A 55,779-nucleotide genomic window follows, 5' to 3' on the forward strand; every position below is an offset into this window, starting at 1 on the left:
TGCTGCTCGAACCCGGTCGCGTTCGCGGCTCGCAGCTCGTACAGCGCATCCGACTGCGCGGCGGCGTCGGGGTGCGCGATCCAGCGCTGGACATCGGTCATCGTGTAGCCGCCGAGCGCGGCGGCGTGCATCAGCGCTGTCAGTGCCTGCCGGGCCAGGTTCAGCCAGTGCTCGGCGTCGTCGCTCTTGGCGCCGACCCCGTCGAGCAGGTCCGAAGCGCGGTCCATCACCGCGCCCGGGTCGGTGCAGCCCACCAGCGGGTCGAACGTGACCGTGGACCCCTCGTCGGTCAGGCCGTCGGGGTCGAACACCCACACCGTGCCCTGCTTGGCCCGCTGTTTGCGGGTGACGTCGAGGATGTCGGTCTTCGTGCTGGTGGCGATCACCGCGCCGGGGGCGTCGAGCAGGTGGTTCATCATCAGGCCGGTCTTGCCCGCCCGCGGCCCGGCCACGGTCAGCGTGTGGTCCTCCGCGGCCGAGCGGACCTTGACCCAGCCGACCGTCGCGACGGTCGCGCCGATCTCGGTGAGCGGCACGTACCGCCGCTTCCATGCCGGGACCTCGGCCAGCGAGGGCCGCACGATCTTCGCTTTCTTGCGCAGCATCCGCGCCGACGACACCCGCCGCACGTCCCACCCCGACGCCAACCCGTCAGTCACCCGACCGGCCCGGCCCAAGCGCCGCAGCAGCCCGCGGGAGCTGGACCGCGACCGCAGCGTGAACCCCGCCGTCACCAGCACCGCGGCAACCGCCGCGACCAGCAGCTGCCACCAGTGCGCCGACGCTGCCACCGACTCCGGCAGTGCTCGCAGCACGAGTCCGGCGTAGGTGAGCCACGCCGCGAGTGCCAGGCCACCGCCAACCGGGCGGTTCACCGCCACCAGGCCCAGCGATACCAGCAGCAGCACACCGGCCGCGATAACCCATCCGGCCACGTCGCCCGGCGCGTGCAGCCGAACGCCGGCGGCGCCGGCCAGCAGCACCCACAGCGGTGCGGCGATCAGCGTGCCGTGCATCAGCCGCCAAAACAACAGCCCCGCGGACGCCAGACCAACCAGGCCGGTCGCTGCGGCCCAGTACCCGGCCTCGGTCAGCGCCGGGGTCCGGTCCCACGCGACCGCTCCGACACCAGCAGCCGCCACCAACACCATCGCTCCCGTGAACCGGGGCACCATCACGCCCTCGGTCTTGGTCGGCCGCCGCATCATCGCGCACCCTCGATCAGCACACCGGCAACGGTGAACACCGCACCGGCCACGGCCGCAGCGAACGACACCCGCAACCAGCGGTGCTTGGCCCAGGCGATGTCAGCCAGCCGCTTGGCCTGGTGCGTCACCGCCACCACCGGGAAAGCGACCCGCTCGTAGGTCGCAGGGTCGATGTGGCGGTCGACCAGCTCCGCGACCGATCGACGCCGCACCGCCCCGAAGTACAGAAACTCACCCGGCACCAACTCATCCGCCGGTCGGTGCAGTCGCGGCACCACCACCAACAGCGCCGAACCCAACGCCACCGCCAAAGCGCTCAGCGACAGCCCGAACAACACCCGCGCGGCCACCGGCGCACCCTGCGACTGCGACACCAGCGTCAGCACCACCGCCGCGAGCGCGGTCTCCACCGTCGCCGCGAAACCGGCCTTCGTGTCCGCCTTGTCGATCGCCGCTGCCGCCGAATCATGCATCCGCCACGCCAGGTCAAGCACGATCCGCTCGCTCATCGCGCACCCCCGCCGAACACCTCGACCGGCACCCACTCCGTGCCAGGCTGCTTTGCGTAAGTCATGCTGTAGACCTCTCGAACTCGTTGCTGAGTGATGGGAGAACCGGCCCTGTTCTGGTTGGCGCCCGTGCGGGGCCGGTCTGCGATTTGTCTGCGCCCTGCGGTCGACCGCGGGCTCATCCGGCGACTTCTGTCCGTCGCCATTCGGCGGCATCCACGACTCCGCCGCAGGCGATTGCGGCCGCCACCAGGTCGTCCAGCGCTTGCCCCGGCACGAAGAGCCGCCGACCCACGCGCACAGTTGGGAACTCACCCGCCGCGATTACGCGGTAGAGCGTCATCCTGGACAGGCCGAGAATCTCGGCCGCTTCGGTGATGCTGAGGAACTTCCGCGACTTCTCATCGGAGCTGACGTCACTCATTCCGTATCTCTCCTTATCAAGAATTGGCCTATGTCACCTAGACTAGCCTAGGCCACATAGGTATACAACAGTTCGCAGGGGGCTGACCTAGATATCTAGGTCGGCTACGGTGGAGGCATGCAGGTGAAGATCAACGACCCCCGGCCGTCCTACGTCCAGATAGCTGACGGCATACGTCACGCAATCCAGTCCGGCGATCTCGCGGCCGGTACGAAGCTTCCGTCCGGGCGCGACCTCGCCAAGGAGTGGGGAGTCGCTGTGATGACTGCCCAGAAGGCCGTTGATCAATTGCGGGCCGAAGGGCTCGTGCATAGCCAGCAGGGCCGCGGCGTGTTTGTCGCGGCGTCGCCGGATGGTCGCCCTGCGGACACTGACGCGAGTGGACTCCGAGAGACCGTTGAGGACCTAAAGCGCAGACTCGCCGCTGTCGAGCAACGCCTAGGTATGGACGCCGACGACGCGACCTAGAGAGGTCAGTAGGACTAGCGGCGGCTCGTGAGTTCATGGGAACCAGTGAATACTGATGGTGACCGGTGTGACCATGAACGTAACCTGTACTCAGCCGCACTGAACCGCACTCGACTGCACGGCATGACTGGGGAGGCCGATGGTCACGGTTGTCACAAGCTGGAACGGGGCGAAGGCAAGCGCGCTCCGAGTCGCGCTCCGGCTGACGGTTGACGAGCTCGCGGCCCGCATCGGCGGATCACCTCGTGGAGTTGCAAAGTGGGAACATCAGCCCGATGTGATACCGAGCATGGTCAGCCAACGGGACCTGGACCACATCCTGAGTACTGCAAACCCGGATCAGCAGGCGCGATTTGCACTGTTGCTTGAGGAACTCGGCAGAGCGGGAGCCGCAGCCGCTGGTGCAACGAACGATGCCCGACTGACGAGCGGTGGCCTATCCGCCGCCGAACAAAGGCGCATATCAGACTTGAGCGTCCCGCTGAATGGCAGCCGCGGCGTTTTATCAATTCCCACCAGTGAGACACTGGCCCGGCTCGAACAGAATCTCCGAAGCCAGTACTCGGCTGACAATCTGCTCGGCCCACGTGAACTGATGCCGCTGATGAAGTCGTACGTCAGCATGATTGAGCAGATGCAGGAGAAGGCAACGGGCGCGGTGCTCGACCAACTTCTTCGCGTCGGTTCCGGCTACGCCGAGTTTACGGGCTGGCTCCACCACGACGCCGGTGATCTTCGTGGAGCCGCCACTTGGGCAACGCGCGCGTTGGAATGGGCTCAGGCCGGCATGGACGAGCGCATGACATCGTTCGTACTAATGCGCCGAGCAGCGGGCGCATTGACGGCCAGGAACGGAGCCTACGCAGTTCGGTTCGCGCAGGCAGCCCAACGCTTCGAGTCGGCGGAGACGGGCCGGATTCGAATCATCGCTGCCGTGACCGAGGCACATGGTCACGCGATTGCCGGTGCCGGCGGAGAGGTCGACCGCGTCTTTGATACCGCGGCCGGACTGTTGGAACGGTACGACGGAGAGATCATTGACGGCGATCCGACTGCAGATCGATACTGCGAACCCGCGCTTTACGTGAAGATCGCGCGCGCCAAGTGCGCTTTAGAATTGGGACGGGCCGGTGATGCGGTGGCAGCGTTCACAGATGTCCTCAGCAGCCTTCCCCCGGACTATCACCGGGATCGGGGCCAGTATCTCGGCTCACTTGCCCGCGCACACATCCTCGCCGAGCAACCTGAAGCCTCGACGGTTGCCGCCGAGGAGGCGTACAGCATCGCCATCGCTACAGGCTCAACCCGCACGCTGATGGACCTCCGTGGCACGCTGCCAAACGGTCTGGCCAGGTGGTCCCACATTCCCGAAGTTGAGCGGTTCTGTGCCATGCTCGCTGCGGTCGAACCAGAGATTGGCGGTAACTAGGTGTTCTCACTTGCCACAGACGCAGCGCCAGGACGCCCGAACGAGGACTTCGTCGTAGCAACCCCGGATCTTGCCATCGTTGTGGATGGCGCGGGCGTTCCTATGGGTGGTTGCCACCACGGCGTCGCGTGGTACGCGCAGCAACTTGGCGCCCGCACGTTGAGCGCCCTCGCCGGGCGGCCAGACCTTCCACTTAGGGATGGACTGTACGAGGCGCTCGCGGCGGTGGCAGCATCCCATGCCGCGACTTGCGACCTCGAGGATCCGGGTACGCCGTGCGCCGCGGTCGGCATTCTTCGAATCGGCGCCGACACCGTCGATACGCTCGCGCTCTCGGATGTGACCGTAATGGTCGAGAACAGCGAAGGCCCGCAGATCACCTGCGATCTACGTATCGAGGAGATCTCAGGGACCGAGCCGGATGCTGTTGCTGGTCTGTTGTTCAACACCCCTGAGCACAAGGCCGCATTGTCTGCCCTGGTCGGTAGCCAGACCCGGACCCGCAATCGCGACGACGGATGGTGGGTGGCTGCCGCCGATCCCGAGGCGGCGTGCCATGCAATGGTCAACAGTTACGCGAGCTCTGACGTACGTCGTCGTGCGATCTTCTCCGATGGCGCGACGCGGCCAGTGGATCAAATGGGGCTGTACAGCTGGCCTGAGTACTTGGAGCTACTCGACAAGCTCGGGCCACGCGGTCTGATTGCGCACGTCCGGGAGATCGAATCAGCGGACCCGGATGGCGCATCTCACCCACGTACGAAACGACACGATGATGCGACCGTAGCTACCTGGCACCAACGCGCCTGGAGCGCGGCCCGGCAACGGCCATCAATGCACGAACTGATGTGGCAAGCGACCTAGCTCAAGTCGTACGTCGGCGCTCATCCACCCCATCTAGTGGGTGGATGATCCGTCTCATCGATCGCTGTCGTCGCGCGGCACCGACGATGTAGTCGGTCTTTGGGACCAGCTTAGAACTAGCCCATCTAGCACGATCGCCACCGACGAGCAATCTTACGAGATCCGACGCAACCGGTGTATCTCAACTTCAGAGGATCGCAATCAATGGCTCGGCCGGTAGGTCAACGAAGCGCTTGAGTAGCGATCTATCGGGCCTGGGCGTCGCTCGAACCTCGGCTGGACTACTAGGTCCGTCCGGAGCCCGCTCGCATATGCCTGCCACATCTTGACTCGAAGCCAGAGCCGAGTGACTGTTACAGAAGCGGGACGGGTGATGACGACGCTGCCGCCAAGTTGCAACCGGGGCGGCTGACGAACTTGGCAACGCGCGGGCAAGGGGGAGAGCGCATGATTACCGTTTTGGTAAGCGATGCCGAGGGCAAGCAGATTGCCGTCGATGGGCAATCCAACGTTACACTGCGCAGCAGTGATGCCAACAACACGTGGCGTTTTGGCAAGGATAATAAACCAAAAGGTGACCTCAACATTAAGAATGCCACTGTCAATGATCTAGGTCGCTACACCTCGGTAAATGGCGGCAAGGACGTTGAATCGGTTGACCTAATCGCGGGCAGGGGTCTGTATTCCGGTTCAGCCGCAAAGGGTTGGACATTCATCATAGTTGGGGTCGTCATTCTCGTCTTAACGATCTTGGCTGTGGTCGCCTCGAAGCCAGGCGCGCGATCAACGGCCACGCCAGATGATGTTCGAAACTGGGCAGTCGCACTTGCCATCGCTACTCTGGTATTCGCGGGTGCCGTCTACTCCGGCCTCGTCAAATTCTACCGAACCGATCGAGGCTTCTTCAGCCTATTTGTCGGCACTGACCGCCGCACTTCAACCTCAAGAACACAACTGCTGCTATGGACCCTCCTGGTCGCCTTTGCATTAGCATTTATCGGGGCGACAAGTCTTCTCTCCGAGAGCGCACATTTCCAATGCGCCGTAGGCGATCTCGCGCCACGGAACTGCATAGTGGGAAGCTCTTGGGATGCTTACCTGATCCTCATCGGATTGCCCGCCACCTCCGCCGTTGTCGCGAGTGGAATCGTGGCGACAAAAGTTTCCAACGGAGAACAACAGAAGACGACGTCTACGGGGACTCCAAAGGTTGGGGAGGTGGCCACGGCCGACAATGGTGATGTAGATATCATCGACGTTCAATATCTGGTGTTTAATCTTATTGCCTGGCTCTATGTTGCCACTCGGTTCATACAAAACGGTGTCTTGCCCGAGGTTCCTGCGATCCTCCTCGGCTTGACCGGGGCCGCCGCCGGTGCGTACGTTTTGAACAAGGGGCTGCAAGACAATAAGCCGGTTATCACGTCCGTAGCTCCTGGCACCATTGCGGTAGGAACTACCGTCACGGTCTGGGGGCAGAATTTTGTGGCTCCGGGAGCTATCGACAACCTTGTGACGGTTAAGATCGGCGGTACGGCTAATGAGCAGGAGCTTGACACGACGGGTACCCGCCTAGTGTTCAAGGCGCCCGCTGGTATGACAGCCGGCACCTCCGCCGTGAGCGTTGTGACTCGCGCAGGAGTTGAAACTGCACAATACCCCGTCACGATCGTAGACCTGCCTGCACCCTAGTCGTCGGAAACGTTGGTGCCGCACAATTGCGAAACTCTCGTCGCGCGACTGGCCGAGACCGGTTCTCTGCAGGATGCCCAACGTGGCTGCCGGCCACACGTTCAGCTGCGCCGGCATCCTCGCTAGATGTTGCGTCTTCGAATCTCGCCACTGGACAGCAATTCTGCCAGCACCAACAAGAACCTCAGATGAAGGAGTAGGCGAATGCCAAGTGTTGAAGACGTATTTAATCAACTCGTAGGCGTTAATGAGAGGCTGGACCGCCTACATTCAGACGCCTCCTCGATCGTCGCGACTAGCCAAGCGACGCTCGAAGGTTTGACCTCTCTAGGTGGCCACGTCGCCGGAGTCAACCCGAGACTCGACACACTGCATACCGATGAAGGCACTACAACGGCTGCGGTTCAGTCCGTGCGAGCGAGCATCGAGGCCCTTGCAAGCACGCTTGACAGCGGCTTTGCCACACTGAACGCGTCGATCATCGCGCTCGCCAGGCACCAGGAGAAGGGGCTACAGATTCAACAGCATCTTACTCGCCAGAATGACACACTTATCTGCGCTCTCGAAAAGGTATCTCGAAATACCTGTGAACTGTGGAATGAGACAGTGAGGCCTAAGAAGGACGCGAGCTGCGTCTACCAGCCCTGCCCCTCGCCGCCAGTCCTGAATTTGGACCTGGCCTAAGGGCAGGAGGTTGACGGGTGTGATGCGACCTGCGACGCAGACCGCGCCCACCCAATCGGCCTGGAGGCGGGAGGCAGGCACCAACTACGCCCACCGCACCGGCGGAGAGGGTGACGGATCTCGTCCAGCACCGACTCAGGCGTCGCACAGCTTGAGGGAGCTCAAATCGAACGTGGGGGCGTCCGCACATGCTCTTTGTTTTGAAGACTGATCTCCAGAGTAATACGCCGCTTAGCCCCGACCGCGTCTTTGGTGACCTTTGGTGGATCACCGGCGGGGACATGCAGTTGGGATCCAGCACTGAATTGCTGGTCGACAAGGTCGTGTATGAGCGCATAGACAAACCTAGTTTATTCTCGAGCGTGATCAAGGCCATTGTCGACAAGGAGAACGTCAACGTGATGGTGGCGGGTCTCGCGACTTTTCGAGGCGCAGCGCGTGTACAAAGCACCGTGCTCTATTCCAACGGTGACATCTCGATTTTGTATGACGCCGACGCTTGTGCCCATCAGGGCAGCTACACGTACGACGACGCGGGCGACAAAATTTGTGTGCTGCCGGCTGTCGCCCTGTATCATGAGCTTATTCATGCTTTTCGGCATATTACGAACCAGAGTCTGCCGGGTGCGTCTGAGGAGCGGGCGGCTATTGGCCAGGAGAATCTACTCAGGGCGGCCAATCGCCTCGAACTTCGCGCACTCGACTCGTGGAATATTCCCGGGGGCTGCGGTAAGCCCGATAAGTGCGGTGGAAAAGACGTAGTTGACGGAGGCGCTTCGTGTTTCGTCGTCAAGGCGTGCTTCGGGAGCGGCTACGAGGCTGCCGTCGGCAACCTCCGAGATGAGCGCAATAAATGGGCTTCACGGGAGCCGCGCTTCGCCGGGCTTCTGCTCGAATTTTATCCTGAATACTATGCCATAGGAACGCGGCTGGCTAGGTTGCTCATGACCGTACCGGCCCACCTAGAGGTCGTGCGTGAAGTGTTGATCAAACCATATCTGGCCTTTTGGCACGTGCTATACCTATTGGCCGAAGATCCTCAGAGTCGGTTGGCGATGCCGGCCCTTCGAGAAGCCATCTCGGCAACTATGATTCCTGACCGGCACGCTATACAAATGCTGTTGGCACAGTCGTACGGGAGCGATGGTCGCGCCCCCACGTTGCTGACGGGCCAGAGCGTCGATGCCGTCCAGTTTTGTCTGGCGCAAGAACCAGGCGGCTTCGGCGGGTTCCCGTTGTTTCGATGGGCTGTACTCGAGCCGATTCGACTCCTATATAGCGAATTAGGGAAGGATCTATTGCACTGCCTTCCAAACGGCGTCGGCGGCGATCCGTCCGTCCAGCGATTCGTAGATGAAGCTTTGGGTTGGGCTCGGTCGTGTCCGTCCGAATCGGGCAGGAGTCTCGCGACAGAACTTGTCGACCGGCTGAGGGTCGCAACATGAAGGCTCAGTTGCGGTGTCACGCCAAGGCAGGAGTGCTCCACATCGAGCTTCTCAATATGGAGGACGTGGTAGTCCATGCGTGCGTCGAGCTCGTGTCCACGCATTATGACGAAGTATCTCGAGAGTTGCGCTTCCACTTCGATCCACGGTGGGTCCCGTTCGTCGGCAGAGTCCGCGTTCTTAGTTCCGAGCCGAGGCTTGTTGCTCAGAAGGTTATCTTGCCAGGTGAAAGTATTCGGCTCGACCGAGCACTGCCCGAAACTGTGGACGTCCTCCGCAGCGAAGGTGCCAACAGTCGGATGGAAGGTGTCCCCGTCGCAGGACGTATCGCTCGTGTGAAGACCACGATTGCGATCGCTCGGACTCCCCTTGAGGCCGTCGGGGCTACCTACGAGACCTGCGACTGCGTTACGGCTGTTGACCCGTAGCAGCGGGTTGGTCTGGCCGAGGTTGGTAGTCCGTCAGTCAACCTGCATGTAGCAGTCGCCGAGGTGGGGTCGAGCTGCCCGTCGTGGTCATAGTCTGGTCGGTTGCGACATGCCACCGCACCAGGTCGCGAGTCATGAGCCATCGGTGATTCCGAACAGGTACCCGACGATGCTCACGTCGTCGGGTAGTGCACGCAGAGCTGGATCGGTCTGCGCAGGGTTCTAGGCATTGACTGTGCGGCCGGATGTGGGGTGCTCCAGCCACGAGAGCTGCCCGGTTCTCGTCAAGCAGCTACATCTCGAAATCCGTCCACTGGCTGAGGGCGCCCGTCCACTTGTGCTGGACGCCAGCGGTGGTACGGGTCGCTCCGTTCTAGTTTCCTCTGCCACGCCACCACCGCCGTGCCGCTCGCAACGCTGGTGCGGGTGGCCGGAACCCGCTGGCGAGTCGAGGAGAACGTCCAGGCCGGCAAAGGCTGCGCCGGCCTGGACGAACACCAGGTCCGCACCTGGACCTCCTGGCACCGCTGGACCACCGTGGGCCATCCTCGCCCACGCCTTCCTCGCCGTCACCGCCGCCCACGCCAGACCAGCGGCCACGCCTGAACCCCGCACCACACCCAACGCCACCATCCATCACTAACAGCGGCGATTCCCCCGGCCTGCAACGAAATCCGGCACCTCCACGCACAACTGACCCGACCCGCCCACAACCAACTCCACATCGCCCGATGGAGCCAATTCCGCCGACGCCACCAGCACCGAGCCAGAGGTCGTCACTCCCAAGCACGACAGGAACGCGATCACGATCTGCGTCTGTAGTATTAGGCTGAGTCTTCTTCCAACATCTGCGGGGGAAGTAATTCCGCATACCGCTCTCGCACATATGCCATGCCCTCGCCCAGCGACGAGTCCAGCGTCAGCGCGGAGGTGAAGAACTCCAATCTGCGACGATTTTCATCGATCAGATCCCGCCATCGCCGAACATGCGCCGTTACTTTTGGCGTACCGGCCGGCCTTTCCGCCTGGGCCCAGAATTTTCCAGTCGCGAGGCCGTCAGAATGAATACGATGCCGAGCGATCGGTTGCATCTCAGTGCAGACGAGAATAAGGTCCCATTCGGCAGAGTCGCTATGGAACTGCGGGTTGTCTACTAATACGTTGCAATAATCCTCGACTTGGTCAAGTTCCTTGCGACCCACCACAACACTTGGGGCCTTGAGTTCGACAATAAGATGCCGAGTTCGATCGTACTCTCGTCTAATCGTGGCCAAATGCAGATCCACCCGGCCAGTCTTACCATCCCATCTACGCACCGCCCGTGCATCACCTTCAGGCAGCCCACCCAGCCTTAAATGGGTCCGCAGGACCTCCGTCAGCCCGCGCTCGCTGCTCATCATCTGATATTCCTCGCCGAAGACCCATAGCTCTTTCTCCAGAATCTTGTGGAGGTGATCCCGCTCGTTCAAGACCTTCGAGTCTGTCGGATGGAATATCATGTGTTCCAGAGCCGCGAGGAACTTACTTCGATCAGAAACCGAGCTGGCCGATTTGATAATCGCTGGTAACGACGTTTCATTGAGAAGGCCCAGAAGCATGTCCCTATCCTCGCCACTGAGGGCTACTAGTTCGTGCAGAATCGCAGTCAGCTTCTCCGGATCATGGCGGACAACATCCCGAAGAAGCGCGAGAGTCAACTGCGCATCCGTCCGGTTCTTAGCGATATGCGGACTTAAGGTGCCGGAGACAACGTCGAATACCGCGCGCTCTGCCACCTCAGCCTCCGAGGTCGGGTCTCCGCGGTACGGATAGATTCCCTTCTCCTGCCAGCGGAGAATTTGCTCCCGCCGTCGCTGCCTCCTCCTCAAGGCGAAGTGCTGCCGCAAAAGGCGTCTCGTGCTCGCCCAAATCTCATTTATGGGCTCAGGCGCCAACCCTGCAACCTGAATAGCTTCGGCCTGGTCTTGGAGCGCAGGGCAGGTTATGTACGCGGAGAATGTGAACTGACTCTCCAGGTCTGAGCCGTCTAATTCGAACGTGAAGTGTTGGTCATCGCCACCGAAGTAGAGTCGGCGGTGAGCTCCCGACCGCCATTCAATTACACGGACGACGACTTCCAGGTCCCCTTCCGGAGACTGAACCGTTGTGGACATTACGGCGTCATCACGAATCTCCGACGCTGGATCTATCGCGATACCCGCATAAGAGATCTCAACGTCTGGCTCGTTCAGGAGCATGGGCGCAAAGCTCGACGAAATATGCGAGAGCGCTCGATCTGGCTCAAGCGCAGCAAGAGAGCGCTGATCGTCATTGAAAGCACGGAAGGTTGTTCCGGGGCGATCGTCTGCTGGCGTGACGAGATCCCAATGAAATACATTCCGTTGCCCACGAGTCCCATCGATTGTCAATGTCTGCATGGATCCTGGGACCCCTACCGATGTGCTTCGCCAACGAACTCTACTACCAAGGGCGAAAGCGCGGAGTCGGCCTTGCCCGGAGCTTCCGTGCACTCCCCGCTTATCATTCTTCGAGCGTCGCGTTCCTCTCTTCCAGGAATCCCCGATTCGCCCGAATGCACTTTGAACTTCCTCAACAGTGATTCCGTGTCCGTCATCGTCGACGACGACAGAGGTGATCGCGCCGGCGTCACCCCGCTCAAGATCGACTGTCACCTTCGTCGCCTCGGCATCAATCGAATTCCAAACCAATTCGACAATCGCTCGAACGGCGTCAGACTCTCTCGCAAGTCGCTGGACCAGATCATTGCTTGCTTCGAGCATGAGATCAGGCATGGTAAAGACTAACGCGACCCGCGCAGCCTTGTCTCTAGCTAGTCGCCAAGAATCCTCGCGGCCGGCGGGTGCGACGCAAGCATCGGTTGTGTCAGATGCTCGCAGAGACGGCCGAAATGTTGGATCAACTGGCCGACATTTCGGCACCGTCGAGGACCTCGTCCGTGACGAGTGCAAAGCTGCGGATAGGGAACACTGCAGGGGAAGGCCACCGACGTCGCGGCCGGGCAACTCGCCCGTGTGGCGTTGGCGCCAGCGCTTGCGCCTTTAGCCGCGTTGTCGATGGAGGTACGCGTGGCTGCGGTGATGTTCTGCCCGGACAGCTCCAAGCATCCGGATCCGGAGAATGCCTGCGCACGGCAACTACTTGGCGCCCTTGGATTGCGACGGGCGCAGCGGCGTAGCTCTCCATAGATGCCGGTCGGACGGACCAATCCACCGGGAACAGCGTGGAAACAAACGGGAGTCGAAACCACCGAACTGGTGATGTCTAGTGAGGCCCGAGGAGTATCGCCGGACTCTCTCGGTTACTCCCGAAGCTTGACGCTGGACGCTCGGCCCTCCTGCTGTAGGACAACGGGTCGTCGCCCTCGCGACGCCCGAATGAGCCCCTCGTCCGCCAGCAGGGCGATAGCACGATGTGCGGTACTGACGGCTACGCCATATCTGTGCGCAAGATCCTTGACGGGCGGGAGAACGTCACCCACCGCCAGCGCCCCGCACCTAATGGCTCCGCGCAGATCGCGAGCGATCTGAATGTACGGGCCGCGCGGGGTCGACCCTTCTTCGGACTCGGCGGAGCTGGCTCGGTCGGCCGCGCCGCTAGCGAGACTTCCGGCCGGGCGAGCAGGCATTCGACCGGCGAGGGCCGGCGCGGCTCGTTGATCCGCCTCAGCCAGCCAAGCAGCGTAAACGCGGAGTGTTGTAGCTCCACCACCGCCGTGCCCAAGCCGGCCCGCCACGGCCCTGATGTTCACGCCAGCGTTCAGCAATTCCGTAGCGGAGTAGTGCCTGAGCTTGTGAAGCGTGCTGCCGATACCGAGCCGGCGAGCCATCCGCTCGAATCGGTGGGTAGTCGTGCTCGGGTCTAGGAATGTGCTGTGATCCGGCGCGAGGGAGAAGACGTAGCCCCTGTCGTCCATCCTGACGCCGAGCTCCTCGGCTTGGGCCTCAACTAGGGCTCGATGTTCGCGGAGAATTCCCGTGGTCTCCTCGTCGAGCACGATCCTTCGGTGCTGGTGGGTCTTGGTGTCCTTCTCGACCCACTCGCCGTTCTCGCCTTTTCCGATCGCCCGCTCGATGACGACGACGCTGTTGTCGAGCTCGAGGTGGTACCAATGGAGCGCGCAGAGCTCGCCACGGCGTGCACCCGTGGTCATCGCGGTCCAGACGAACACACCCCAGTCCGGCCCTCGTACCCACGCCTCGGTTACGAGCTGGGCGGCCTCCTGGGCGTTTGGTGGTCCGGGCTTCGCTGTCGGCATGGCCGGCTTCCTGGCCACGTCTGCAGGGTTGACGCCGAGCCAGCCCCACCGCACCGCAGCATCGAAGGCGCCGCTCAGAATCCAGTGGACCCCGCGAATCCCGGACGCTTTGTAAGGCTTGCACTGGTGTGGCTTGCACATACGCCCGCACCTGCGGCACGAGGGATTGAACGGTTCGCACGGCCCGGCCGCCCCGTGCTCATCGCAGACATGCGGGTGCTCCGTGCGGTGCTGAATATAGTCCCGGCCGTTGCAGTGGTCACGGCAGCGACGGAGGTCAGCGTAAAGCGACTCAAGTGTGTCGGCCTGGATCCGTGCGATCGGCGTCGATCCCAGAATCGGGCGGATGTGCTTGCTCGCCTTGCTGGCGTAGTCCCGTCGCGTTCCGGGGGCGACGTCGAGTCCGACTTCAAAGTAGCGGTCGAGCAGCTGGTTGACGGTTGCGGAGGTCCGTGGCGCGCGCCTCTCGTCAACCTGGTTCTGAAGCCTGGTGAGCGCCTTCTCAGCCTTCCGCTTGGCGTCCGGGCCGGCGGCGATGGTCTCCCTGAGGTACACGGTCTTCTTGGTGACAGGATCGACGCCGGCATAGACCCGCACCCTGTATGCGCCGCCGCGTTCCTCGATGTTGCCCCGCTGTTTGCGGGCACTGTTCGTAGCCACGTACCGAATCGTACGAGACGAGTTCATGCCCACAGTCATGCCCAGGACCGGAGATGACGTGCGTTGCGACAGACAATGAGGCGGTCAGGGCAAGAAGAAAGCCCAGGTCAGAAGGACTTTCTGCCTGGGCTTGGGTGGCGCGCTCGGAGGGATTCGAACCCCCAACCTTCTGATCCGTAGTCAGATGCTCTATCCGTTGAGCTACGAGCGCTGGACAACGTCGAGTAACGATACATGGGGGAGGTGGGTGGAGGCCAATCGGCTCCGGGGGAGCGGTGCGGCGCCCGTACGGCGGGGTGGGGCGGCCCTACGATCCGGGGCATGGGTATCGAGGATTTGCTGGGTGGGCGGGATCTGGGGGACGTGAAGAAGGCCGTCGGGTTCGTGATGGCGAACTCGGACGACTTCGAGAAGGTGCTCACGTTGGTGCGGGGGCTGCCGGACGATGCGGCGGGGTTCATCGGGAAGTTGCCGGAGTTGCTGAAGACGATCGGGACGGGGCTGGCCGAGGCCGGGGAGCAGGCGGCGAAGGCGGCTGGGGCGCTGGTCGGGGACGACGGCGAGGGTGGGGCGCGGAAGGCGCTGACCAGGAGTGCGAGCACCATGCACGCGGCCAAGGACCGGCTGAAGGAGGCTTCCGGGATGCTGTCCGGGCTGGCCGGTGAGCTGGACATGATCCCGGGGATCGGCGACGCGGCTGCGAAGAAGCTGAACGACGGCAGCGGGCAGATCGGCGGGGTCGCGACGGAGATCGAGAGCCTGGCCGGCAACCTGCAGGATCTGTCCGGGATCCTGTCGACCGTCGGCGACGCGCTGAAGGGTCTCGGCACCAAGCTGACCGAGTCCGGCGGCTCGGTGAAGACTCTCTTGGACTAGCGCGGAACCGGCCACCCCGGAGGTCCGTCCAAGCCGCGTCGTTGACCGGTAAGGGAGGACCTCTGCGTGACTAAGGTCGCGGACATGGCGAGTCGACTGGTTCGGGGTACGGCGATCGCGTGCGGAGTGGCCGCGGTCGCGGGGGCCGGGATCGGGTACGCACTCGGCGATCCGGTGCAGCCGGAGGACATCCTGCCGGCCCGGAAGTTGTCGGACGGTGTCTGCGACCGGATCGGTGACGTGGCCAGTCTGTTGCCCCCAGCATCGAAGGCGTCGAAGGAGCCGGTCACGCTCGACCAGGTCGGGACGTCGACGGTCACCTGCACGTCTCAGTCCGGATCGCAGCGGCGCACCTTCAGCAGCGCGGCGGTGAAGCTGACGGTCACGCCGTACGGCGGACGCGACATCGGGGCCGGCAAGGTGCCACTCAGCCCGGCGCAGAACGCGAAGTGGACCTGGGAGCGGAGCCCGCTGGAGACCGTTCCCGATCGCCCGTACCCGACCAAGCTCGGCCGGACCTCCCGAGGGCTCGGCGGTGAGTCCTGGGCGATCAACGCGTTGGTACGGCGCGGGGACATCGTCGTCCACGTGGTGTACACGGCCAGCCCGATCGAGCAGAAGGCTGCTGAGCAGGCGGCCCTGGTGCTGGCGGATCGTGCGATCTGGGAGACGAAGTGAACAGCATCCCGCAGATCCCCGGGTACCAGTTCGACCGGCAACTGCTGACGCATCCGCTCGCGGACCTCTGGCGCGGCCGCAGCTTCACCGGCATGGAGGTCGTCGCGCTGGTGCTGAGCGACGCCGGTTCGCGCGACGCGGTGGTGCGCGACCGCCTCGTCAAGGCCGGCCGTGGCGCGGCACTCGAGCCCGGGCAGGAGGAGACACCGCTGTGGGCGGCGAACTTCAGCTCCGACCGCCCGTACGCGATCACCCAACTGATCCCGGGGCAGTCCGGCGCCGAGCGGCTGATCGACCCGCTCGACGGCATCATCGGCAACGACGCCGAAGCCCTGCAGACGGTCCGGTCCCAGCTCAGCCAGTACGGCGCTGTGCCGCCGAACGGAGACACCCAGTTCCCGACGTACGCAGACCAACCACAAACAGACCCACACCAGCCGAAGCCGCAGTCCAAGGTGGAGTTCGCCAGGGAGTACCGGCACAAGATCGGCGGCTGGATCTACCTGGCATCCGTCCTCGGCGTGCTCGTCGCCTTCTCCATCACGTACTCGATCGGCTCCGCGATCGGCAGCACGGTCAAGGACGAGCCGGTCGAAGCAGTACCGGCCGCGGTCAGCCCGAGCCCGTTCCTGTCGCCGGCCCTGCTGCCCGGTGTCGAGCGCGTCACGACCGCGCAGTACAAGCAGCCGACCGGATCCCCGGGAGTGATCGGCGCCGCCTACGCGGCCGGTGCGGACGTCCAGCCGATCGTGTTCGCCGGGCTCCCGTTCCCGTTCGGTTGGCCGCGGCCGCCGGAGGTCAGCTCGCTCGGCGAGTCCAGCTCGGCGATCTACAGCCGGGTCGTGACCAGGACGGACCCGGGCCAGCCCAAGGGCACGCTCGAGGCACGGATCGCGCTCCACCCTTGCCAGGACCTGGCCGGCTGTCTGGCCGATCGCGTTGCGTTCGACGCGGACTGGTCGAAGGGGTTCAACGCGCCCGCGCCCACCACCGCGAAGGACGCGCGGACCTGGGTCGCCGAACAGAAGTCCGAGCAGAAGACGCGGTCGTACACGCTGACGATGTCGCACGCTTTCCTGAGCGCCGGCCGCTGGTGGCTGGTCGGCGTCGTGGGAACCGGTGCAACCGGCGAGGAGCAGGACGTCCAGCGTGTGGTCAACGACATCTGGCGGCAGACCAGCTGATCCGCCGCAAAATCTTTCACGAACGGCCCGCGCGACCAGCGCGGGCCGTTCTCGTTTTCACAAGGTTCGCCGGAAAGCGATTGTCGCCAAGACTTTGTGAGCGGGCTCACATGCTCCCGGTTCTCACCACGCAGCCGAGTCGCGTACCGTTAGTACCACTTGCACACTGGTATACGCCCACTGGGTGTACTGGTATGCGAGAGATCACACCGCCAGCCAGCTGGATCGAACCGCCGGAGACCCCGGCGGCCGGAGCCGTACCTCCCCTCAGTGCCGAGGGGCCGGTCGGTTGCCGGGCCCGACAGCCGAGAGGGAATGAGCCGCCGATGACGACCACCGCCAGCCCGACCCATACCGACGCCGACGCACCTGCCGACACGGAGCCCCTCAAAGCCGAGGTACACACGTACGACCTGAGTGACGCCCCGACCACGCACGCCGGCCTGCTGGCCTGGGTCGCCGAGGTCGCCGCACTGACCCAGCCCGACCGGATCCACTGGATGGACGGCTCGGACGCGGAGTACGCGACGCTGACCGACGAGCTGATCGCCGCCGGCACCATGGTCCGGCTGAACGAGGAGAAGAAGCCGAACTCGTTCTGGGTCCGCACCGACCCCTCGGACGTGGCCCGGGTCGAGCAGCGCACCTTCATCTGCTCGGTCGACGAGGCCGACGCCGGTCCGACCAACAACTGGATGGACCCGGGCCAGATGAAGGCCCTGATGACCGAGCTGTACCGCGGCTCCATGCGCGGCCGGACGATGTACGTCGTCCCGTTCTGCATGGGCCCGCTGACCGCGGAGAAGCCGATGTTCGGGGTCGAGATCACCGACTCGGCGTACGTGGTCGCGTCGATGCGGATCATGGCCCGCACGGGTGCCGAGGTGCTCACCAAGATGGGCACCGACGCCAAGTACGTGCCCTGCCTGCACTCGGTCGGTGCTCCGCTCGCGCCCGGTGAGAAGGACGTGCCGTGGCCGTGCAACGACGAGAAGTACATCGTCCAGTTCCCGGAGGAGCGGACGATCTGGTCGTACGGCTCCGGGTACGGCGGCAACTCGCTGCTGGGCAAGAAGTGCTACTCGCTGCGGATCGCGTCGGCGATGGCTCGGGACGAGGGCTGGCTCGCCGAGCACATGCTGATCCTGAAGCTGATCTCGCCGGAGAAGAAGGTCCACTACATCGCGGCCGCGTTCCCGAGCGCGTGCGGCAAGACCAACCTGGCGATGCTCGACCCGACCCTGGAGGGCTGGCAGGTCGAGACGCTCGGCGACGACATCGCCTGGATGCGGTTCGGTCCGGACGGGCGCCTGTACGCCGTCAACCCCGAGTTCGGCCTGTTCGGTGTGGCCCCGGGGACCGGCTGGAAGACGAACCCGAACGCGATGCGCACGATCGAGAAGGGCAACTCGGTCTTCACCAACGTGGCGCTGACGGACGACGGTGACGTCTGGTGGGAGGGCTACTCGCCGACCCCGCCGAACCACCTGACCGACTGGAAGGGCCGGGAGTGGACGCCGGACAACGGTGAGCTGTCCAGCCACCCGAACAGCCGGTTCTGCACCCCGATCAAGCAGTGCCCGATCATCGCCGACGAGTACGAGGACCCGAACGGCGTACCGATCTCGGCGATCATCTTCGGCGGCCGGCGCGCCACCACGGTGCCGCTGGTGACCGAGTCGCGGGACTGGGACCACGGTGTGTTCATGGGCGCGACGCTGTCGTCGGAGACCACCGCGGCCGCGGTCGGCGAGGTCGGCGTCGTCCGGCGTGACCCGATGGCGATGCTGCCGTTCCTCGGGTACAACGCCGGTGACTACTTCGAGCACTGGCTGACCGTCGGCAAGGAGCACGACGCGGCGAAGCTGCCGAAGATCTTCTACGTCAACTGGTTCCGCAAGGACGACGCCGGCAAGTTCGTCTGGCCGGGCTTCAGCGAGAACAGCCGGGTGCTGAAGTGGGTGATCGAGCGGATCGAGGGTCAGGCCGACGCGGTCGAGACCCCGATCGGCCGGGTGCCGACGCCGGATGCGCTCGACGTCTCCGGGCTGGACCTGACGGCCGAGGAGATCGAGATCGCGCTGAAGGTCGACGCGGACGAGTGGAAGGCCGAGATCCCGCTGATCGAGGAGTGGTTCGCCAAGCTCGGCGAGAAGGTGCCGACCACGCTGAAGGTGGAGCTCGACCACCTGAGGGCACGGCTCGGCTGAGAGGACACGGTCTGCTGAGTCGGAAGCCAGCAGACCGGATGAAGGCGCGGCGCCCCGGCCCACCGGCCGGGGCGCCGCGCTGTGTCATGACCTCTCGGCCAGGATGCGCCGGACCTCCTCGTCCTCGACCGGTGAGAAGTCGCGGTAGGCCTGGCCGACGGCTGTGTAATACAGCGGCGTCCAGACGCAGACGACCTCGTCGGCGACGCGTGCCAGTCGCCGGCAGCCGTCCGAACCACCCACCGGTACGGCGACGATGACGCGTGCCGGGTCCTGTCGCCGTACCGCTGCCACGGCCGCGCGCATCGTCGAACCGGTGGCCAGCCCGTCGTCGACGAGGATCACCACCCGCCCGTGGACGTCGATCGCCGGGCGGTCGCCACGGTAGGCGTGCTCACGTCGCCGCAGCTCGCGGGTCTCCTCCTCGAGTACGTCGGCCAGCGCGTGCTCACCGGCCTCGGCGAGAACCGGCTCGTTGCGGACGGTTTGGGTCTCGCCGCCGACGCCGGCGATCGCGCCCATCGCGAGCTCGGGTTGCTGGGGCAGGCCGAGTTTGCGGACGATCAGCACGTCCAGCTGCGCGCCGAGGGCGTCCGCGACCGGCGCCGCCACGGGCACACCGCCACGCGCCAGCCCCAGCACCAGAACCGATCCGGCGACCTTGCCGAGCTCCTCGGCCAGAGCCCGGCCCGCAGCCGCCCGATCCGGGTACGGCCTCATAGTCAGCATGATCCCCCGCCAGGGCCGTGAGGCGTACTTTTGGTGGCATGCGAATTCCCGAGCACGCGCGGACGGTCCTCGAGTCGGACGCCCTCGGGCACCTCGTCACGATCAATCCGGACGGCAGTCCGCAGGTGTCGGTGATCTGGGTGGGGCTGGACGGCGACGAGATCATCGCCGCTCACGTCCCGAACAACCAGAAGGTGAAGAACATCCGCCGCGACGGCCGGGTGGTGCTGTCGGTCGAGACCGATCGGATGAACGAGATGGGCCTGACCGAGTACCTGGTGATCACCGGTACCGCCCGGATCACCGAGGGTGGGGCGGTCGACGTACTGCGGAAGCTGGCGAAGACCTACATCGGGCCGGACGCGGAGTTCCTGCCCGGTGACGACCTGCCGCCGGGATACGTCACCCACATCACTGTCGACCGCATCAGCGGCGTCGGACCTTGGAGTTGAGTGCATGAAGATCGGTGTGATGCTTCCTGTCGGTGGCGAGGACGGGCCGGACGGGAGCATGCCGGGCTGGAAGGACGTCCGGGCGGTCGCGGAGGCGGCTGACCAGAGCGGGATGGATTCGGTCTGGCTGGCGGACCACTTCTTCTACAAGGCGCCGGACGAGCGGCTGTACGGGATGCACGAGGCGTGGACGCTGCTGAGCGCGGTCGCGGCGATCACCACCCAGGTGGAGCTCGGGAACATGGTGCTCTGTGCATCGTTCCGGGACCCGGGGCTGACGGCCAAGATGGCGGCCACGCTCGACGAGGTGTCCGGCGGCCGGCTGGTGCTCGGGGTCGGCGCGGGCTGGCACGACCCGGAGTACGAGGCGTTCGGGCTGCCGACCGGCCACCGGGTCGGGCGGTTCGAGGAGTGGCTGGAGATCGTGGCCCGGCTGGTCCGTGGTGAGACCGTCACCTTCGACGGGACCTATCACCAGGTGCGCGAGGCCGTGCTCGCGCCGGCGCCGGTCAGGCCGATCCCGATCCTGGTCGCCGGGCACCGGCCGCGGATGATGCGACTGACCGCCGAGTGGGCCGACGCCTGGAACACCGCCTGGTACGGCGACGCGAACGACAAGGTCGAGGAACGCCTGGGCACGCTGCGCGACGCGGTGCAGACCGCGGGCCGGCCGGCCGGTGCGGTGAGTTCGACGGTCGGGATCATCGTCCGTGACGTCGACCAACCGGCCGTCCCCGAACCCGAGGAGCGCGCGATCGAAGGCACGGTCCAGGAGTTGGCCGCGGCGCTGGCGGCGTACCAGAAACTCGGCGTCGACCAACTGATCGTTTCCCTCGAGCCGATGACGCCACGCTCGGTCGAACGCCTCGCCAAAGCCAGGCAACTTCTGAGCGAATGAGAAGAGGGCCGCCACCTGGCGGCCCTCTGTATTGCTGCGGAGGCGGCGGGATTTGAACCCGCGAGAGGGGGTTACCCTCAACCCGCTTAGCAGGCGGGCGCCATCGACCGGACTAGGCGACGCCTCCTCCGACGGTCCCCGAGGGGGACACGACGACGGCCAAGACTATCCGCTCGACCCGCTCCGCAGCAAAGCGGGGCTCCACCACCCTGCGTGGCGGAGGCGGCACCTTGAGAGACTAGCCCGGTACCCCTGTAATCTGACGCCATCGACGGGGGTCGCCAGCATCACGTCAACCGAGTTGGTTCCGTGGGCGTCTGAAGTACCGTGGGCCGCTGCACGCGGCCGACGGAGGGTCGCCACGTCGTCGATCAGGGAACGGAGCTATGTCGCGGAGTACTCGCGCTGCCGGACGCAGGTCCGCGCCCCGAGCCAACCGGTCCCGGCACCGCACACCCCGGGCCCGCACGACCTCGAAGGCGATCGGTCTCACCCTGCTCAGCGCGCTGGTCCCCGGCTCCGGCCTGATGATGGGCGGCCGCCGGAAGCTCGGCGCCTTCGTGCTGACGCTCAGCGTCGGCCTGCTCCTGATCGCCGCGTACGTCGGCCTGACCCGGCGTGACTCGATCCTCGCGTTCGCGGTGTCGCCGCGCCAGCTGCTGATCGCGACCGCGGCCGTGGTGGTGCTCGGCATCTGCTGGATCTGGATCGTGGTGGCCTCGCACAAGCTGCTGCGGCCGGTGAGTATGACGTACACCGGCCGGCTGGCGGGGTCGATGTTCGTCGGGTTGCTCTGCTTCGGCATCGCCGTACCGACGACCGTGGCCGCGCAGACGGTGATGGCCCAGCGCGACCTGGTCGGCAGCGTGTTCCAGTCCGAGGGCGACTCGAAGAGCGCGACCCGGCCGAAGGTGGACAAGAAGGACCCGTGGGCGAACACCCCGCGGCTGAACCTGCTGCTGCTCGGCGCCGACGACGGCGTCGGCCGGGAAGGCACCCGGACCGACACGGTGATCGTGGCCAGTATCGACACCAAGACCGGTGACACCTCGCTGATCTCGCTCAGCCGGAACTGGATGCGGATGCCGTTCCCCGAGGACTCGCCGCTGCACAAGGTGTACCCGGACGGCTACTGGGACCCGAATCTGGGCAACGTCGAGCAGCCGGAGTACTACCTGGACGCGATGTACGAGAACATCCCGAAGCAGCACCCGGGGATTCTCGGCCCGACCGACAACGAGGGCGCCGACGTGCTGAAGGTCGCCGTCGGCGAGGCGCTCGACCTGGACATCGACTACTACATGCAGGTGAACCTGGCCGGGTTCCGGCAGATCATCGACGCGGTCGGCGGGATCACCGTCAACGTCAACTACCGGGTGCCGATCGGCGGCGACTACGGTGACGGGCCGGGATCGAACAGCCACAAGAAGCCGTCCAGCTACATCGAGCCGGGTCCGGACCAGAAGCTGGACGGGTACCACGCGCTCTGGTTCGCCCGCGGCCGCTACGGCCTGAGCGACCCGTCCCGGCAGGAGCGGCAGCGGTGCACCATCCACGCGCTGGTCAACAGTGTGAACCCGGCCACCCTGGTGACGAAGTACCAGCAGATCGCCTCGGCCGGTAAGCAACTGCTCCGCACCGACATCCCGCAGGAGATCCTGCCGGCCTTCATCGAGCTCGGCCTCAAGGTGAAGAACGCGAACGTCACCAACGTCGACCTGGACAAGTCCAAGAACTTCCCGACCGGCAAGAACCCGGACTACGAGGCGATGCGGGAGCTGATCCAGAAGGCGATCAGCCCGAAGTCGAAGCCGGTCGCGTCCACGCCGTCGACCACCGCGACGAAGAAGCCGTCCAGCGGTACGACGACCCGGAAGCCGACCACCAAGCCGACGGTGACACCCGGCGCCACCGAGAACCTCAACGACGCCTGCGCCTACAACCCGGCCGCGTCGGGCAACTGACAGCAACCGGCCATTCGGGTCTACGAGACCGGAGCGTCGGGAAGTATTGACCGCACTGGAACGAGTCACTGGGGGTGACTGTGCGGCGTTGGACAGCGGCGGCGATCGGTATCATGGTGTTGATGGCTGCGGGCTGCAGCAGCGAGCCCGAAGACGGCGATGCGGCGGCTCCTTCGGGTAGTAGAAGTACGACGACCACGGTGAGCAAACCGATCCCGCCGCCCACGCCGGTGCGGCTGTCCGTCCCGATGTACCAACGGGCGCTGACCAACGTCGAGAAGGTCCTGCGGACGTACGTGGTCCGAGTGATGAACGCCAGGACGCTGCCGGCCTTCGACGCGACCCGGGCTCAGCTCGCGGCGGCCGTCGTACTCGAGCGGCAGGCTTTGGCGAAGGTGAGCCCACCTCAAGCGCTGTCCGCGGCACACCAGACCGTCCTCGAGTCGTTCGACGGCTACCCGGAGACCGTCACCGACAACCTCAGCGACGCCGGGGTGACCAAGACCAGCTGCGGGCTGCCCAAGGCGCCGGCGGTGCGGCTGTACGAGGCCAAGGCCGGGATCCGCAGCTCGGTGCTGGAGCTGCCGCAGGACGTGTCGAAGTCCGTCGGCAAGGGTCTCAGGTTCGGCGCGCTCGTCGTACCGGCCGCGCCGAAAGCCCCGCCGACGGTGAACGGGCGGGGTTCGAACGGGAAGGTCATCCAGCGGTCCGGGGCGCAGGGACCGGGACGGCTCCAGATCGACAACGGCAGCAGCTCCGACGTGGTGATCGTGGTGACGAACAGCAATCCGCGGAAGCCGCAGGTGTCGATCTACGTCCGCGCCAGCAGCAAGGCGACGCTGAACGGGATCCGCGGCAGCTACTACGTCTTCTTCAAGTCGGGCACCAACTGGGACGCGGTCAACCGGCGGTTCACCGAGGACTGCGCCTACGAGCGGTACGACGACCGCTTCGACGGATCCTTCGACTGGTCGATCAGCCTGGCCCGGACCCCGCTCGGCAACGCCCCGACCTCAGAGGTCGACGCATTCTGAGGTGATGGGATCATGGCCCGATGCGTACGACGTACCGGATGCGGGCGGGCCGATTCCTCGGGATCCCGGCCGCTGGGCTGATTCTCCTCGGCGTGGCCGCGATCCTCTGGGCGATCGGGCTGCCGGCCGCGGTGATCGCCGTGTTCCTGGTCCTGGGCGGGCTGGTGGTGCTCGGCGGCCTCTACATCCTGGCCAGGCCCCCCGTCGTACTGAAGCTGCGCGACGATGACATCGAGGTGCGCGGGGTCCGGACCCCGTGGACCGATGTGACCGAGGTCGCACGGGTGGAGACGACGCACGGTGAGGCGATCGTGCTGCGGACCAAGCAGAAGGAGCACTCGGTCCTGGTGCCGATCAGCTGGCTGGCGCCCGGGCAGACGGAGTTGCTGGAGAACGCGCTGCGGGACCGGCTGAATTCTGCCCACGGCTACACGATCTGGAACGGCAGTGCGCCCGAGGACGGCGATCGCGCAGAATAGGGCACCCGAGCTTTTGGAGTCCCCGTGCTTTCGTTCGAGCTGTCGCCCGAGGAACTGGCCGTCTACCAGGGCACCAACCCGAGGCCGGCCGACTTCGACCAGTACTGGGACAAGGCACTGCTCGAACTCGACGCGATCGACCCCGAGACCGAGTTCGCCGACGCGACCGACTTCCCGCTGACCACGGCGACCGCGCAGCACCTCTACTTCAACGGCACCGGCGGCTACCGGGTGCACGCCAAGGTCATCCGTCCCGCGGAGCCGACCGGTCCCGCCGTACTGATCTTCCACGGGTACGGCGGTGAGCAGCCGAAGTGGGTCGAGTTGCTGCCGTACGCGGCCCGCGGGTTCACCGTGGCCGCTCTGGACGTGCGAGAGCAGGTCGGCTTCCGGACCGAGTCGCAGGCGCCGAACAGCTTCTCCCTGCACAACCACCTCGTCCACGGTCTGGACGACGGGCCGGACGGGCTGCTCTACCGGCACGTGTTCCTGGACACCCGGCGGCTCGCGGACATCATCGGCGGGCTGCCCGAGGTGGACTCGTCCCGGATCGCGACCACCGGCTGGAGTCAGGGCGGCGGGCTCTCGTTGGTGGCGGCCGCGCTGACGCCATCGATCAAGTACACGGCCAGCGTCTACCCGTTCCTGACCGACTACCAGCGGGCGTGGGAGCTCAATCTGGAGACGGCGCCGTACGACGAGATCGTCACCTGGTTCAAGAAGCGGGACCCGCGGCATCTCCGGCAGGACGAGGTGTTCACCAGCCTGGGCTACATCGACGTACAGCACCTGGCGCCGCGGATCCAGGCCGAGGTCACGCTGTTCGTCGGTCTCGAGGACCAGGTCTGCCCGCCGTCGACACAGTACGCCGCCTACAACAAGATCACGTCGACGAAGTCCGCGCGGGTGTATCCCGACTTCGGCCATGACGACCTGCCGGGTGCGGCGGACGACATCTTCCAGCTGATCGGCGCGAAGCTCTGACAACGCTCACGATCCTCGGCAACGCGGCTCCCTATCCACAACCGGATCGCCCCTGCTCGGGGTATCTGTTGCGGGCCGGGGCCGCCTCGGTGTGGGTCGATGCCGGCCCTGGTTCGCTGGCGGAGCTGCTTCGTCATACGTCACTGTCGTCGTTGGATGCCGTGTGGCTTTCGCATTTGCACCTGGACCACATCGGTGACTTGCTGAACGCGTACTACGCCTTGGCCTATGGCGAACTGCCTGCACGTGAGGTCCCGCTCCCCGTCTATGCGCCGGCCGGGTTGGCCGACCGGTTGACAGGCTTCTTCGGTTCCGGCTTCACGAACGACGTACTGGAGCTGCGGCCCTTGTCCGACGGCCACCAGTTCGAGCTCGGCGACCTGACCCTACTCAGCCGCTCCGTAGACCACGGCGGTCCCGAGGCCTACGCCCTCCGAGCCTCATCACCCGGCCATGCCCTGGTCTACTCCGGCGACTGCACGCCCTGCCCGGCTTTGGATGCCCTGGCACACGATGCGGACCTGCTCCTGTGCGAAGCCAACGACCCGGTCGCCAACCCGTTCCACCACACCCCGCAGCAGGCCGCCGACCTGGCCCGCCGTAGTGGCACCAGGCAACTAGTACTGACCCACGTCGGCCCGTTGCTGACACCTGCAGCAGCCGTCGCCCAAGCCGTCTTCGACGGTCCTACCACCCACGCGGAAATAGGCACCACCTTCACCTTCTGATCGGACTAGGGTGAGCGGCTATGGAGTTCTTCGTGTGGGGGCGGGATCGGGTCGGCGGGTATGAGATCAAGGTCAGGCTGAACGAAGAGCACTGGACCTTTATGGATGGGTACGCCGACCAGCTGATCGCTCGTGGGCCGACGCTCACCTCGCATGACGACGACGCCGAGACGACCGGCAGTCTGCACATCGTGGAGCTGCCGGACGAGGACGCCGTACGGGCGTTCGCCTTCGAGGAGCCGTATTACCGGGCCGGCGCGTTCGAGTCCGTTGAGCTGTACCGCTTCCACAACCGCTCGGCCCGCACCATGTGGGACTTCACCGACGCGGTGGCCGACTACCACCGCTATCTGGTCATCACCACCGACGTCTCCGCCGCGACACCTTCACAGCACTTCATCATGTACGGCGACCTCTTCACCCTCGACCGTCAGACACAGGTAGGCCAAGCCGCCTTGGTAGAAGCCCCAACCCCAGAAGCAGCCGTCACCATGCTCCCCAACGCGACCGAAGCCCACCATTGGGAATTCGGCGGCCGTCGCTAGGCCGGGTCAGGGTTTCAGGACGCGGTAGCGGAGGTGGGTGGCGTCCCGGCCTTCCAGGGTGCGGATCAGTTCCAGGTCCGCGGGCTGGGAGTTGAAGAGGCGGCGGCCGGTGCCCAGGAGGGTGGGGACGAGGTGGATCTCCAGTTCGTCCAGGTGGCCGGCGGCTAGGAGGGACTGGGCGGCGCCGGCGCCGTGGACGAGGATGGCGCGGTCGCCGGTCGCGGCTCGGGCATCGGCGACGCAGGTGTCGAGGTCGGTGTAGAACTTGGCTGTGCCGGGCGGGACGTCGTTCTCGTCGACGTGGTGGGTGAGGATGTGGATCGGGACGCCGTCGTGGTGGTCGCCGTTCCAGCGGCCGGCGAGTTCGAAGGTACGGCGTCCCGCGATGACAGCCCCGGTCGCCACCGCCTCACCGTAGACCTGCCCGTTCACCCCCGGCCCCATCCGGTCGTCGAGCCAGTTGAACAACCGCCCGCCGCCCCGGCCCAGCTCCTGGCCGGGCTCGTCGTCGGGGCCGGCGATGAAGCCGTCCAGGGACATCGACATGTACAGCCGGATCGGTCCGCTCATGACGTCCACTCAACCGCACCCAGCTTTCAAAAGGCTTTCAGGTGGGGATCCAGGTGGGCCACCAGGGTGGGACGTTGCCGGGGCAGATGCCGGGGGAGGCGGCGGGGGTGCCTTGCCAGGAGTAGAGGGCCAGGTCGGCGATGGCGATCGCGAGGGAGGCGGCGATCAGGGAGAAGAAGAAGGTCTTACCGGCGTACCGGAAGACCACGTTGAACAGGACGAGGTTCACGATCAGGGCGAGCGGCAGGCCGAGGAAGAGCAGGGTGAGGCCGTTGGGGACACTGCCGGCGACGTCCACCTGGCACGCCTTCCACGATCGCGAGGTGATCACGACCAGTCCGAACGCCGCACCGCCGCCGACGACCACCGCCAGGAACGACTCGCCCCGGCTCCCCTTAGCAGCTAATGCCATGAGGATTACCGTAAGTGATCCCGGCGTTCACTAGTAGCGCCATCGCAAGGCGCGGACGCGGTCTTCCAGGGACAGCGCCCCCAGAGATTGCGCGTCATGGCGTCGTACGGCGAGGAATGGGTCGACGATCGCCTCACCGAGGGCGCTGCGGATCACGCTCGACTGCTCCAGCGCTCCCAGCGCGTCCTCCAAAGTGAGCGGCAGGCGCCGTACGCCCATGCTCGAAAGCTCGGCCTCCGAGTACGTCGCCGGGTCGCGATCCAACCCATCCGGGAGCACCGCCCGACGCTCCAGCCCGGTCAGCGCGCTCGCAAGAACCGCAGCGGCCGACAGGTACGCGTTGCCGGACGGGTCGCCGATCTTGATCTCGCAGTTGGCCGAGTCCGGGCGGCCGGTGATGCTGCCCGGCACGTACCGCAGCGCGGCCTCGCGGTTCTCCGGACCCCAGCACGCGTACGCGCCCGCCCAGTTGCCCGGCACCCGCCGATCGGCGCTGACCACACTCGGCGCGAGTACGCCGGTCAGCCCGTCCAACTCGGCCAGGACCCCCGCGATCAGGTGCCGCGCATGCTCCGACGGACCGCTGTCGTCGCCGAACGGTACGCCGTTCAGCATCGCGGAGAAGTGGATGTGAGCCCCGTTGCCGACGAACCCGGCCACTGTGATCGGCGCGAACGACACGAGCAGGTCGTGCTTGCGAGCAACCCGGTGGACAACGAGACGTGCGAGTTGCGACTGATCAGCCGCCGCCAACGGCGACGCCGGCGGCAGCGCGACCTCGAGCTGACCCTGCGCGTACTCAGGATGCAACTGCTCCGCCGGCACCCCGGCCGCTTCGAGTGCCTCGAGCAGGTCGACCGCGAAGTCTTCCAGCTTCAGCGTCGCGAGTACGCCGTACGCCGGACCGAGCGTGGCGACCTGGGGATCGCCGGGATCGCCCGTGAACACGGTGAATTCGAGCTCGAACCCGAGCTTCACGTCGAGCCCGGCCGCGACCGCCCGCTCCTCCTGCCGCCGCAGCGCCGCACGCTGACAGATGTCCACAGGTTGATGCTCCTGGGACAGCTGGTCGGCCGGCGCCCAGTACACGGTCTGATCGGACCCGAGCGGCGCGGCCGACTCCAGGTCCGGCATCAGCCGGTTGTCGCCGACCGGCCCGTTCACCAGCGGCGACGAGGTGATCGCGTCGTCGGTGCACATCACCGCGAACACCGGTGACAGACCGATCCCGTCCCGCGTCGCCGTCCGCAACCGATGGGCCGGCACCGACTTGGCCCGGGTGATGCCGGCGTTGTCGACGATGGACGTGATGAGCATCCGCAGGCCGCCGTCGAGTAGCGCGTTGACGTGGTCCGCGGGCGGCAGACTGTCGGTGATGGACACGCTGACCTTCGTACCACACGACTTCGCCGGTACGGCGCCCAGCGACGACAGCGGTCACGTCAACCGGACGAGTAGCCCGTTGGCGACGATCTCGGTGGCCGTGGCGAGCAGGGCGCGGAGCTCAGTCGCGTCGCGGCGGAGGCTGTCCGGTCGCCAGCCGAGGCTGATCACGCCGTTCCAGGCGGCCCACAGGATCGTCGCCACCTCCTCCGGATCCACTTCGCGGAGCGCGCCGGAAGCCATCCCCTGCCGCAGCGCCTCGACCAGGCGCCGGTTCTGCTCGTCGACCGCGCGGACCAGTCGCTCCGACAGATCCTGGCCGGCCTGGTACTGACCCGGCTGGCCGGGGAACGCGAGCATCCGGAAGTAGTCCGGGTGATCCAGGTAGAAGTCGAGGTACTGCTCGGCCGCCGCGTAGAGCTGCTCGACCGGCGACCGATCCGCGGTGTACGCCCGATCCATGTAGTGCCGGTCGGCATCGAGGGCGTGCTCGACCACAGCCGCCTGCAGGCCTGCCTTCGAACCGAAGTGGTTGTAGATCGACCCCACCGCGACACCGGCCCGCTCGGCGATCTCCTCGACCGTCACGTCCTCGATGGACCGCTCGCTGAAGATCTCCTGGCCGGCCCGGACCAGCGCCTCCATCGTCCGTTGCTTCCGGGGATCCACAGGCCCATGCTACGGTCCTGCAATCATTCTAAGAACTCTCCGCGATCTGGGGACGCCGGCCTGCTCGACGGCTAATGCGGTCGCCCCAGCAGGCGATGGAGGAGTGTCGGGTCGGTGGGCCAGGCGGCGAGCAGCGTCTCGCGGGGGATCGAGCGGGCGGCGTACCGGAGCAGCAAGACGACCGCCACCACGTCGTCGAGCGGCCCGATGACGGGGAGGAACTCGGGGAGCAGATCGATGGGCGACAGGACCCAGAGGACCGCGATCAGCAGGGCGATCTTGGCTCGGCGCGGTACGTCGGGATGCTTCCGCAACGTCCGAGCGGCCGTGACACACGACGGCAGGAACTCGGCGACCTGGCGGAGCAGTCCGTTCGGCAGCCGGTGGGCGAACAGCACCATCAGTCCGCAGCTGACCGCCCACAACCCGGCCAGCACCCCGGCTATCACCAGCGCCTCGACCACGCCTCAACCATAATCGGGACGTGAAGCGTTGGCCGGAGAGCTCGTACCGGGTGGGGATCTCGGGATGGCGGTACCCGCCCTGGCGGAAGGTCTACTACCCCGAGGGCCTGCCGCAGCGGGCTGAGCTGGAGTACGCCTCCCGGCGGCTGAACTCGATCGAGCTGAACGGCTCGTTCTACTCGCTCCAACGCCCGTCGTCGTACCAGCGCTGGTACGACGAGACGCCCGACGGCTTCGTGTTCTCGGTCAAGGGTCCACGCTTCGTCACCCACATGAAGAAGCTGGCCGATGTGGACGCACCGCTGGCGAACTTCTTCGCCTCCGGCGTGCTTGCACTAGGCAACAAGCTTGGCCCGGTGCTGTGGCAACTCCCACCGACCCTCGGGTACGACGCCGAGCGGTGCGCGGCCTTCTTCGACACGTTGCCGAGGACCACCGCACAAGCCGCAGAGGTGGCGAAGGGCCACGACGAGCGGATGGAGGGCCGGGCGTTGCTGGAGTGCTCGGTCGACATTCCACTCAAGCACGCGATCGAAGTTCGCCATACCAGCTTCGAGAACAAGGAGTTCGTCCAACTGTTGCGTGAGCACGACATCGCGCTCGTCTGTGCGGACACGGCCGGCAAGTGGCCGATGTTCGACGATGTCACCTCCGACTTCGTCTACGTCCGGCTGCACGGCGCCGACGAGCTCTACGTCAGCGGGTACGACGACGAGGCCCTCGACCGCTGGGCCGCGAAGATCCGGGCCTGGAACCAAAAGTCCTTCATCTACTTCGACAACGACGCCAAAGTCCGCGCTCCCTTCGATGCGGAAGGACTCGCACGGCGTCTCGAGATCACTTCGGCGTAGGCCGAAGTAACCCGGCTCTAGCGTGAGCCGCATGACAGAGAATCCCGGAGAACTGGTGGAGCAGGCGGTCGAGCGCTCGCTCCTGCTGATCGAGACCTGGCCGGCCTGGGACGGGCAGCCGCTCACCTCCGACGACGGCCGCATCTACACCCCGCACAAGGCGGTCCGCCGGATCGCGGACCATATCGTCGATCACCTCGCTGAGGTCGAGGCGCTGCTGGCCGGTGTCCCGACCCAGCCCGACAACTGGCAGGCCTCGGCATACACGGCGCAGGCCGATCTGGCGCCGTTCACCGCTGAGGACCTGCGCGAGGCCCAGCAGCGGCTGCGGCGGCTCGGCCGGACCTTCGCGCTGCGGTACGCCGCGGTCGAGCCGGCCGAGTGGGACAAGGACCGCAGTCCCAACTGGACCCTCCGCCAGATCGCCGAGCACCTGACCGAATCCGAGTGGTACGCCGACCAGGTCGGCGATCTCAGAACAGCCGGGCGCTCTTGACCTCGGCGGGCTCCTCCAGGTCCAGCAGGAACTGCTTCCGCTTGAGCCCACCGGCGTACCCGGTCAGGCTGCCGTTCTTCCCGACCACCCGGTGACACGGGACGACGATCGACAGCGGGTTCTGACCGACCGCCTTGCCGACTGCCTGCGCGGTCTCCCCGAGCCGTGCCGCGATCTCGCCGTACGACGTCGTGCCGCCGTACGGGATCTCCTCGAGTAGCGACCACACGCGGCGCTGGAACATGTCGCCACGCAGGACGGTCGGGAGGTCGAAGGAGGTCCGCTCGCCGGCAAGATACTCGTCCAGCTGACGGCTCGCCTCGGCGATGACCGGGTCGTCGGCTGCGACCCGGTCACCGAGTACGTCCGGTGCCGGCTTCACCCAGTGGTGTGGGAAGTAGATGCCGGCCAGTGCGTTGTCGGAGGCGACCAGGGTGAGTTCCCCGATCCGGGTGCTGACGATCGCGTGCCTGTTCATGCTCATAGAACGGATCCGCACCCGGACCTGTGAGGCCTCAGGAGCTGATGCGCTCCCGCGTCCGGCTCCGGAACTCCCGGCCGATCGTGGTCACCTCCGCATGGTGCAGGTCGGTCACCGCGATCCCCGGCGTCTTGTCCGCCGGGCCCGCGGCCACCAGTTTGCCGCGCGGATCGATCACCCCCGACTCCAGGCCGCCGTCCGGATTCGCCGGCACGGCCAGGCTGATCCAGTAGGTGCTGTTCACGGCGGTGCCGCGGGCCTGGACCTCGATGTGGTCGTGCCCCGAGACGCCGGCGGTCGAATACGACACCAGTACGCCGTCCACGTCGAGCCGGTCGTACTCGGTGAACAACTCCGGGAAGAGCACGTCCAGCCCGAGCGCGAGGCCGAACCGGAACCCGTCGACCTCGAAGGTCACCGGCTCCTTGCCCGGGGTGTACATCCAGGTGATCTTCGTGGTCGACAGCGTGCGTTCGTCGTACCGGGTGACCACTTTGCCCTGGTCCGAGACGACGTACATGCTGTTGTGCGGACGGCTCGGTGCGGGCAGTTGGTGTACCGAGGGGATCACCGTCCAGATCCCCAGCTCACGCGACAGCGCGGCGATCCGGTCCAGCTCATCCTGGAGCACCGACCAGTCGGCCTTGCTCCAGTCGGACGGACCGACTTCGTCCGGGCCGAGCTCGGACATCACGCGCTTGCTGGGGAAGCAGATCGCGCCCTCGGTGAAGTGCACCAGGCCTGCGCCCGCGTCAGCGGCCTGCTGCATCAGTCTGCGGACCTCCGCGCCGCTGTCGCGCAGCGCGGTGGCATCTGTCGGGTCTTCGCGAACGGTCGACTGGGCGACGGCAATTCGCAGGATGTTCTCCGGCATGTCTTCTCCTGTCAGGGACTGACTCGGGGTCGGACGGAAGTGCCGGAGGGCAGCCGTGTAGGACTCGCCCGTCTTGGCGGCGCGGGCTCGAACCCGGCGCTTGAAGTTCCTGTGCGCTGTCATCTGGCCTTCCACGCACTCGCACGCGATCCCCCAGCGATCCCGTCCGAGGCGGCTGACCAGGACGAGCGACCCGAGACAGACAGTCCCTTTGCCTTCTCGATGAGACCGGGCTGGGGCCGATCAACGAAGGTGAGGCGCGGGCCGCGCCGGAGCCACATCCTTCCGCACCCGGCCCGGGCCGGTCAATCACCTTCGGACGGTGTCGTTCAGGCGGCGGCATAGAGTCGACCCGAGCGCGGTTGTCTTCAACGCACGGGTAGACGACGTTGGGAGTTTGAGGGTGAGCATTCGAGTCGGGTACAAAGCGTCGGCGGAGCAGTTCGGGCCGCGAGACCTGGTGGAGTACTCCGTCCGGGCCGAGGAGCTCGGGCTCGACAGTGTGACCGTGTCGGACCACTTCCTGCCGTGGCGGCACGAGGGCGGGCACGCGCCGTTCGCGCTGGCCTGGCTGGCGGCGGTCGGTGAGCGGACCAACCGGGTGCTGCTGGGGACGTCGGTGCTGACGCCGACCTTCCGGTACAACCCGGCGGTGATCGCCCAGGCGTTCGCCACCCTGGGAGTGCTGTACCCGGACCGGGTGATGCTCGGCGTCGGCACCGGTGAGGCGCTGAACGAGATCGCCGTCTCCGGGATGGAGTGGCCCGAGTTCAAGGAGCGGTTCGCCCGGCTGCGGGAGTCGGTGCAGCTGATCCGCGACCTGTGGACGAAGGAGGGTGTCAGCTCCGAGGGCCCGTACTACCCGACGGTCGACGCGTTCATCTACGACCGGCCGGAGACCCCGCTCAAGGTGTACGTCGCCGCCGGCGGGCCGCTGGTGGCCAAGTACGCTGGTCGCGCCGGCGACGGCTTCATCGCGACGTCCGGTAAGGGCATGGACCTCTACACCGAGAAGCTGATCCCCGCCGTGAAGGAGGGCGCGGAGAAGGCCGGGAAGAAGTTCGAGGACCTGGACCGGATGCTCGAGGTCAAGGTGTCGTACGACCGCGACCGCGAGCAGGCGCTGGAGAACACCCGGTTCTGGGCGCCGCTGTCGCTCACGCCGGAGCAGAAGCACAGCGTGACCAGTGCGACCGAGATGGAGCAGCTTGCGGACGAGTTGCCGATCGAGCAGGTCGCGAAGCGCTGGATCGTTGCCTCCGACCCCGAAGAGGTCGTCAAGCAGCTCCGGCCGTACCTGGACGCCGGCTTCAACCACTTCGTCGTCCACGGCCCGGGCAACGACCAGGAGCGGTTCCTGACCCAGTTCACCGAGGACGTGCTCCCGCTGCTGCGGAAGCTGGGCTAGCTCCTAGCGGAGATCCGCCGAGAAGGCCTTGCCGGCCTGGGTGAGCAGCGGGACCGCTCGTTCGACGAGCTCCTCTGTCATCCGGCCGGCCGGCCCGGAGATCGAGATCGCCAGCCGGGACGGTGCGTCCGGCACCGCGACGGCGACACAGCGCACGCCGAGCTCCTGCTCACCCTCGTCGGTGGCGTAGCCGTGCTCCTCGGCGTTGCGCAACTGAGCCGTGAACGCGTCCGGGTCGGTGATGGTGTTGTCGGTGTGCTTCGGCATCCCGGTCCGGTGCAGCAGTTCACGCACCTCGGCCTCGGGCAGTTTCGCGAGGATTGCCTTGCCGACGGCGGTGCAGTGCGGCAGCACTCGGCGGCCCACCTCGGTGAACATCCGCATCGAGTGCCGGGACTGGACCTGCGCGAGGTAGACGATCTGGTCGCCGTCGAGCATCGCCATGTTGGCCGACTCGCCGAGCTCGTCGACCAGCCGGGTCAGATGCGGGCGGGCCCAGACGCTCAGCATGTGCGAGGAACTCTCGCCGAGCCGGATCAGCCGTGGGCCGAGAACGTACTGCCGGGACGGCTCCTGGCGCAGGTACCCGAGGTCGACGAGCGTGCGGACCAGCCGGTGGATCGTCGGCAGCGGCAGACCCGAGGCCGTGGCCAGCTGGGACAGGCCCATCATCCCGCCTGCGTCGGCCATCGTCTCGAGCAGCCCGAACGCCCGCTCGATCGACTGAACACTGCCGGAGCGGCTCTTGCCCTCGCTGTTCTCCGCCACTGAGCACCCACTCTTCTCGGCACACTTTCCGGATCACGGAAGTTTAGCCACAGATAGCGGACATTGCTTCTTCCGCAAAGTAGATATTAGTATCCGCGATACGGAAACTGCCGTCAAGGTGAACGAGGTGTGCTCTGATGACTCACGTGGACGATCTCGCCGGCGAGTTGGATCGGCTGCTTGCCGCTGCCGACGCTGAGTTGGCTGCGTTGTATCCGGGTGATCGGGGCGTCCGGCAACCTGTGCACACCGTTTACGTACCCGCTGACCGGTTCGTTTCCGGCACGGTCGGCGAGTGGGCCGATCAGGCGAAGGCCGCGCTTGGGGAGGCGCCGGTGGGCTTGACCGAGGCGCTGGACCTGCCGCCGGACCTCGGCGCCGAGCTGTATGAACGTGTCCGCGCCAAGCTCGACCGTGAGCCGATCGAGGATCTGCGGATCGACTTCGAGGACGGCTACGGCACCAGGCCTGACGAGCAGGAGGATGCCGCCGCGATCGACGCGGCCCGTGCCCTGGCGAAGACCGTCGGCGACGGTACGGCGGCGCCGTACCACGGGCTCCGGGTCAAGTCCCTCGAGGCGCCGAGCCGTCGGCGCGGGCTGCGCACGCTCGACCTCTTCCTCCGCGAGTTCTCGAGTGCTCTGACCGACGGCTTCGTGATCACGCTGCCCAAGGTCACGTCGGTCGAGCAGGTCGAGGCGATGCTGCTCATATTGTCGACAATCGAGCAGGCGCACAATCTGCCCGCCGAGTCGCTGAAGTTCGAGATCCAGATCGAGACCCCGCAGGCGATCCTCGGGCCCGACGGCAGTGCGCTGGTCGCGCGGATGATCCACGCCGGTGGTGGCCGCGTCACCGGTCTGCACTACGGTACGTACGACTACTCGGCTTCGCTCGGTGTCGCGGCGGCGTACCAGAGCATGGATCACCCGGTCGCCGATCACGCCAAGGACGTCATGCAACTGGCCGCGGCGAGCACCGGGGTGTTCGTCTCCGACGGCTCCACGAACGTTCTTCCGGTCGGCGATCGCGAGGCTGTGCACGCCGCTTGGCGACTGCACTTCGGCCTGGTCCGGCGATCGCTTGCCCGCGGCATCTATCAGGGTTGGGACATGCACCCGGCTCAGCTGCCGACGCGGTACGCCGCGACGTACCTCTTCTATCGCGAGGGCCTGGACACCGCCGGCGCTCGGCTGCGTGCGTACGTCAGCGGAGGCAACTCCGGCTACCTGGACGAGCCTGCGACAGCCGCCGCGCTGGCGGGCTACGTGCTGCGCGGGCTGGAATGTGGTGCCGTCGACCCGGCCGAGGTCGACAAGCTGATCGGTGTGGACACCGCGGGACTGGCGAAGTTGGCTCGGCGACCAGTGCGGTCGTGACCGCGTCCGGGCTAGCCTCGCGACATGCGACTGGTAGCGGAGTTCACCACTGAGCCCTTCGACGTCGAGGGCCAGCCGCCCGCCCATGCCACCGAGGCCTTCCAGGCTGCCCAGGAGACAGGGCTGGACTGCGAGTTCGGGCCGTTGGGTACGTCGGTCCGTGGTGAGCAAGAGCAGTTGCTGCCGGCGCTGACCGGCGTACTGGAGGCCGCGTTCGCGCACGGTGCCAGCCAGGTGACCCTGCAGGTACGGCGCGATGGCGTCAAACTGCCCCGCAGCGGTGGCAGCGGGGTGGGCGCGTTGCTGGCGGAGGTTGCCGCGGAGCTCGGTGGGCCGTTGAGTGGGTTGTCCCGGGGTGACAAGCAGCGGGCCGTCCTGCTGCTCGAGGCCAAGGGAGCGTTCGAGTACCGCAAGTCGGCGGAGATCGTGGCGGAGGCCCTCGGCGTCACCCGCTTCACCGTCTACAACTACCTGAACAGGGCGCGCGACTGAGAAATTCAACAAACTGTTGACGCACTGGCTGGGTGCGTGCCACTCTCGTCATACGGAAATTCGATTTCGTGATTCGAGAAGGTGTGACCGTGGATCTGCAGGAGTTCAACTCCGCTCCGGACGACCGGCTGCGCCCGCTGCTGGCGGCCTGCTGCGACGTCCCCCGCTGGGTCGACGGCATCCTCGCCGGCCGCCCGTACGCCGATGTCGAGGCGCTGACCCAGACAGCGGACAAGGGATTGCGAGATCTCGACGCCAGTGAGGTCGAGCGAGCTCTGGCTGCCCACCCGCGCATCGGCGACCGGGCGGCCGGCGCCGGCACCGAGGCCGCCTGGTCGCGCAACGAGCAGTCCGGGGTCGGCGACGATCCCGAGGTCCGCGCGGCGCTCGCGGCCGGCAACCGCGAGTACGAGGAGCGGTTCGGTCGTGTCTTCTTGATCTGCGCGACGGGTCTGTCGGCGCAGGAGATGCTGACCAGCCTGCGCCAACGACTGACCCATGACGAGTCCGCCGAGGCGGCCGTCGTACAGGAAGAACTCCGGAAGATCGCACTCCTTCGTCTCGCAAAGGTCGTCGCATGAGCTCTGTCAGCACCCACGTTCTCGACACCGGACTCGGGCGGCCCGCCGCCGGTGTGCCGGTTCGCCTGTCCCACATCGTCGACGGCCGGGCCGACGTGCTCGTCGGATCCGGTACGACGGACGCCGACGGACGGATCACCGACTTCGAAGCGGGGCTCGAGCCCGGCAAGTACCAGCTGTGGTTCGACGTCGCCGCGTACGCGGACGCGTCCGGCCAGCAGATGTTCTTTCCCGAGGTCACCGTGACCTTCACGATCACCGACGAGCGGCACCACCACGTCCCGCTGCTGCTCAGTCCGTTCGCCTATTCCACCTATCGAGGGAGCTGACCCATGGCCATCCACCTGGGCGCCAACCAGTACGGCAAGGCCGAGAGCCGGGTCGTCCGCATCTACCGTGACTCGCCGCGCCACCAGATCCGCGACCTGAACGTCTCGTCCGCGCTGCGCGGCCGCTTCGAGGACGCGCACACCACCGGCGACCAGGCCGACGTCCTGCCGACCGACACCCAGAAGAACACCGCCTTCGCCTTCGCCAAGGAGAAGGGCGTCGGCGCGATCGAGGACTACGCGCTGACGCTCGGCGGCCACTTCATCGACTCCGCCCCCGCCGCCGACGGCGCCCGGATCGAGGTCGAGGAGTACACCTGGGAGCGGATCCCGGTCGACGGCGAGGGTCACGACCACTCGTTCGTCCGGGCCGGCAGCGGCGTGCGTACGACGGTCGTCAACGTCGAGGGCCGTGGTGACGAGCGGAAGGCGTACGTCGTCTCCGGCATTCGCGACCTCGTCGTCCTGAAGTCGACCGGGTCGGAGTTCCACGGCTTCCTGAAGGACAAGTACACGACGCTGCCGGAGACGAACGACCGGATCCTCGCGACGTCGCTGGTCGCCCGGTGGCGCTACGACCACACCGAGGTCGACTGGGACAAGTCGTACGACGAGATCAAGACGCTGCTGCTGGAGCAGTTCGCCAAGATCCACAGCCTCGCGCTGCAGCAGACGCTGTACGGGATGGGTGAGGCGGTGCTCGAGCGGCACCCTGAGGTCGCGGAGATCAAGTTCTCGGCGCCGAACAAGCACCACTTCCTGGTCGACCTGAGCCCGTTCGGGCTGGAGAACCCGAACGAGGTGTTCATCGCCGCCGATCGCCCGTACGGGCTGATCGAGGCCACCGTCGTACGGGACGACGCGTCCGACCCCGGTTCCGCGTGGCACGCCGTACCGGGCTTCGTGTAGGAACCTCCAACCGCACGTCGCTTGGCAGAGCGAAGTTCGTGCTCGCTGCCGGTGACTCCGTGCCGGCCGGATGAGTTGACTGATCCCATGGACACAACGCCGATCGTCATCGACGGGGCGGTCGTGGTCACCCTCGACCGCACCCGTCGTGAGTTCACCGGCCATGTTGTTGCTGAAGGCAACCGCATCGTCGCCGTGGGTGCCGGCCCCGCACCGGCCTACGACGGAGCGCGGGTGATCGACGGGCGCGGGTGTTTGTTGACGCCCGGGTTCGTCAACACGCACCAGCACCTCTACCAGTGGGCGACGCGCGGTCTGGCCGTTGATGCGACCCTGTTCGGCTGGCTGACGACGCTCTACCCGGTATGGGCGGGGATCGACGACGAGTCCGTCCACGTGGCCGCGCAGGCCGCGTTGGCCCAGCTCGCGCGTACCGGTTGCAGCACGGCTGCCGATCACCATTACGTCTTTCCCCGGGACAGCAAGGACCTGCTCGAGGCCGAGATCCTCGCCGCCTCACAGGTCGGGATGCGGTTCCATCCGGCACGCGGATCGATGGATCTCAGCCAGAAGGACGGCGGGCTGCCGCCGGACTCGGTGGTCGAGGACCGCGACCAGATCCTGGCCGCGACCGAGGCCGCGATCAACCGCTGGCACGATCCGAGCCCGGACTCGATGCTGCAGATTGTGGTCGGGCCCTGCTCGCCGTTCAGCGTGACCGGCGAGCTCATGCGCGACGCCGCCGAACTGGCCCGCCGCAAGGGCGTCCGGATGCACACCCACCTTGCCGAGACCACCGACGAGTCCGACTACTGCCGCGAACACTTCGGCTCCACTCCGCTGGAGTACGCCGCTGAACTCGGCTGGACCGGGTCGGACGTGTGGTTCGCCCACGGCATCCACTTCGACGACGCCGAGATCGCGCAATTGGGTCGATCGCGCACCGGTGTTGCGCACTGCCCGAGCTCAAATGCTCGTCTCGGCGCCGGCATCGCCCGTACCGCGGACCTGCGCGCCGCCGGCAGTCCGGTCGGCCTCGGCGTAGATGGTGCCGCAAGCAACGAAGCGGGAAGCCTGGTGGAGGAACTGCGCCATGCGTTGCTGTTTGCCCGCGCGCGTGGCGGTCCGGAGGCCCTCGACGTCCGCGCTGCCCTGGAAATGGCAACCCTCGACGGCGCCCGCATCCTGGGCCGTTCTGACGAGATCGGCTCGGTGGAGGTGGGCAAACTCGCCGACCTAGCCCTCTGGCGTCTCGACACCCTCGCCCACGCCGGCATCGCCGACCCGGTAGCCGCGCTGGTCCTCGGTACGCCGCCCCCGCTGGAACTACTCCTGGTCAACGGCCGCCCGGTGGTGGAGCACGACACCGTAGTCACCGTCGACGAGGCAGATCTAGCGGTCCAGGTAGCCAAGGTCCAGAAGCACCTGCTCGCCAAAGCCGGCTGAGAACCCTCGCAGCCGGCTACGCGCGCTCCTGCGTCGCGTGCTCGCCTGGCAGCCCCGCCCGCCCTTCCGCGCGGCTTATCGCCGCTGGTCTTGCGGGCTGCCGCCCGCGTATCGACTGCCCCATGGTGGCGCCAGCTCGTGGTCAACGAGACCACCCGTGGCCCGGGGCGTACGAAGGACTGCGGCTGCAAGGACCTGCGGTCACCACCTGACGAGCGACCAACGCCCGGACCTGCCGATGCGCGCTCGGCTCTGATTGGATCCTGGCATGACGGAGTGGGCATCATTGCAGGACGCCTATGGATCCGCCGAGCGTGTGCCTGCTCTCCTCGCGACGGCCGCGGCAGCGGGTGCTGACCACGGCGCACCCTGGGATGAACTGTGGGGGCGTCTGTGTCACCAGGGCACGGTCTACAGTGCGAGCTACGCCGCGCTCCCCACGCTGGCGCAGATGAGCGCGCAGCACGACCCGAGCGGGTACGTGGCCGCGTTGCATCTGGCTGCCGCGATCATCGCCTCGAACGACGGGCCAGAGGACACCGCTGTGGTTCGCCGACGCTACGCGCATGAGGTGGCCGACCTACGCATCGTCGCCGCCCGGAACCTGCAGCACGCGACGGGCGACACCGAGTTCGTCTACGGACTGCAGGCACTCATGACCTTCGAAGACGGAGGCGTATGGCAGCGAACCCTCGATCGCCTCGCGAACGGCGAGGCGTCGCTCGAGTGCCCGTCCTGCGGTGAAGACCTGCTGCTGAACCTCGACAGCCGGAAGCCCCGGGTGGTCAGTTTCGCCGACGCCTCCCTCGCATCCACGGCAGTCACACCACTCGAGCCTTCTGCACCGACGGTTGAAGGCCGACTGCTCGCGCTCGCACAGACCAACGATCGAGCCGCCATCGCCACCAAATTGACCTATCTCTTCGGTGGTTCCAGTTGCCCACGCTGCCAGGCGTCGTTCGAGGTTCCGGAGGCGTTTGCCTGACACCGGCCGCGCACCTCTTCCGCGGTCCGCTCGTCGTCCGCTCATGACAATGTGCGGTCGCACGACGAAGCGGATAGAGGCTGCTCAGGCACTTGCTGCTCGGCTCGCCAATTCTGGTTGTGGATATCGCCGGGCCAGCCTAGTCCCGACGGTGTGAAGGATGGCCAGACCGATAATGAGTAGGGCGATGCCTGCGAGAATCTGGAATCCGCGCTCCTCAGCTTCGAAGGCCACGTCGTCCGGGGCGGCCAAGTAGACCACGAGCGCGAACGTGTACAGGGCGTACATCCGCCAATAGGTCGCCCGTTGCATGACCCCGAGCACTAACGCAAGAACGGCGAGCATCGTGAGAATCCACGGGGGCGGCGCGATGATCGCCACGACCACCGCCGCAGCAGCGCCGAGGGCGGTGGCGAACGCCTTTTCCTTGATCCGCTCACGGTTGCCCAACAGGACGTAGATGACCAAGATGAGAATCGGCTCGGGGACCCAGTACGGCTCCGTCCACGCCAGAGCGACCCCGACCGAGCCGGCGGCACCCAGTACGGCACCGAAGGCGAGCGCGATGGCGGCGGTGACCGGAAGGGAGTATCGGTCGCCGTCGATCACCGGCGGTGCGCCGAAACGGCGGGCTATCACGATGCCGTATCCGGTGCCTATCGCAACAATGGCCCCGAATGTGACGGCGGACGTGCCGTCGCTACAGGCGTGACGAACGTGGCCGCATGGGGAGCCATGAGCAACGATGCGAACCAGCCGAACCTGAACCCGACACCGGCCACGACGCCGACGATTGCCAGCAGCGCCGCCCACCACCAGTCATACGCGGTGTACGCTCCGAGTCCGGCAACGACCCCGATCCAGGCCGTCAGGTAGACCATCCGGCGTATGACGCCGAGCTTGGCGCCGAGAGCACCCCACACCACCCCGACGAATAACGCCGAGACACCCAACTGACCCACGATTGCACCGACCAGCACCGCGGGAAGTACTCTCCACCGAAACGTCTGTGGGCCACCGTAGGCGACTCTACGCCGAATCGACGATCAAACCGACCGGCGAGCGGACGCCCGTCTGGCGCACTGGCGCACCGACATGCCGCCGACAGTGAATGCGTGACCCCGCCGCTTACGGCCGGTCGCGGCGTCGTACTCAGCCGGTCTACTCGAGGCGTGACCAGGCGTGACCGCGATCCCATCCCTCGTGCTCGAATGCCCGTCCCGCCAGGAGCGCGTAGGCGTATCACATGCTCTGCGCAACTGTCTTGAAGTGCCGATCGCGAGCGCCATCGCGACGCTCAACCAGGTACTGGCCGTCTCCGAGTCGGACAGTCTGCATGTACGTCTGCCCGCTCGGGTCGGAGATCCGCTCGACGATCAAGAACTCGGTCGTGCCTGCCTCGACATCCGACATCAGTTCGAAGCGCGTCTTCGGACGGGGTCCTCGCATGTCCCTCCGCTGTCCGAAATGGCGCGGAGTACGAGTTGGTGCATACGCGACACTCTGCCAGGGCCACGACCCAAGCCGAAACGTCCGGATCTGCCGCGATCCGTGCTTCGGCTGGCGCAGTCACCTGGTGGAGGAGTGTCGCGCATCATCTGACGGAGGACAGACACATGTTGCCACCTGATGGGCGGCACATCGTCTGCATTGCGCCCAGCCCTGTGTACCCGGTCAGGGGACGAGACGGTCTGATAACGGTGGTTCGAGAATGGGATCAGTGGGGCGGCGCCGGCCGTAGGTTGTGCGGCGTGGGTTGGTTGATGTTCGCACGGTGGGCGAGACGGGGCCTGCCTCGCTTGGGACTGCGTCGCGGACTGTTGCGCATGGTCGTGTTTTCAGTGTTCGCCGCGCTTGTCGGGTGTGCGCCGACGCCGGCAGGCCCGGATGAAGGAGTTGCTGTGGACCAAGCGCCCGCGCGTTTCACGATCGTTCCGGACGACTATCACGTGCCGTACGCCGGGACCGCCGAGGACGGACGGAAGTTCTTTCTGAGCGACGAACTGTTCGATCCGGGGTCGGCCTATGTCGGGCTGTTTCTGTGGAAGGCCGACGGGACGTTCGACGAGGTGAGGGTCGACAAGGTTGCTCGTGCTGCGGGGCTTCCGCCAGGTCAGGCAGGTTCGGCCGGTGCGGACGAGCTGGTCGCTGCTCGGCTGGCCGAGCTTGGCGAGTACGTCCTGGAGCCGATCGAGGTCGAACCGTTCACCGCGGAGGTCGGGGGTGTGACCTTTGGATGGGTGGTCACTCAGTTCGAGGGCGAGTACTCCATCAACATCGAACCGGGGGATTTCATCGCGTACTACGAACCCTGGGACGGACTGGGGTACGACACCTAGCGCTACGAGGAAAGCCGGCTGATCGGAATTCGGTCAGCCGGCCTTTCTGTGTTCGGGGAGGTTAGCCGCGGCCGCCGTCGCGGCCGCTGCCGGCGCGGGTTTCGGGGGAGTCCCAGCGGCCGCCCTGGTTTCTGATGTTCTCTGCCGCCGCGGCGTGGGTGGGGCTGGTCTGGCCGAGTTCGTCGAGCTTCTGGGTGACGTTCTGGTGGGCCTTCATGAGGTCCATCGCCTTCTGCATCGCCGCGTCGTCCTTCTCGCTCAAAACTCATCTCCTGGTGCGATTCGAGGTGAGGCCAACGCGCGGCCTCGTGGCTGACTGCGCGTCATTTTTCCACCGCCTCGGGGTCACCAGATGTTCGTCGGCCCGTCAGAGTGGGTTGAGGCGGGCCTTGAGCAGGCAGAACTCGTTGCCTTCGGGGTCGGCCAGGACGTGCCACTGCTCCTCGCCGGTCTGGCCGATGTCGGCCGGGCGCGCACCGAGCGCCAGCAGGCGTTCGAGCTCGGCGTCCTGATCGCGGTCGGTGGCGTTGACGTCGATGTGCAGCCGGGACTTCCCCTTCTCCGGCTCATCCCGGCGACTGAGGATGATCGTCGGCTGCGGACCGCCGAACCCTTCGCGCGGCCCGATCTCCAGCGAGCCGTCGTGCATGCGATCGAGGACGACGAAGTCCAGGACCTCGCACCAGAACCGCCCCAGCAGCTCAGGGTCGTGGCAACCGAGGACGAGCTCACTGATACGACATGCCATCCTGAAACCTGCTCTCTGCCGGGGAGCCCACACGCGAAACCTCGTGGGCAGTGAAATCAACCCGCGACGCTACCGGACCAGGCGAGCACGGGCGACATGATTTCAGGACCGGCCCTGTCCGGAACAAGGCCGGCCCTGCGGTACGGAAGCTGCCCCGACCTAGCAGCTGCCCCGACCTAGTGGTGCAGGAGTTCGCCGTCGATCCAGACGGCGTGGACGTCGGCGGGGGTGCCCAGGGTGAAGAGGCGGGCAAGGGCTTCCTCGGCGTCGTCGGCGTGCTCGACGCCTACTGCCAAGGGGGAGCCGTCGGCCGGGCGGAGGAGTTGGGCGTCGAAGCGTTGACCGACGCTCAGGTGGCCGACCTCGTCCAGGCCGAGGGCGTCCGCGCCGGCCGCTGTCGCCAGGTACAGCAGGTGTGCTGCGCTCAGCGGAGTACCGTGATCGCCGATCAGCTGCTGGCAGAAGTACGCCTGCAGGCCCTCCTTCAGCAGCGAGAACCCCGTGCCGGCACCGACGTCCGACCCGAGCGCTACGCGTACGCCGTACTGCAGGTGCCGTGACAGCGGGAACAACCCGCTGCCCAGTGCGGCGTTGCTCGTCGGGCAGTGGGCAACGGCCGCACCGCCGGTGGCGAGCATCTTGAGCTCGACGTCGGTCGGGTGGACGTTGTGGGCGAGGACGCTCCGGCGCTCGACCAGTCCGTGCTTGTCGTACGTGCTCACGTAGTCGCTGCCGCCGAACAGGTCGGCCACGGTGGCGATCTCGGCCTCGTTCTCGTTGACGTGTGAGGTGAACAGCGAGCCGGGAACCTCGTCCAGCACCCGGCGGCAGACCGCGAGCAGTTCATCGGTGCACGACAGCGAGAAGCGTGGTGTCACGGCGTACCGGTTGCGCCCGACGCCGTGCCAGCGTTCGGCCAGGGCCAGAGACTCGGTGTACGCCCGCTCAGGTGTCGTGAGCAGATCCGGCCGGAGCAGCCGGTCGCTGAGGACCAGCCCGCTGGTGATCCGCAAACCGACCCCGGAGGCGGCGGAGAACAGCACGTCCACCGCGTCGGCGTAGTGCGCCCCGAACACCAGCGCGCTGGTGGTGCCGGCCGCCGCGAGGCCGCGGACGAACTCGGCTGCGACCCCCGCCGCGTAGCCGGTGTCGGCCATCTTCGCCTCTTCGGGAAGCGCGTAGCGGTCCAGCCACTCCAGCAGTGGCAGGCCGAGACCGCCGACCGCCCGGATCTGCGGGAAGTGCACGTGGGTGTCGACGAACCCGGGCAGCACCAGGCCGCCGGACAGGTCGACGATCTCCTCGGCCGGATGCGCCCGCCGTACGTCGCCGAAGGGGCCACGGGCAACGATCACGCCGTCCCTGACCAGCAGTGCGGCGTCGGCGTCGACCCGCAGGCTGCCGCCGGTGAACGGGTTGTCCGGGGTGTCGAGGAACGTGCCTCGGTAGATGGTCATGCTTTCGCCTCACGGTGGGCCGGCGTGGGGCGACGCTCGGCGGTGAACAGTTGGAGCAGCCAGGCCGCCACGCTGACGGCGATGGTGGCCGGCTCCTTGCCGGTCAGTTCAGGAAGTCCGATGGGGGTGGTGATCCTGGCGATCGCCTCCTCGGTGTTGCCGTCCTCGGCGAGCTTGCGGCGGAACCGCGCCCACTTGGCCCGGGACCCGATCAGCCCGATCGTGGCCAGTTGCTCGTTGCGCAGCGCGGCGTCGCACAACGCGGCGTCCTCGGCATGGTCATGTGTCATCACCAACGCATGCGTGCCCGGCGGCAGTTCGGCCACGACCAGCTCCGGCAACACCGGCACGTGATGCACGTGCACCCGCGCCACGGCGTCGTCGAGAACCTTCAGTCGCTCGGCTTCCAGCTGGTCGGGCCGCGAGTCGACCAGGTGCAGCTCGATGTCGTGCCGGGCCAGGATCCGGGCGAGCTCGAGACCGACATGCCCGACCCCGAAGATCGCCGCGGCCGGGACCACCGGCAGCGGCTCGAGCAGCAGCTTCACCTCACCGCCGCAGCACTGGACCCCATGCTGGTACGGCGCCTTGTCCGACAACGCGACCTCGATGACCTCAGGCTCGCCAACGCCGGCCTCGATCATCGCGCGGGACCGCTCGACCGCGAGAGCCTCCAGGTTGCCACCGCCGACCGTGGACCAGGTCCCCTCAGCGGCGACCACCATCTTGGCACCGGCCTCGCGCGGTGCATGCCCGCGGACGGACATCACCGTCACCAGCACGCCGGGTCGCCGCTGCTCCCGGAGACGCTCGACCGCCTTCATCCATTCCATCTCGGTCGTCACACCCCACTCGGCTCGAGCCGCTCCGCGCGGAGCGACGATCGGGCCTGGTCCAGCGCCCAGTAGACGGCCTCGGGCGTGGCGGGCGAGGCCAGTTCGACACTGGTGCCGGCCGGGCCGAACGCCGCCGCGGCCTGCCGCAACGCCTCGCGTACGGAGAACGCCAGCATCAGCGGCGGTTCGCCGACGGCCTTCGAGCCGTAGACGGCGCCGTCCTCATGGGCCTTCTCCAGCAGCCTCACGTTGAACTCCGAGGGCATCTCCGAGAAGCTCGGCAGCTTGTAGGTACTCGCGGCCTGCGTGGCCAACCGCCCGCGATTCGGGCCGTCACTCTCGTCCCAGCGCAGGTCCTCGAGCGTCAGCCAGCCGGTGCCCTGCACGAAGCCGCCCTCGATCTGCCCGATGTCGATCAGCGGGCTGAGGCTGTCGCCGACGTCGTGGACGATGTCGACCCGGCGCAACGTGTACGCACCGGTGAACCCGTCCACCTCGACTTCGGCGGCGGCAACGCCGTACGCGAAGTACTTGAACGGCTCGCCGCGCATCGCGTTGGGGTCCCAGTGCAAGCCCTCGGTGCGGTAGAAACCGGCCGCCCACAGCTGGACGCGCTGGTGGTAGGCGACGTCAACGAGTTCCTCCCAGCGCAGACTGTCGCCGTCGAAGGTCAGCCCGTGCGCGATGCCTTCGGTGAACCGGACGTCGCGCGGGCTGATCCCGAGGCGGCCGCCGGCGACCTGCTCGAGGCGTTCGCGGATCTGTTCGCAGGCGTTCTTGATCGCGGCGCCGTTCAGATCCGCACCGGACGAAGCCGCTGTGGCCGACGTGTTCGGCACCTTGTCGGTGCGGGTCGGGGCGAGCCGGACGCGAGCCAGCGGGACCCCGAGCGTGGTGGCCGCGACCTGCAGCATCTTCGTGTGCAGGCCCTGACCCATCTCGGTGCCGCCGTGGTTGATCAGCACCGAGCCGTCCTTGTAGACGTGCACCAACGCGCCGGCCTGGTTGAACGCGGTGAGGTTGAACGAGATGCCGAACTTCACCGGCGTCATCGCCAACGCGCGCTTCCGGTGCGGGTGCTCCGCGTTGAACCGCTCGATCTCCGCTTGCCGTCGTACGACGTCGCCGTTGTCCGACACCTGGCTCCAGCAGGACTCCAGCCGGTCGGCGTGCCGCACTGGTTGCCCGTACGGCGTGGTGTCGTTCAGCCGGTAGAGATTGCGGTGACGGAGTTCGATCCCGTCGTACCCGAGCAGGGGTGCGCAGCGGCCCAGCACCTCCTCGACGACGAGCATGCCCTGCGGGCCGCCGAAGCCGCGGAAGGCCGTCTGGGAGGTCTTGTTCGTCTTGGCGATCCGGCCGTCCACGCGGACGTTCGGGATCCAGTAACCGTTGTCGACGTGGCACATCGCGCGTGCGAGCACCGGCTCGGACAGGTCGAGGCTCCAGCCGCCGTCGGCGGTCAGGGTGGCGTCGAGCGCGACCAGATGGCCGTCGTCGTCGAAGCCGGCCCGCCACTCGCTGTGGAACCCGTGCCGCTTACCGGACATCGTGATGTCCTGCGTACGGTTGAGCCGCAACCGCACGGGCCGGCCGGTCAGCGTAGCCCCCAGTGCGGCGATCGCGGCGAACCCGTGCGGCTGCATCTCCTTGCCTCCGAAACCCCCTCCCATCCGGAGACATTGCACGGTCACTTCGTGGCTTGGTACGCCGAGGACGTGGGCGACGATCTCCTGCGTCTCGGACGGATGCTGCGTGCTGCTCTGGACGAAGATCTGACCGCCCTCGTCGACCAACGCCAGCGACGCATGGGTCTCGAGGTAGAAGTGCTCCTGGCCGGCGAACTCGAACTCGCCCTCGAACACGTACGCCGCCTTGGCCAGCGAATCCTCGACGTCACCACGCGCGAGGTGCCGCCCGGTCCCCTGGAAGCTGCCCGCGTCGATCGCCTCCCGAACCGTCACCAGCGACTCGAGCGGCTCGTACTCGACCTCGACGGCCGCCGCACCGAGGCGCGCGGCCTCCAACGTCTCACCGAGGACCCAGCAGATCGCGTGCCCGTGGAACATCGCCTCGGTCGGGAACAACGGCTCGTCGTGCTTCACGCCGGCGTCGTTCACCCCGGGTACGTCGTCACCGGTGAGGACCCGGACCACGCCAGGGACGTCGTACGCCGGCTTCACCCGAAGGTCCGTGATCCGGGCGTGAGTGTGCGGCGACTGGACCGGCCAGGCGTGCAGGACATCGCGCGTCCGGACGACGATGTCGTCGGTGTAGAGCGCCTTACCGGTGACATGCAACGCGGCGCTCTCGTGCGGCAGCGGCAGACCGACCACGGCCTGCTGCGGACGTTCGGACAGGGAGCTCATGCGCTGACCCCTTCCGCTGAATGGCTTTCGGAGTAGAACCGGAGCAGCGACTGGCCGAGCATCGCCGAGCGGTACGACGCACTCGCCCGGTGATCGTCCATCGGCGTACCCTCGGCCGCCATCACCGCGGCTGCCTCCCGGACGGTCCGCTCGGTCCACGGCTTGCCGATCAACGCCTGCTCGGTGGCAACTGCGCGCAGTGGGGTGGCAGCGACCCCGCCGAGTCCGATCCTGGCCCGCCGTACGACGCCGTCCTCGACGTCGACGGCGTACCCGACGGCAACGCTCGAGATGTCGTCGAAGCGCCGCTTGGCGATCTTGTGGAACGCGGTCAGTGCCATTTCTTTCCCCACCCCACCGGCCCCGGTCAGGGGCTCGAGCGGCAGCGGTACGACGATGGTCCGGATCAGCTCGTCGGCAGCCTTCAAGGTCTCCCGGTAGCCGGTGAAGTAGTCCGCGAGCGGCACGATCCGCTCGCCGCGGCGGGAGGCCAGGACGAGCGAGGCGTCCAGGGCCAGCAGCGCGGGCGGGGTGTCACCGATCGGCGACGCGGTGCCGAGGTTGCCGCCGATGGTGGCGCCGTTGCGGATCAGGCGGGACGCGAACTGCGGGAACATCTGCGCCAGCAGCGGCACGCGTCCCGCGAGCAGCCGCTCGATCTCGCTGAGCGTCAGTGCGGCACCGATGCGAACCTCGTCCGGCCCGAAGGAGAACTCACGCAGCTCATCCAGCCGGTCCACCGCGACGATCAGCGGCTTCCGGACGCCGCGGATGTTCACCTCCACGCCGATATCGGTCGACCCCGCAACAATCTGCGCCTCGGGGCTCTCGGCAAGCAGTTCGAGTACGTCCGCCAGGCTGGCCGGCCGGTGGAACTCCGCTCCGTCGATCGCGATCGCGGTGACTGCCGGCGGAGGCGGCGGCGCGGATCTGCGGGCCGCCAGCGCGTCGTCCACGGCCGGCTCACCCAGCGCGTACGCCGCGTCCCGGATCGGGCGGTACCCCGTACACCGGCACAGGTTTCCGCTCAGCGCGTGCAGGTCGAAGCCGTTCGGCCCGTGCTCGTGATCGCAGTGCCCGTTGGACGTCGTACGCGTGGAGCGGTAGAACTCGGCGGCCATGCTGCACACGAAGCCAGGCGTGCAGTAGCCGCACTGCGATCCACCCCGTACGGCGATCTCCTGCTGAACCGGGTGCAGTTCGGCCGGCGAGCCCAGACCCTCGGAGGTGACGACCTCCTGGCCGTCGAGGGACGCGATCGGCACCAGGCACGCGTTCACCGCGGTCCACTCGGTCGGGGCGTCGGTCCCGGGCCGGGCGACGAGCACGGAACACGCACCGCACTCGCCCTCGGCACAGCCTTCCTTGGCCCCCGTCAGGCCACGGTCTCGGAGCCAGTCCAGCACGCTGGTGTGGACGGCCACCTCACCCAAAGTGGTCTGTTCACCGTTGACCGTGATCGTTGTTGTACTCATCGGCTACTGCTCCAGCGTGTTCTTGCAGTGTGGATCGGATTGGCATCGGAAAGGAAGTCATCGAACCGGTACCCGGCGATCTTCGCGATCTCCAGCAGCGCGGCGGCGTGTTCCTGGTTCTCGCAGTTGTCCAGCCGCTCCCGGCCCTGCTCGACGATCCGGTCGAACGAGTCCGCGTCGCGGACCGAGATCACCAGCGGGAAGCCGAACCGCTCGCGGTACGCCTCGGTGATCGCGGCCAGTTCGTCCCGGTCCGGCTCGGCCAGGAAGGTCAGGCCGCGGGCGGACTGGTCCCGCAGCGACGCTTCGCCGCTGAGACCGTCGGCGACGAACTGCGAGCCGAGCTGCGGGTACGACTCGATCAGCTGGCGCTGCTCGTCGCGCGATCCGGAGAACAGCGCCTCCTGGAACGACCGGCGCAGCGCGTGGGTGTCGGTGAACGGCCGCATCTCCCAGGCCCGCTCGACCATCCAGCGCGGACCCTGGAACAGGCCGGCGAAGGTCTCGACGAACTCGTCGCGGCTCATCCTGTTCACCTGGTCCAGCCGGATCGAGTCGCCCGGCTGACCGGCCACCGCGGGACCGAAGTCCTTGCCCACGTGGTGGAACAGGATGTTCAGCAGGATCGCGGTCAGGCTGCCCAGCGTGATGCCGCTGCCGAAGATGATCTCGGCCCAGTCCGGCACCGCCTGGGCGACCTGCGGCTGCGCCGTCACGTACATCGCCAGGCCGACGCTGGTGGCCACGATGACCACGTTGCGGTGGTCGTGGAAGTCGACCTTGGCCAGGGTCTGGAAGCCGACGACGGCCACGGTGGCGAACATCGCCAGGGCGGCGCCGCCCAGCACCGGGTGCGGGATACCGGCCACGATGGCGCCGGCCTTGGGGATCAGGCCGAGCAGGATCATGATCGCGCCGGCCGCCGCCACCACCCAGCGGCTCTTCACCCTGGTCAGCCGGACCAGGCCGACGTTCTCGGCGAAACACGTGTAGGGGAAGGAGTTGAAGGTACCGCCGATGGTGGTGGCCAGACCGTCGGCGCGCAGCGCCCGGGCGACGTCCTCGCGGCCGATCCGCTTCTCCACGATCTCACCGGTCGCGAAGACGTCACCAGTCGTCTCCACCGCGGTGATCAGCATGACCACGATCATCGAGATGATCGCGGCGATCGAGAACTGCGGCCAGCCGAAGTGGAACGGCGTGGTGACCCCGACCCAGTCCGAGCCGCTGACCGCGTCGAAGTGGGCGTCCCCGAAGGCCCACGCGACCAGGGTGCCGGCGACCAGGCCGACCAGGACGGCGATCGTGGCCATGAAGCCCTTGAAGACCCGCTGGATCAGGACGATCAGGGCGAGCGTGCCGAGCGCGTAGGCCAGGTTCTTGCCGCTGGTCGGGTCGGACGTCGGACCGGCGCCTCCGGTCGCGTCCGCGGCCGCCACCGGCAGCAGCGCCAGACCGATGATGGTGATCACCGAGCCGGTCACAACCGGCGGGAAGAACCGGATCAGCCGGCTGAAGAACGGGGCCAGGAAGAAGGTGACCAGGCCTGCCACGATCACCGCGCCGTAGATCACCAGCAGGCCCTCGGTCCCACCGCCCGCGGCCAGCGCGATCGCGATCATCGGCGACACCGCGGTGAACGTCACGCCCTGCAGGAGCGGCAGCCGGACACCGACCTTCCAGAACCCGACGGACTGGATGATCGAGGCGATACCGCAGGTGAACAGGTCGGCATTGATCAGATGGACGAGTTCCTCGGTGCTCAGCCCGATCGAGTTCGCCAGCAGGATCGGTACGATCACTGCGCCGGCGTAGAACGCCAGTACGTGCTGGAAGCCGTACACGGCGAGCTTGCCCGGGGGCAGGACCTCGTCGACGGGGTGTCGGCTTGCGCGGCGGCTCGGCGTTCGCAGGATTGCCATGTCGGCACCTTCCTCGGATGGGCTCGGGGGCGCGGCGGTTTAGTGATCTGCACGACAGCATCGGCTCACGCCGACCGCGTTTGCACCCCGTGAACCTCCGAAGATCCCCCGCTCCGGCGGGCCCCGTTTTGTGTGATCACCCAAACCCAGCGGTTCAGAGCGACTTGAGGGCGAGGAACACGTCGACCCGGTCCTCGAGCCGGGACAGATCGCGTCCGGTCAGTTGCTCTACGCGTTCGATCCGGTAGCGAACCGTGTTGACATGCAGGTGTAGTGCCTCGGCCGCCCGCGACCACGAGCCGTCGCAGGCGAGGAACTCCTGCAACGTGGTGAGCAGGTCGGCATGGGTACGACGATCGTGCTCGAGCACCGGCCCGAGCACCCGGTGGGTGTAGGTACGCCGTACGTCGTCGGGCAACGTGGCGAGCAGGAGCACGTGTGAGGCGACCTCTTCCGAGGTGACCACCGACACCGGCGTACTCGCGGCGCGAGCCACCCGATGCGCGAACCGCGCCTCTTCGAGCGCACCCGCCAACGCATCGACGGTGGTCTCGCCGCTGACGCCGACCCCGAGCCTCGCGCGCACGAGCCCCGGTGACAGTCGGCCGAACGCCCTCCGGAGCTGATCCGGCAACCCTGGGACGAACGGCAACAGAGCGACCAGAACACCGTCACGCCCCGGCGCCACCACCGCAGGCCCGACCGTGAGCGCGACATCCTCGAGCAGCGTGATCGCGACCTCGCTCGGTCCGTCGTCCCGCAGCTCGGCCACGGCGACCACCATCGGCAGATCCGACCGCGCACCCGCCTGCCGGAGTCGCGTTGCGACCTCGGCATGTGGAGCGCCGGACTCGACCAGGGCCAGCGCGTCAGCCACGAGAGGCCGCAGCGCCATCCGCCCCTCGTCCCGGCGGGCCCGGTCCAGCGCGGCGATCGCGCACAACTCGTGCACCGCCTCGACATGGTCGCGGGACCACTCCGTGTGGTCGCCCTCGATGACCAACAGCCACGCCGTCAGCCGATTGCCCAGGCCCGACCCGACCGGGAAGAGGCTGTACGGCGTACCTCCGGCATCCGCGACCGCAGGAGTGCGATCCGCGGTGAGGAACCGCCGCGAGATCACGTCGAGTACCTCTTCGTCCAACTCACCGGGCCCGGGTACGACGTGCCGACCGGTCGGTGTGATCACTCGGCAGTCGTGCCCGATCTCGGCCGTGATGCGGTCCGCGAGTTCGTCGAGACTCCGGCCGGACGCGATCGACGACAGCATCTGGCGCTGACGCACCAGACTCGCGGACAGCCGGGCACCTGTCTCGACCGAGCCAGCGGCCGCGACGTACTCGGTGATATCCGCGAACGCTACCTCCGTGGGCACCTCGACGAGGGTGACCTGATGCCGGCGGCAGGCCTCGAGCAGGTCGACGGGGACGGCCCCGAGCAGCGCCTTCCCGGCAAGGATCGTGGTGGCGCCGCGCTTGGCCATCGAGGTCACGAAGGTCTCGCTGTCCGCGTCGCTGCGTCGCCAGACCAGACCGGTGAGGACCAGTTCGCCGCCGTTCAAGTAGCGGCCGGGTTCGAGCAGGTCGGTGGTGACCAACCGGCCGATCGGACGCTCGAGTGCCTCCTCGGCCAGGTGCAGCAGGCGCAGCCCCAGCTCGGGCGCGTCGAGCAGCTCGGACAGCAGCACGGCGCACCTCCTTCGGCCGGCCCGCGATCGGCATGGCGACCGGTCCTCAGAGGAACGTACAACGCCCGGAGGGCCCGCTGGAACCACGACCCACCCTTGACGCCGTCCCGATGCCGCGCCTATCGTCCTTTCGCAGAACAGAAATTAACTTCCGCAATACGGAAAGCTGGATGCCATGAGTAACCCGCTGCGCTACACGGTGAACTGCTCGCTGCTGTTCACCGAGCTGCCTCTGCTGGAGCGCCCGGCGGCCGCCCGGCGGGCCGGTTTCGGTGCCGTCGAGTTCTGGTGGCCGTTCGTCGAGGCGGTGCCGACGGACCGGCACGTCGACGCGTTCGTGACCGCGATCGAGGACGCCGGCGTCCAGTTGACCGGCCTGAACTTCTTCGCCGGCGACATGCCGGGCGGTGACCGCGGCCTGGTGTCCTGGCCGAAGCGGTCCGGTGAGTTCCGGGACAACATCGACGTCACCATCGGCATCGGCGAGCGACTCGGTTGCCGGGCCTTCAACGCCCTCTACGGCAACCGGTCCGACGACCACGCAGAGAGCGAGCAGGACGACCTCGCGGTCGAGAACCTCACCCTCGCCGCTCAGGCTGCCGCGCGGATCGACGGCGTCGTGCTCCTCGAGCCGGTCAGCGGTGCCGAGAGGTACCCGCTGCTGACCGCGGCCGACGTACTGGCCGTGATCGACCGGGTGCAGGCCTCGAACGTCGGGCTGCTCGCCGACCTCTACCACCTCGCGGTCAACGGCGACGACGTCGATCGGGTGATCGCGGAGCACATCGACCGCATCGCGCACGTACAGATCGCCGACGCCCCCGGCCGCAACGAGCCGGGCACGGGCACGCTCTCACTCGACCGGCAGCTCATCGCCCTCGCCGCCAACGGCTACTCCGGCTGGATCGGCCTCGAGTACAAGCCGTCCACCACCACCGTCGACAGCTTCGGCTGGCTCCCGCGCGCGCAGCGCGCCGTGGCCGGCTGAGACACCTTTTGGAGATTCCGACATGACGAACATCGCCTTCATCGGCCTCGGCATCATGGGCAGCCCGATGGCCGTCCACCTGGCCAACGCCGGGCACTCCGTGGCAGGTCTCGACCGCTCACCCGAGCGCGGCGAACCGCTGGTCGAGGCGGGTGGACGCTACGCGTCCTCGGTCGCCGACGCGGTCAAGGGCGCCGACGTGATCTGCGTGATGGTGCCCGACTCGCCCGACGTCGAGGACGTACTGACCACCGAGGGTGGCGTCTTCCAGAACGCCGAGACCGGCTCGCTGATCATCGACTTCTCCAGCATCCGGCCCGATGTCACCCAGCAACTGGCCGAGCAGGCCCGGGCGCTGGGCTTCCGGGTGCTGGACGCTCCCGTCTCCGGCGGCGAGGCCGGCGCGAAGAACGCCGCGCTCTCGATCATGGTCGGCGGCGACGCCGACGACTTCGAGGCCGCCAAGCCGCTGTTCGACGTCGTCGGCAAGACCGTCGTCCACGTCGGACCGAGCGGCTCCGGCCAGACCGTCAAGGCGGCCAATCAGCTGATCGTCGCCGCCAACATCCAGGCGCTGTCCGAGGCCGTCATCTTCCTGGAGGCGTACGGCGTC

The 55,779-nt window shown here is 66.8% G+C and carries 56 protein-coding genes, 2 tRNA genes and 1 pseudogene (2 of these 59 cut by a window edge); 31 read left to right on the forward strand and 28 right to left on the reverse strand.

Going from position 1 to position 55,779, the window contains the following annotated elements:
- The 3 genes from ACGFIF_RS41995 to ACGFIF_RS42005 all read right to left on the reverse strand — a co-directional run.
- On the reverse strand, positions 1–1,205 hold the 5' portion of the coding sequence (locus tag ACGFIF_RS41995; RefSeq protein WP_393163092.1) for a type IV secretory system conjugative DNA transfer family protein. 1,042 nt of this gene lie to the left of the window's left edge; the window shows 1,205 of its 2,247 coding nt (coding positions 1–1,205); it begins with the start codon at positions 1,203–1,205; the stop codon falls past the left edge of the window.
- The gene (locus ACGFIF_RS42000) at positions 1,205–1,717 is read right to left on the reverse strand and encodes a Pycsar system effector family protein (protein ID WP_393163094.1); all 513 of its coding nucleotides are present in this window, start codon (positions 1,715–1,717) and stop codon (positions 1,205–1,207) included. Before ACGFIF_RS42000 ends, ACGFIF_RS41995 begins: the two co-directional genes overlap by 1 nt.
- Positions 1,718–1,895: 178 nt before the next feature.
- A complete protein-coding gene (locus ACGFIF_RS42005) occupies positions 1,896–2,141 on the reverse strand; it encodes a helix-turn-helix domain-containing protein (RefSeq protein WP_393163096.1) in 246 nt (81 codons plus the stop codon).
- Positions 2,142–2,258: 117 nt separating this feature from the next.
- Here ACGFIF_RS42005 and ACGFIF_RS42010 point away from each other — a divergent pair, with 117 nt between their 5' ends.
- The 5 genes from ACGFIF_RS42010 (at position 2,259) to ACGFIF_RS42030 (ending at position 8,723) form a co-directional block, all read left to right on the forward strand.
- Positions 2,259–2,609, forward strand: a complete 351-nt coding sequence (locus tag ACGFIF_RS42010) for a GntR family transcriptional regulator (RefSeq protein ID WP_393163098.1) — start codon at positions 2,259–2,261, stop codon at positions 2,607–2,609.
- A gap of 139 nt (positions 2,610–2,748) precedes the next feature.
- Entirely contained in the window at positions 2,749–4,038 is a 1,290-nt protein-coding gene (locus ACGFIF_RS42015) for a hypothetical protein (protein WP_393163100.1), read from the forward strand.
- On the forward strand, positions 4,039–4,902 hold the full coding sequence (locus ACGFIF_RS42020) for a hypothetical protein (protein WP_393163102.1): 864 nt from the start codon (positions 4,039–4,041) through the stop codon (positions 4,900–4,902).
- A gap of 447 nt (positions 4,903–5,349) precedes the next feature.
- Positions 5,350–6,594, forward strand: coding sequence for an IPT/TIG domain-containing protein (locus ACGFIF_RS42025; RefSeq protein WP_393163104.1), 1,245 nt, complete (start codon positions 5,350–5,352; stop codon positions 6,592–6,594).
- Between the two features lie 884 nt (positions 6,595–7,478).
- Entirely contained in the window at positions 7,479–8,723 is a 1,245-nt protein-coding gene (locus ACGFIF_RS42030; RefSeq protein ID WP_393163106.1) for a hypothetical protein, read from the forward strand.
- Positions 8,724–9,975: 1,252 nt separating this feature from the next.
- On the opposite strand, the gene ACGFIF_RS42035 is transcribed toward ACGFIF_RS42030, so the two are convergent.
- Together ACGFIF_RS42035 and ACGFIF_RS42040 are read right to left on the reverse strand one after the other, a co-directional pair.
- Positions 9,976–11,568: a hypothetical protein gene (locus ACGFIF_RS42035; RefSeq protein ID WP_393163215.1), complete on the reverse strand. Its 1,593-nt coding sequence runs from the start codon at positions 11,566–11,568 to the stop codon at positions 9,976–9,978.
- 33 nt (positions 11,569–11,601) lie between these two features.
- Positions 11,602–11,844 (reverse strand): annotated as a pseudogene (locus ACGFIF_RS42040) (ATP-binding protein); the annotation flags it as partial.
- Between ACGFIF_RS42040 and ACGFIF_RS42045 the strand changes: the two are divergent.
- Complete coding sequence (locus ACGFIF_RS42045; RefSeq protein ID WP_393163217.1) at positions 11,755–11,955, forward strand: hypothetical protein; 201 nt, start codon at positions 11,755–11,757, stop codon at positions 11,953–11,955. The pseudogene ACGFIF_RS42040 and the gene ACGFIF_RS42045 sit on opposite strands and share 90 nt — an antisense overlap.
- 515 nt (positions 11,956–12,470) lie before the next feature.
- Here ACGFIF_RS42045 and ACGFIF_RS42050 read toward each other — a convergent pair.
- Entirely contained in the window at positions 12,471–14,087 is a 1,617-nt protein-coding gene (locus ACGFIF_RS42050; RefSeq protein WP_393163108.1) for a tyrosine-type recombinase/integrase, read from the reverse strand.
- A 135-nt stretch (positions 14,088–14,222) separates the two neighbouring features.
- Positions 14,223–14,298 (reverse strand) — tRNA-Arg (locus ACGFIF_RS42055).
- 110 nt (positions 14,299–14,408) lie between these two features.
- Between ACGFIF_RS42055 and ACGFIF_RS42060 the strand changes: the two genes are divergently transcribed.
- The 4 genes from ACGFIF_RS42060 (at position 14,409) to ACGFIF_RS42075 (ending at position 19,035) form a co-directional block, all read left to right on the forward strand.
- Positions 14,409–14,963 carry a hypothetical protein gene (locus tag ACGFIF_RS42060; protein WP_393163110.1) on the forward strand — a complete coding sequence of 185 codons (555 nt, stop codon included), beginning with the start codon at positions 14,409–14,411 and terminating at the stop codon, positions 14,961–14,963.
- Positions 14,964–15,047: 84 nt separating this feature from the next.
- On the forward strand, positions 15,048–15,641 hold the full coding sequence (locus tag ACGFIF_RS42065) for a hypothetical protein (protein WP_393163112.1): 594 nt from the start codon (positions 15,048–15,050) through the stop codon (positions 15,639–15,641).
- Positions 15,638–16,825, forward strand: coding sequence for a hypothetical protein (locus ACGFIF_RS42070; RefSeq protein ID WP_393163114.1), 1,188 nt, complete (start codon positions 15,638–15,640; stop codon positions 16,823–16,825). Before ACGFIF_RS42065 ends, ACGFIF_RS42070 begins: the two co-directional genes overlap by 4 nt.
- A gap of 326 nt (positions 16,826–17,151) precedes the next feature.
- Entirely contained in the window at positions 17,152–19,035 is a 1,884-nt protein-coding gene (locus ACGFIF_RS42075) for a phosphoenolpyruvate carboxykinase (GTP) (RefSeq protein ID WP_393163116.1), read from the forward strand.
- Between the two features lie 84 nt (positions 19,036–19,119).
- Here ACGFIF_RS42075 and ACGFIF_RS42080 read toward each other — a convergent pair whose 3' ends face one another.
- Positions 19,120–19,755, reverse strand: coding sequence for a phosphoribosyltransferase (locus tag ACGFIF_RS42080; RefSeq protein WP_393163118.1), 636 nt, complete (start codon positions 19,753–19,755; stop codon positions 19,120–19,122).
- Positions 19,756–19,802: 47 nt separating this feature from the next.
- On the opposite strand from ACGFIF_RS42080, the gene ACGFIF_RS42085 reads away from it, so the two are divergent.
- Positions 19,803–20,216, forward strand: a complete 414-nt coding sequence (locus ACGFIF_RS42085; RefSeq protein ID WP_393163120.1) for a PPOX class F420-dependent oxidoreductase — start codon at positions 19,803–19,805, stop codon at positions 20,214–20,216.
- 4 nt (positions 20,217–20,220) lie between these two features.
- Positions 20,221–21,114 carry an LLM class flavin-dependent oxidoreductase gene (locus ACGFIF_RS42090; RefSeq protein ID WP_393163122.1) on the forward strand — a complete coding sequence of 298 codons (894 nt, stop codon included), beginning with the start codon at positions 20,221–20,223 and terminating at the stop codon, positions 21,112–21,114.
- Positions 21,115–21,151: 37 nt separating this feature from the next.
- On the opposite strand, the gene ACGFIF_RS42095 is transcribed toward ACGFIF_RS42090, so the two are convergent.
- Positions 21,152–21,241: transfer RNA gene (locus ACGFIF_RS42095), tRNA-Ser, on the reverse strand.
- Between the two features lie 259 nt (positions 21,242–21,500).
- Between ACGFIF_RS42095 and ACGFIF_RS42100 the strand changes: the two genes are divergently transcribed.
- The 6 genes from ACGFIF_RS42100 (at position 21,501) to ACGFIF_RS42125 (ending at position 26,848) form a co-directional block, all read left to right on the forward strand.
- The gene (locus ACGFIF_RS42100; RefSeq protein WP_393163124.1) at positions 21,501–23,078 is read left to right on the forward strand and encodes an LCP family protein; all 1,578 of its coding nucleotides are present in this window, start codon (positions 21,501–21,503) and stop codon (positions 23,076–23,078) included.
- 122 nt (positions 23,079–23,200) lie between these two features.
- A complete protein-coding gene (locus ACGFIF_RS42105; RefSeq protein ID WP_393163126.1) occupies positions 23,201–24,112 on the forward strand; it encodes a hypothetical protein in 912 nt (303 codons plus the stop codon).
- Between the two features lie 20 nt (positions 24,113–24,132).
- Positions 24,133–24,591, forward strand: coding sequence for a hypothetical protein (locus tag ACGFIF_RS42110; RefSeq protein ID WP_393163128.1), 459 nt, complete (start codon positions 24,133–24,135; stop codon positions 24,589–24,591).
- 24 nt (positions 24,592–24,615) lie between these two features.
- The gene (locus ACGFIF_RS42115; protein WP_393163130.1) at positions 24,616–25,575 is read left to right on the forward strand and encodes an acetylxylan esterase; all 960 of its coding nucleotides are present in this window, start codon (positions 24,616–24,618) and stop codon (positions 25,573–25,575) included.
- Positions 25,576–25,586: 11 nt separating this feature from the next.
- Positions 25,587–26,303, forward strand: a complete 717-nt coding sequence (locus ACGFIF_RS42120; protein ID WP_393163213.1) for an MBL fold metallo-hydrolase — start codon at positions 25,587–25,589, stop codon at positions 26,301–26,303.
- A gap of 20 nt (positions 26,304–26,323) precedes the next feature.
- Positions 26,324–26,848 carry a YciI family protein gene (locus ACGFIF_RS42125; protein ID WP_393163132.1) on the forward strand — a complete coding sequence of 175 codons (525 nt, stop codon included), beginning with the start codon at positions 26,324–26,326 and terminating at the stop codon, positions 26,846–26,848.
- Positions 26,849–26,854: 6 nt separating this feature from the next.
- On the opposite strand, the gene ACGFIF_RS42130 is transcribed toward ACGFIF_RS42125, so the two are convergent.
- The 5 genes from ACGFIF_RS42130 to ACGFIF_RS42150 all read right to left on the reverse strand — a co-directional run bounded on the left by ACGFIF_RS42130 (position 26,855) and on the right by ACGFIF_RS42150 (position 30,346).
- Positions 26,855–27,418, reverse strand: a complete 564-nt coding sequence (locus ACGFIF_RS42130) for a dihydrofolate reductase family protein (RefSeq protein ID WP_393163134.1) — start codon at positions 27,416–27,418, stop codon at positions 26,855–26,857.
- A 37-nt stretch (positions 27,419–27,455) separates the two neighbouring features.
- Positions 27,456–27,830 carry a hypothetical protein gene (locus ACGFIF_RS42135; protein WP_393163136.1) on the reverse strand — a complete coding sequence of 125 codons (375 nt, stop codon included), beginning with the start codon at positions 27,828–27,830 and terminating at the stop codon, positions 27,456–27,458.
- 30 nt (positions 27,831–27,860) lie between these two features.
- Entirely contained in the window at positions 27,861–29,213 is a 1,353-nt protein-coding gene (locus ACGFIF_RS42140; RefSeq protein WP_393163138.1) for a glutamine synthetase, read from the reverse strand.
- A 54-nt stretch (positions 29,214–29,267) separates the two neighbouring features.
- On the reverse strand, positions 29,268–29,882 hold the full coding sequence (locus ACGFIF_RS42145; protein ID WP_393163140.1) for a TetR/AcrR family transcriptional regulator: 615 nt from the start codon (positions 29,880–29,882) through the stop codon (positions 29,268–29,270).
- 71 nt (positions 29,883–29,953) lie between these two features.
- Complete coding sequence (locus ACGFIF_RS42150; protein WP_393163142.1) at positions 29,954–30,346, reverse strand: YkvA family protein; 393 nt, start codon at positions 30,344–30,346, stop codon at positions 29,954–29,956.
- Positions 30,347–30,366: 20 nt separating this feature from the next.
- Between ACGFIF_RS42150 and ACGFIF_RS42155 the strand changes: the two genes are divergently transcribed.
- Positions 30,367–31,197 carry a DUF72 domain-containing protein gene (locus ACGFIF_RS42155; protein ID WP_393163144.1) on the forward strand — a complete coding sequence of 277 codons (831 nt, stop codon included), beginning with the start codon at positions 30,367–30,369 and terminating at the stop codon, positions 31,195–31,197.
- A 31-nt stretch (positions 31,198–31,228) separates the two neighbouring features.
- The gene (locus tag ACGFIF_RS42160; protein ID WP_393163146.1) at positions 31,229–31,693 is read left to right on the forward strand and encodes a hypothetical protein; all 465 of its coding nucleotides are present in this window, start codon (positions 31,229–31,231) and stop codon (positions 31,691–31,693) included.
- Here ACGFIF_RS42160 and ACGFIF_RS42165 read toward each other — a convergent pair.
- Together ACGFIF_RS42165 and ACGFIF_RS42170 are read right to left on the reverse strand one after the other, a co-directional pair.
- Positions 31,671–32,177, reverse strand: coding sequence for a methylated-DNA--[protein]-cysteine S-methyltransferase (locus ACGFIF_RS42165; protein WP_393163148.1), 507 nt, complete (start codon positions 32,175–32,177; stop codon positions 31,671–31,673). The two genes, ACGFIF_RS42160 and ACGFIF_RS42165, sit on opposite strands and share 23 nt — an antisense overlap.
- Positions 32,178–32,208: 31 nt before the next feature.
- Positions 32,209–33,048 (reverse strand): carbon-nitrogen hydrolase family protein, encoded by an 840-nt coding sequence (locus ACGFIF_RS42170; protein ID WP_393163150.1) that lies wholly within the window; start codon positions 33,046–33,048, stop codon positions 32,209–32,211.
- A gap of 403 nt (positions 33,049–33,451) precedes the next feature.
- Between ACGFIF_RS42170 and fgd the strand changes: the two genes are divergently transcribed.
- Positions 33,452–34,456 carry a glucose-6-phosphate dehydrogenase (coenzyme-F420) gene (gene fgd / locus ACGFIF_RS42175; RefSeq protein ID WP_393163152.1) on the forward strand — a complete coding sequence of 335 codons (1,005 nt, stop codon included), beginning with the start codon at positions 33,452–33,454 and terminating at the stop codon, positions 34,454–34,456.
- Between the two features lie 3 nt (positions 34,457–34,459).
- Here the strand turns inward: fgd and ACGFIF_RS42180 are convergent, their stop codons facing one another.
- Complete coding sequence (locus ACGFIF_RS42180) at positions 34,460–35,224, reverse strand: IclR family transcriptional regulator (RefSeq protein WP_393163154.1); 765 nt, start codon at positions 35,222–35,224, stop codon at positions 34,460–34,462.
- Positions 35,225–35,361: 137 nt separating this feature from the next.
- Here ACGFIF_RS42180 and ACGFIF_RS42185 point away from each other — a divergent pair, with 137 nt between their 5' ends.
- The 7 genes from ACGFIF_RS42185 (at position 35,362) to ACGFIF_RS42215 (ending at position 41,345) form a co-directional block, all read left to right on the forward strand.
- The gene (locus tag ACGFIF_RS42185) at positions 35,362–36,603 is read left to right on the forward strand and encodes a DUF6986 family protein (RefSeq protein ID WP_393163156.1); all 1,242 of its coding nucleotides are present in this window, start codon (positions 35,362–35,364) and stop codon (positions 36,601–36,603) included.
- A gap of 24 nt (positions 36,604–36,627) precedes the next feature.
- On the forward strand, positions 36,628–37,095 hold the full coding sequence (locus ACGFIF_RS42190; RefSeq protein WP_393163158.1) for a helix-turn-helix domain-containing protein: 468 nt from the start codon (positions 36,628–36,630) through the stop codon (positions 37,093–37,095).
- An 89-nt stretch (positions 37,096–37,184) separates the two neighbouring features.
- Complete coding sequence (gene uraD, locus ACGFIF_RS42195; RefSeq protein ID WP_393163160.1) at positions 37,185–37,676, forward strand: 2-oxo-4-hydroxy-4-carboxy-5-ureidoimidazoline decarboxylase; 492 nt, start codon at positions 37,185–37,187, stop codon at positions 37,674–37,676.
- Positions 37,673–38,005, forward strand: coding sequence for a hydroxyisourate hydrolase (uraH, locus tag ACGFIF_RS42200; RefSeq protein ID WP_393163162.1), 333 nt, complete (start codon positions 37,673–37,675; stop codon positions 38,003–38,005). The genes uraD (ACGFIF_RS42195) and uraH overlap by 4 nt, the downstream gene beginning before the upstream one ends.
- A 3-nt stretch (positions 38,006–38,008) precedes the next feature.
- Entirely contained in the window at positions 38,009–38,914 is a 906-nt protein-coding gene (gene pucL / locus ACGFIF_RS42205) for a factor-independent urate hydroxylase (RefSeq protein ID WP_393163164.1), read from the forward strand.
- Between the two features lie 87 nt (positions 38,915–39,001).
- Entirely contained in the window at positions 39,002–40,360 is a 1,359-nt protein-coding gene (locus tag ACGFIF_RS42210; RefSeq protein ID WP_393163166.1) for an 8-oxoguanine deaminase, read from the forward strand.
- Positions 40,361–40,628: 268 nt separating this feature from the next.
- The gene (locus ACGFIF_RS42215; protein WP_393163168.1) at positions 40,629–41,345 is read left to right on the forward strand and encodes a hypothetical protein; all 717 of its coding nucleotides are present in this window, start codon (positions 40,629–40,631) and stop codon (positions 41,343–41,345) included.
- Positions 41,346–41,429: 84 nt separating this feature from the next.
- Here ACGFIF_RS42215 and ACGFIF_RS42220 read toward each other — a convergent pair whose 3' ends face one another.
- The 3 genes from ACGFIF_RS42220 to ACGFIF_RS42230 form a co-directional block, all read right to left on the reverse strand.
- Positions 41,430–41,954 (reverse strand): FUSC family protein, encoded by a 525-nt coding sequence (locus ACGFIF_RS42220; protein WP_393163170.1) that lies wholly within the window; start codon positions 41,952–41,954, stop codon positions 41,430–41,432.
- Positions 41,955–42,001: 47 nt separating this feature from the next.
- Positions 42,002–42,307, reverse strand: a complete 306-nt coding sequence (locus ACGFIF_RS42225) for a hypothetical protein (RefSeq protein ID WP_393163172.1) — start codon at positions 42,305–42,307, stop codon at positions 42,002–42,004.
- Between the two features lie 280 nt (positions 42,308–42,587).
- Complete coding sequence (locus ACGFIF_RS42230) at positions 42,588–42,794, reverse strand: hypothetical protein (protein WP_393163174.1); 207 nt, start codon at positions 42,792–42,794, stop codon at positions 42,588–42,590.
- Between the two features lie 452 nt (positions 42,795–43,246).
- Between ACGFIF_RS42230 and ACGFIF_RS42235 the strand changes: the two genes are divergently transcribed.
- Complete coding sequence (locus tag ACGFIF_RS42235) at positions 43,247–43,684, forward strand: hypothetical protein (protein ID WP_393163176.1); 438 nt, start codon at positions 43,247–43,249, stop codon at positions 43,682–43,684.
- Between the two features lie 61 nt (positions 43,685–43,745).
- On the opposite strand, the gene ACGFIF_RS42240 is transcribed toward ACGFIF_RS42235, so the two are convergent.
- From ACGFIF_RS42240 to ACGFIF_RS42275, 8 genes are all read right to left on the reverse strand, one after another.
- Positions 43,746–43,946: a hypothetical protein gene (locus ACGFIF_RS42240; protein WP_393163178.1), complete on the reverse strand. Its 201-nt coding sequence runs from the start codon at positions 43,944–43,946 to the stop codon at positions 43,746–43,748.
- Positions 43,947–44,051: 105 nt separating this feature from the next.
- Positions 44,052–44,432: a VOC family protein gene (locus tag ACGFIF_RS42245; RefSeq protein WP_393163180.1), complete on the reverse strand. Its 381-nt coding sequence runs from the start codon at positions 44,430–44,432 to the stop codon at positions 44,052–44,054.
- A gap of 176 nt (positions 44,433–44,608) precedes the next feature.
- Positions 44,609–45,889 (reverse strand): guanine deaminase, encoded by a 1,281-nt coding sequence (guaD, locus tag ACGFIF_RS42250; RefSeq protein WP_393163182.1) that lies wholly within the window; start codon positions 45,887–45,889, stop codon positions 44,609–44,611.
- Complete coding sequence (gene xdhC / locus ACGFIF_RS42255) at positions 45,886–46,722, reverse strand: xanthine dehydrogenase accessory protein XdhC (protein ID WP_393163184.1); 837 nt, start codon at positions 46,720–46,722, stop codon at positions 45,886–45,888. The genes guaD and xdhC overlap by 4 nt, the downstream gene beginning before the upstream one ends.
- 8 nt (positions 46,723–46,730) lie before the next feature.
- Entirely contained in the window at positions 46,731–49,094 is a 2,364-nt protein-coding gene (gene xdhB, locus ACGFIF_RS42260) for a xanthine dehydrogenase molybdopterin binding subunit (RefSeq protein ID WP_393163186.1), read from the reverse strand.
- Complete coding sequence (locus ACGFIF_RS42265) at positions 49,091–50,569, reverse strand: xanthine dehydrogenase small subunit (protein WP_393163188.1); 1,479 nt, start codon at positions 50,567–50,569, stop codon at positions 49,091–49,093. The genes xdhB and ACGFIF_RS42265 overlap by 4 nt, the downstream gene beginning before the upstream one ends.
- Entirely contained in the window at positions 50,566–52,491 is a 1,926-nt protein-coding gene (uraD, locus tag ACGFIF_RS42270; RefSeq protein WP_393163190.1) for a 2-oxo-4-hydroxy-4-carboxy-5-ureidoimidazoline decarboxylase, read from the reverse strand. Before uraD (ACGFIF_RS42270) ends, ACGFIF_RS42265 begins: the two co-directional genes overlap by 4 nt.
- Positions 52,492–52,645: 154 nt before the next feature.
- The gene (locus ACGFIF_RS42275; RefSeq protein ID WP_393163192.1) at positions 52,646–54,178 is read right to left on the reverse strand and encodes a PucR family transcriptional regulator; all 1,533 of its coding nucleotides are present in this window, start codon (positions 54,176–54,178) and stop codon (positions 52,646–52,648) included.
- Positions 54,179–54,353: 175 nt separating this feature from the next.
- On the opposite strand from ACGFIF_RS42275, the gene ACGFIF_RS42280 reads away from it, so the two are divergent.
- Both ACGFIF_RS42280 and ACGFIF_RS42285 read left to right on the forward strand, forming a co-directional pair.
- Positions 54,354–55,166: a hydroxypyruvate isomerase family protein gene (locus tag ACGFIF_RS42280; RefSeq protein ID WP_393163193.1), complete on the forward strand. Its 813-nt coding sequence runs from the start codon at positions 54,354–54,356 to the stop codon at positions 55,164–55,166.
- Between the two features lie 22 nt (positions 55,167–55,188).
- Positions 55,189–55,779, forward strand: the 5' portion of a protein-coding gene (locus tag ACGFIF_RS42285) for a 2-hydroxy-3-oxopropionate reductase (RefSeq protein ID WP_393163195.1). It continues 294 nt past the right edge of the window; the window shows 591 of its 885 coding nt (coding positions 1–591); the start codon lies at positions 55,189–55,191; its stop codon lies beyond the right edge, outside the window.

It is taken from the genome of Kribbella sp. NPDC049174 (assembly GCF_043197365.1).
Taxonomy (GTDB): Bacteria; Actinomycetota; Actinomycetes; order Propionibacteriales; family Kribbellaceae; genus Kribbella.

Excerpts from the sequence above, each read along its gene's own strand:
- ACGFIF_RS42080 (WP_393163118.1), bottom strand. The coding sequence starts at position 19,755 with ATGAGGCCGTACCCGGATCGGGCGGCTGCGGGCCGGGCTCTGGCCGAG.
- ACGFIF_RS42010 (WP_393163098.1), top strand. The coding sequence starts at position 2,259 with ATGCAGGTGAAGATCAACGACCCCCGGCCGTCCTACGTCCAGATAGCT.
- ACGFIF_RS42105 (WP_393163126.1), top strand. The coding sequence starts at position 23,201 with ATGGCTGCGGGCTGCAGCAGCGAGCCCGAAGACGGCGATGCGGCGGCT.
- pucL (WP_393163164.1), top strand. The coding sequence starts at position 38,009 with ATGGCCATCCACCTGGGCGCCAACCAGTACGGCAAGGCCGAGAGCCGG.
- ACGFIF_RS42090 (WP_393163122.1), top strand. The coding sequence starts at position 20,221 with ATGAAGATCGGTGTGATGCTTCCTGTCGGTGGCGAGGACGGGCCGGAC.
- xdhC (WP_393163184.1), bottom strand. The coding sequence starts at position 46,722 with ATGGAATGGATGAAGGCGGTCGAGCGTCTCCGGGAGCAGCGGCGACCC.
- ACGFIF_RS42005 (WP_393163096.1), bottom strand. The coding sequence starts at position 2,141 with ATGAGTGACGTCAGCTCCGATGAGAAGTCGCGGAAGTTCCTCAGCATC.
- ACGFIF_RS42130 (WP_393163134.1), bottom strand. The coding sequence starts at position 27,418 with ATGAGCGGACCGATCCGGCTGTACATGTCGATGTCCCTGGACGGCTTC.
- ACGFIF_RS42015 (WP_393163100.1), top strand. The coding sequence starts at position 2,749 with ATGGTCACGGTTGTCACAAGCTGGAACGGGGCGAAGGCAAGCGCGCTC.
- ACGFIF_RS42165 (WP_393163148.1), bottom strand. The coding sequence starts at position 32,177 with ATGAGCATGAACAGGCACGCGATCGTCAGCACCCGGATCGGGGAACTC.
- ACGFIF_RS42160 (WP_393163146.1), top strand. The coding sequence starts at position 31,229 with ATGACAGAGAATCCCGGAGAACTGGTGGAGCAGGCGGTCGAGCGCTCG.
- ACGFIF_RS42190 (WP_393163158.1), top strand. The coding sequence starts at position 36,628 with ATGCGACTGGTAGCGGAGTTCACCACTGAGCCCTTCGACGTCGAGGGC.
- ACGFIF_RS42025 (WP_393163104.1), top strand. The coding sequence starts at position 5,350 with ATGATTACCGTTTTGGTAAGCGATGCCGAGGGCAAGCAGATTGCCGTC.
- ACGFIF_RS42215 (WP_393163168.1), top strand. The coding sequence starts at position 40,629 with ATGACGGAGTGGGCATCATTGCAGGACGCCTATGGATCCGCCGAGCGT.
- ACGFIF_RS42125 (WP_393163132.1), top strand. The coding sequence starts at position 26,324 with ATGGAGTTCTTCGTGTGGGGGCGGGATCGGGTCGGCGGGTATGAGATC.
- ACGFIF_RS42170 (WP_393163150.1), bottom strand. The coding sequence starts at position 33,048 with ATGCCGGAGAACATCCTGCGAATTGCCGTCGCCCAGTCGACCGTTCGC.
- xdhB (WP_393163186.1), bottom strand. The coding sequence starts at position 49,094 with ATGAGCTCCCTGTCCGAACGTCCGCAGCAGGCCGTGGTCGGTCTGCCG.
- ACGFIF_RS42060 (WP_393163110.1), top strand. The coding sequence starts at position 14,409 with ATGGGTATCGAGGATTTGCTGGGTGGGCGGGATCTGGGGGACGTGAAG.
- ACGFIF_RS42230 (WP_393163174.1), bottom strand. The coding sequence starts at position 42,794 with ATGCGAGGACCCCGTCCGAAGACGCGCTTCGAACTGATGTCGGATGTC.
- ACGFIF_RS42100 (WP_393163124.1), top strand. The coding sequence starts at position 21,501 with ATGTCGCGGAGTACTCGCGCTGCCGGACGCAGGTCCGCGCCCCGAGCC.
- ACGFIF_RS42110 (WP_393163128.1), top strand. The coding sequence starts at position 24,133 with ATGCGTACGACGTACCGGATGCGGGCGGGCCGATTCCTCGGGATCCCG.
- ACGFIF_RS42075 (WP_393163116.1), top strand. The coding sequence starts at position 17,152 with ATGACGACCACCGCCAGCCCGACCCATACCGACGCCGACGCACCTGCC.
- ACGFIF_RS42185 (WP_393163156.1), top strand. The coding sequence starts at position 35,362 with ATGACTCACGTGGACGATCTCGCCGGCGAGTTGGATCGGCTGCTTGCC.
- ACGFIF_RS42135 (WP_393163136.1), bottom strand. The coding sequence starts at position 27,830 with ATGGCATTAGCTGCTAAGGGGAGCCGGGGCGAGTCGTTCCTGGCGGTG.
- ACGFIF_RS42000 (WP_393163094.1), bottom strand. The coding sequence starts at position 1,717 with ATGAGCGAGCGGATCGTGCTTGACCTGGCGTGGCGGATGCATGATTCG.
- ACGFIF_RS42245 (WP_393163180.1), bottom strand. The coding sequence starts at position 44,432 with ATGGCATGTCGTATCAGTGAGCTCGTCCTCGGTTGCCACGACCCTGAG.
- ACGFIF_RS42280 (WP_393163193.1), top strand. The coding sequence starts at position 54,354 with ATGAGTAACCCGCTGCGCTACACGGTGAACTGCTCGCTGCTGTTCACC.
- ACGFIF_RS42210 (WP_393163166.1), top strand. The coding sequence starts at position 39,002 with ATGGACACAACGCCGATCGTCATCGACGGGGCGGTCGTGGTCACCCTC.
- uraD (WP_393163190.1), bottom strand. The coding sequence starts at position 52,491 with ATGGCAATCCTGCGAACGCCGAGCCGCCGCGCAAGCCGACACCCCGTC.
- guaD (WP_393163182.1), bottom strand. The coding sequence starts at position 45,889 with ATGACCATCTACCGAGGCACGTTCCTCGACACCCCGGACAACCCGTTC.
- uraH (WP_393163162.1), top strand. The coding sequence starts at position 37,673 with ATGAGCTCTGTCAGCACCCACGTTCTCGACACCGGACTCGGGCGGCCC.
- ACGFIF_RS42085 (WP_393163120.1), top strand. The coding sequence starts at position 19,803 with ATGCGAATTCCCGAGCACGCGCGGACGGTCCTCGAGTCGGACGCCCTC.
- ACGFIF_RS42035 (WP_393163215.1), bottom strand. The coding sequence starts at position 11,568 with ATGCAGACATTGACAATCGATGGGACTCGTGGGCAACGGAATGTATTT.
- ACGFIF_RS42265 (WP_393163188.1), bottom strand. The coding sequence starts at position 50,569 with ATGAGTACAACAACGATCACGGTCAACGGTGAACAGACCACTTTGGGT.
- ACGFIF_RS42065 (WP_393163112.1), top strand. The coding sequence starts at position 15,048 with ATGGCGAGTCGACTGGTTCGGGGTACGGCGATCGCGTGCGGAGTGGCC.